A 57,671-nucleotide genomic window follows, 5' to 3' on the forward strand; every position below is an offset into this window, starting at 1 on the left:
CGGCGAGAAGAACGGGAACGCGGCGCCGGTCGCTGCCAGCACCAAAGCCATGGTCGAGGACATGCCGGAATAGTTGGTGACGAAGGCGAACGCCAGCACCATGCCGATCGACAGAATGGGCCAGCGCAGTTCGTAGAAGGTCTCTTTCAAAGTGGTCAGACCAGTTTTGAAGTTGATCTTCAAGATGACCATCGAGATCAGCGCGGAGAAGAAAATCGCTGTGCCGGTGGCGGAGATCGGGTCGAGTTTGAACACGGCCGGAATGGCTGTCGGCGTCGCGACGATCGGTGCAGTCTTGATCACCAGTTGATCCAGGTGCGGGATCGCGAAGTTGAACACCCAGGCGTACATCGAGCCACCAGCGGCGAACATGGCCTTGAACGGTTTGAGGGTCCAGATGGTGACCAGTACGGTGAGGATCAGGAACGGCGACCAGGCCTTGAAGATTTCCCCGAGGCTGTAGGGGGATTCGATGGTGGTACGTTTCTGGCCGAAACCGCCGACGCTGGCAGTGACCGCCACGTTCGAGGTTGCACCGGCGATCTGTGCGCCCGCAGTGCGTTTTGGCTGCCAGACTTTCAGGAATAGGGTCAGCGCGATCAGGCTGGCCAGGGCCGAGGTGATGTCCGGCAGTTCCGGGCCAATGAAGTTCGACGTGAAGTATTGGGTCACGGCGAAGCTCAGGCCGGCAACCAGCGCGGCTGGCCAGGTTTCACGCACGCCGCGCAGGCCGTCCATCATGAACACCAGCCAGAACGGCACGAACAGCGACAGCAGCGGCAGTTGGCGGCCGGTCATGGCGCCAATCTTGAACGCGTCGATACCGGTGACTTGCCCGGCGACGATGATCGGAATCCCCAAGGCACCGAACGCGACCGGCGCGGTGTTGGCAATCAGGCACAGGCCGGCGGCATACAGCGGGTTGAAGCCCAGTCCAACGAGCAGAGCGGCGGTAATCGCCACTGGCGCGCCGAAACCGGCCGCACCTTCGAGGAAGGCACCGAAGCAGAAACCGATCAGCAGCACCTGCAAGCGCTGGTCATCGGTGATCGACAGCACCGAACTGCGGATGACTTCGAACTGACCGCTCTTGACCGTCAGTTTGTACAGGAACACCGCCGCGACAATGATCCAGGCAATCGGCCACAGACCATAGGCGAAACCGTAACCAGCGGCGGCGAACGCCATGTCCACCGGCATCTGGAACGCAAAAATCGCCACAAGAATCGCCAGGGCCAGCGTGATGCTGCCGGCGACATGACCTTTGAGGCGGAACACCGCCAGGGCGAGGAAGAAGAAAACGATGGGGATGACGGCCGCGAGTGCGGACACGCCGAGACTGCCGAGCGGGCTGTAGAGCTGTTGCCAGGTTTGCATATGGGGTGGCCCCTAATTGTTGTTGGTCAGGCACTGTCAGCGTTTTTGGTTAATTGGTAAGACCAATTTACAATCGCTGTTGGCTAGGGTAAAAGCCTTGATGTCGGTGTGTCAATTTGCCGCCCTGAAACTTTCGTCGAATCACCGGTGCAGACTCGATCTGATCCGGTCCGGGGCGTTTCATCTGGCAGGTGTCGGCAAGGCGCCGATAGGCCAGAATAGAGAGCCCGGCGAGTGGTCGGGCTCGTGGAGAATTGAGTGATGGGGTTTGATCAGATACGTCAGCGCCGTTTGTCTGACGATATTGTCGAGCGGCTCGAGGGGATGATCCTCGAGGGCACGCTGAAGTCTGGCGAGCGCCTGCCGGCCGAGCGCGCATTGGCGGAGCAGTTCGGCGTGTCCCGGCCTTCGTTGCGCGAGGCGATCCAGAAACTGGCGGCCAAGGGGCTGCTGGTCAGCAAGCAGGGCGGCGGCAATTACGTGGTGGAAAGCCTGGGCTCGACCTTCAGCGATCCCTTGCTGCAATTGCTGGAAAGCAATCCTGAAGCCCAGCGCGATCTGCTGGAATTTCGCCACACGCTGGAGGCGTCGTGCGCTTATTACGCGGCATTGCGTGCCACCGATGTGGATCGCGAGCGACTGACCGCCGCGTTCGAAGAGCTACAGGACTGCTATTCGCGCCATGACGAGGTCAGTCGGGCGGAAGAGGGCGCGGCGGACGCGAAATTCCACCTGGCCATCGCTGAAGCCAGTCATAACGCGGTGTTGCTGCACACCATTCGCGGGCTGTTCGACCTGCTCAAGCGCAATGTGGTGACCAATATCGGCGGCATGTACAAGCAGCGCACGGAAACCCGCGACATGCTGATCACTCAGCACCGGGAACTGTACCAGGCGATTATCGAAGGACATGCGGAGCAGGCGCGAGAGGTTTCCAGCCGACACATTCTGTATGTGCAGGAAGTGCTGGAGGAGGTACGCCAGGAAGTTCAGCGCATGGCTCGGGCCGAGCGGCGCAAAGGGATGTAAGCATGACCGTTCCCGTGCCGGGCGCGGGAACGGTCATTCAGGCAGAAGAATCAGTCTTCCTTGCCCTTGTTGCGCACCGCACGCTGCAATTCGCGACCGGCATCGCGTTCGCGTTCGGTATCACGCTTGTCGTATTCCTTCTTGCCCTTGCCCAGAGCGATTTCGCACTTGACCATGTGCTTGCTCCAGTACCAGGACAGGCACACGCAGGCGTAGCCCTTCTGCTGCACGGCGGCGGCCAGCTTGTCCAGCTCGCGGCGGTTGAGCAGCAGCTTGCGGGTGCGGACCGGGTCGGCGATGACGTGGGTGCTGGCAGTCATCAATGGCGTGATGTGACTGCCGAGCAGCCAGGCTTCGCCGTCCTTGAGCAGGACGTAACTGTCGACCAGTTGCAGCTTGCTTGCCCGCAGACTTTTTACTTCCCAGCCGGCCAGGACCAGACCAGCCTCGAACTTGTGCTCGATGAAGTAATCGTGTCGCGCCTTTTTGTTCTGCGCGATGGTCCCTGTTGGGTGTTTCTTCTGTTTAGCCATAGGGGCGGCATTATATGGAGATAAACGGCTGTCGGCTACGGTGATGCTGCGTGCTTGAGCAGGTTGAGTGAATCCCGGACAATGCGGCCTCTTTTTCTAACGCTTGGGCGTGATAAACGATGTCGACAGACAAGGTTTCTGTCCACGGCAGTTGGGCTAGCCGCTGGGTTTTCATATTCGCCGCGACCGGTTCGGCCGTGGGATTGGGCAGCATCTGGAAGTTCCCCTACATGGTCGGGGTCTACGGTGGCGGCGCCTTTGTGCTGATGTTTCTGGCCTGTATCGCCCTGATCGGCATTCCGGTGATGCTCGCCGAAACCCTGATCGGCCGCCGTGCCCGTCAGAGTCCGGCGAATGCCCTGAAGGTGCTGGCGCTCGAAGCCGGACACTCGGGCAAGTGGTCGTGGGGCGCGTTCGCCGGGATGATCACGGCGTTACTGATCCTGTCTTTCTATAGTGTGGTCGGCGGCTGGTCGCTGGATTACATCATTGATATGGGGCGCGGGGATTTCCAGGGGGCGACGGCTGATCAGGTTGGTGCCTATTTCGGTAATGTCATCGCCGACCCATGGCGCATCACGCTGTGGCACACGGTGTTCATGCTGCTGTCGGCGGTGGTGATCGCCAAAGGCGTGGTCGCCGGGCTTGAACGCAGCTTGCGGATCATGATGCCGCTGTTGTTTGTGATGGTCCTCGTCCTGCTGGGCTACAGCATGACTACCGGGCATTTCATGGAAGGCGTGCATTTCATGTTCGACTTCCACCCGGAGAAGGTCCTTGATGGCTTGCTGCCGGCGATGGGTCACGCCTTCTTCTCTCTGAGTGTGGGTGTGGGCTCGATCATGATCTACGGCGCCTACATGACCAAGGAAGCCTCGCTGTCCGGCACCGTCGTGGGTGTGGCGCTGCTCGATACCTTCGTTTCGCTGGTGGCCGGTCTGGCATTGTTTCCGATTGTGTTCGCCGGCGGTTTAAACCCTAGCGAAGGTCCGGGCCTGATGTTCGTCAGCCTGCCATTTGCTTTCGGTAACGTGCTGTTCGGCCAGTTGATGGGCGTGGTGTTCTTCGTTCTGGTGGCGATTGCTGCCTGGAGTTCGGCGATTTCCCTGCTGGAGCCGATGGTCGCCTATCTGGTCGAGCGGACTAAAATCAGTCGTGCGTGGGTGACATTCTGGTTGGCGTTCACCTGCTGGTTTGTCGGCCTGGGCACGGTGTTTTCCTTCAATATCTGGAAGGAAGCGAAATTTTTCGTGAACGAAGGCGGGATGTTCCATCTCTACCAATGGGGTGCCGCAGGCGGTCTGGACTTCTTTGGTGTGATCGACTTCTTCACCTCGCGGATCATGTTGCCGCTCGGCGGGCTGTGCTTTGTGCTGTTTGCCGGTTGGGTGATGGGGCGTGAAGCGGTGCGTGACGAATTGTCGATTCGCAGCCCGGCGCTGTTCGCCCTGTCTCTGTTCTTGATGCGCTATGTGGCGCCCATCGGCATTCTTGTAGTGTTTGCCACCCAGCTCTGGAAGTGACGCTTACATGACGACACATATTCAACGATCAGCGCTGCTGCCTTATCCGGCGCAATTTCTCTATGACCTGGTCAATGACGTGGCGCGTTATCCGGAGTTTCTGCCGTGGTGTTCGTCTGCGGAAGTCCTGGAAAGCTCGCCTGAACACATGCGTGCCAGCGTCGGTGTGGCCAAGGGCGGCCTCAGCCAGCACTTCGTGACGCGCAATACCCTGGTGCCGGGGCAGTCGATCGAGATGAATCTTGAGGAAGGTCCGTTCAATCAGTTGCACGGGGTATGGGTGTTCAAGGCGCTGAACGAGAAGGCCTGCAAGATCAGCCTCGATCTGTCCTTCGATTATGCCGGCCCGCTGGTGCGCGCCACGCTCGGGCCGCTGTTCAATCAGGCTGCGAACACTCTGGTGGATGCTTTCTGCCAGCGCGCCAAGCAGATGCATGGTTGAGCCGGTGATCGAAATAGAAGTGGTGTATGCGGCGGTTGATCGTCAGGTGTTGCGTACGATCAGTGTGGCAGAGGGTTCGACGGTGCGCGCTGCGCTGTCGGCCAGCGGCATCGATGGCGACTTTCCCGAGCTGGATCTGGCGGGTTGTCCGGTCGGGATTTTCGGCAAAGTGATTGCCGATCCGGATGTGCGGGTTGTTCGGGCGGGGGATCGCTTGGAAATCTACCGACCGCTTCTGGCTGATCCGAAAGAGGTGCGCCGATTGCGGGCCGCCAAGGCTGCCGAGGCCAAAGCCGGAAAACAGTGATTGCGCCGATCGGCAGGCAATAAAAAACCCGGAATTTCCGGGTTTTTTATTGCGTCGCACATTATTGCGGCGAGGTGTCCAGCGGCTCTGGTGTCGGAACCGGAACGGTTTCCACACCATCGACGTCCTTCTGGATCTGATCCAGCAAGGAACCTGGCTTGACCGGTTTTTCCGGTTTTGGCTTCTCGGCGTTTTCGGCAGGAGCGGTCACGCTGGTGCCACTGTCCTTGCCGAGAATGGCTTCGTCACGGCTCACGCCCGGCATGAAGTCACCGGACAGGCTGACAAGGCGGTCGTTAGAGTCGAAAATGACACTCATGCGTTCCTGCTGGCGTTCACCGCCACCAGGTTGCAGGCTGTACAGATAATCCCAGCGATCGGCATGGAACGTGTCGACAAGCAGAGGGTTGCCCATGATAAACCGTACTTGCGGCCGGGTCATTCCCGGGCGTAACTGGTCTATCATGTCCTGCGTGACGACATTGCCCTGCTGGATGTCGATTTTGTAAACCCCGGGGAATGAACAACCGGCGAGTGCGAGCAGTCCCACAAAGGTGAAACTGGTTAGCAAGAGCTTGGTGTTTTGCATCGGTGGGCGACTTCCACTATCTTGGCTGGGACAACGTAAACGCCGATCATACCCGCATTAAGAGAAGCTGCGAAGCAGCATCGCGAGAAAGCTGACCATGGTTGAAAATAGCGAACTACGCAAAGCCGGCCTCAAAGTGACCCTGCCACGGGTCAAGATCCTGCAAATGCTCGACTCTACCGAGCAGCGTCACATGAGTGCCGAGGACGTCTACAAGGCGTTGATGGAAGCTGGCGAGGACGTCGGTCTGGCCACGGTTTACCGTGTTCTGACCCAGTTCGAAGCGGCTGGCCTCGTGGTCCGTCACAACTTCGACGGCGGCCACGCGGTATTCGAATTGGCCGACGGTGGCCACCACGACCATATGGTCAACGTGGAAACCGGTGAGGTTGTCGAATTCGTCAGCATCGAAATCGAAAAGCTCCAGAAGGCAATTGCCGAAGAGCACGGTGTCGAGTTGGTGGATCACAACCTGGTGCTGTACGTACGCAAGAAAAAGTAAGCATGTCGCGCGAATTTCAGGTTCGCGAAACGAACGAAGGCGACCCGAGGGTCGCCTTCGTGCTTTCTGTCGTGCCTAAACTTTTGCGGTAACGACCATCTTCTTGGCGTGCGCCAGAGACTCTTTGGTCAGATCGATGCCGCCGAGCATCCGTGCGACTTCTTCTATACGGTCATTTTTGCTCAGCTTCGCGACGGCGGTGTGAGTCGCCTGATCGCCCCGCACCTTGTGCACAAATAAATGCTGATGGCCCTGCGCGGCCACTTGCGGCAAGTGCGTAACGGTCAGGACCTGACCGCGTTCGCCCAGGCGTCGCAGCAACTGGCCGACAATCTCGGCCGTCGGGCCGCCGATGCCCACGTCCACTTCGTCGAATACCAGCGTCGGCACGCGTGAGGTCTGGGCGGTGATGACCTGAATCGCCAGGCTTATCCGCGAGAGTTCGCCGCCGGAGGCCACTTTGGCCAAGGCCTTTAATGGCTGGCCAGGGTTGGCGCTGACCAGCAGTTCGACCTGTTCGAGTCCGTTGGGCAGGAGTTCGCCGCTGGCGTTGGGGCGCAGTTCGATGGTGAAGCGTCCGCCGGGCATGCCGAGGCGTTGAATCTCCTGTTCGACTGCGCTGGCCAGACTGCCCGCAGCCTGATGGCGTAGATCGCTCAGCTCGCGAGCCTTTTCCTGATAATGACGGGCATATGAAGCAAGTTCTTCACCCAGACGCTCGATGGATTCGTCGTTGGCATTCAGGGTTTCGATTTCATCCAGCAGTTTTTGCTGCATCTCGGCGACTTCGGTCGGCTGGATCCGGTGTTTGCGTGCCAGGGTGTAAATGGCATCAAGGCGTTCTTCAAGATATTGCAGGCGTGCCGGATCGGCGTCGAAATTGTCGAGAAAGCGGTTGAGTTCGCCGACAGCCTCTTCGACCTGGATCTGCGCACTGGTCAGCAAACTGCTGGCTTCGCCCAGGGCGCCAATCGAGTTGTTCACGCTGGACAGGCGATTGAGGCTGGCGGTCAGCGCATTCAGCACATTGCCGGAATCGCTTTCGCTGCATTGTTCGACCACTTGCCGGCAGATGCCCAGCAGAGTTTCGGCGTTGGTCAGGTTCTTGTGTTCCTGCTCAAGGTCTTCCAGTTCGTTCTCGCCGAGACCGAGGTTTTCCAGTTCTTCGAGCTGATAGCTGAGCAGTTGATGACGTGCGCGTTGCTCGTCGCCGGAGTTGGACAGGCGCTCGAGCTCCTGACGGGTCTGGCGCCAGCGCTGTGCGGCCAGTTGTACCTGTCGGGCCAGATCGGTGGCGCCGGCGTACTCGTCGAGCAGGCGACGGTGGGTATCCGTCTTGAGCAGGGATTGGTGTTCGTGCTGGCTGTGGATGTCGATCAGCAGCTCGCCGAGGGCCTTGAGGTCGCCGAGCGGGCAGGGCGTGCCGTTGATATAGCCACGGGAGCGGCCTTCCGAGGTGATGACCCGGCGCAGGATGCACGGGCCGTCGATTTCCAGGTCGCGCTCGGCCAGCCATGCGCTGGCTTCGGGGATATCAGCCAGGTCGAAGGTCGCCAGGATGTCGGCCTTGTCGGCGCCCGGTCGGACCACGCCGCTGTCGGCGCGGTCGCCCAGGGTCAGGCCGAGGGCGTCGAGCATGATCGACTTGCCGGCGCCGGTTTCCCCGGTAATCACGCTCATCCCGCGATCGAGTTCGAGATCGAGATTTTCAACGATGGCGTAGTTGTGTACGGACAGGTGCACCAGCATAAAGGCCGCTCCCAGGCTTTAGGTCTGGTTATTTATACAGTGTTTTGTTTCGGCCTGACAATGCCCTCGCTTAGCTCGATTGGCTTGACCCGATCAAATGCTTATCGCGCCCGGGAATGACAATGCAGCACTTTTTTGTAGGGTTAATCATTGTCAGCCCTTGAAGCCTGATTTTGCGGCCCCATATACCGGGGCAGAAGCGCGAATCGAACTCGCGGACGATATTGAAAGGAGAATTCTATGGCTGACGAACAGACAGTAGATACGCAAAATCCAGAAGCCAATCAGGCGCCCGAGGCTTCGGGTGATGACCTGGCGACCCGTGTACAAGTGCTCGAAGAGCAATTGGCCGCCGCGCAGGATCAATCTCTGCGCGTAGCTGCCGATCTGCAGAACGTCCGCCGCCGCGCCGAGCAGGACGTAGAGAAGGCTCACAAGTTTGCACTGGAAAAATTCGCCGGCGACCTGCTGCCGATCGTCGACAGCCTGGAGCGCGGCCTCGAGCTGTCGAGCCCGGACGACGAAAGCATCCGTCCGATGCGCGAAGGTATCGAGCTGACCCTGAAAATGTTCCAGGACACCCTCAAGCGCTATCAGCTTGTAGCTGTCAGTCCGCAGGAAGGCAAACCGTTCAACGCCGTGGAACATCAGGCAATGGCCATGCAGGAAAGTGCTGACCTGGAACCGAACAGCGTTCTGAAAGTGTTCCAGAAGGGCTACCAGCTCAACGGTCGCCTGCTGCGTCCGGCGATGGTCGTGGTCAGCAAGGCGCCGGCGCCAGTTTCGCCTTCGATTGACGAGAAGGCTTGAAATTAGCCGCAAGGCCCCCATTTAGAAGTCAAGCGTTTAAGTATTACCGCAGTTAGCCACCACTGCTGCGGCAACCAAATCCAAAGTTTCGGGAGAGTGAACATGGGCAAAATTATCGGTATCGACCTGGGGACTACCAACTCCTGCGTCTCCGTGCTGGAAAACGGCGTAGCCAAAGTTATTGAAAACGCCGAAGGCGCGCGTACCACGCCGTCGATCATCGCTTACGCCAACGATGGCGAAATCCTGGTCGGCCAGTCCGCCAAGCGTCAGGCTGTGACCAACCCGCACAACACACTGTTCGCGGTGAAGCGCCTGATCGGCCGCCGCTTCGACGAAGAAGTCGTGCAGAAAGACATCAAGCTGGTGCCTTACAAGATCGTCAAGGCCAACAATGGTGACGCTTGGGTCGAGGCTTCCGGCAAGCAGATGGCTCCGCCGCAAATCAGCGCCGAAGTCCTGAAGAAAATGAAGAAGACCGCCGAAGACTACCTCGGCGAAGCAGTGACCGAAGCGGTGATCACCGTTCCGGCCTACTTCAACGACAGCCAGCGTCAGGCGACCAAAGACGCCGGTCGCATCGCCGGTCTGGACGTAAAACGTATCATCAACGAACCAACCGCAGCTGCTCTGGCTTACGGTATGGACAAGGCCAAGGGCGATCACACCGTGATCGTTTACGACCTGGGTGGTGGTACCTTCGACGTTTCCGTGATCGAAATCGCTGAAGTTGACGGCGAGCACCAGTTCGAAGTACTGGCCACCAACGGTGATACCTTCCTGGGTGGTGAAGACTTCGACATGCGCCTGATCGACTACCTCGTCGACGAGTTCAAGAAAGAGTCCGGCATGGACCTGAAGAACGATCCACTGGCCCTGCAGCGTCTGAAAGAAGCCGCCGAGAAAGCCAAGATCGAGCTGTCTTCTTCGCAGTCGACCGACGTCAACCTGCCGTACATCACAGCAGATGCGACCGGTCCTAAGCACCTGAACGTGAAGATCTCTCGTGCCAAGCTCGAGTCGCTGGTCGAAGATCTGGTGAACCGTACCATCGAGCCATGCCGCATCGCTCTGAAAGACGCCGGCATCGACGCCAGCAAAATTGACGACGTGATTCTGGTCGGTGGCCAGACTCGTATGCCTCTGGTGCAGAAGGCAGTTACCGATTTCTTCGGTAAAGAAGCTCGTAAAGACGTGAACCCGGACGAAGCCGTTGCCATGGGTGCTGCCATCCAGGGCGCCGTTCTGGCCGGTGACGTGAAAGACGTTCTGCTGCTCGACGTCAGCCCGCTGACCCTGGGTATCGAAACCATGGGCGGCGTGATGACCGCGCTGATCGAGAAAAACACCACGATTCCTACCAAGAAATCGCAAGTGTTCTCGACTGCCGACGACAACCAGGGCGCCGTGACCATTCACGTCCTGCAAGGTGAGCGCAAGCAAGCCGCACAGAACAAGTCCCTGGGCAAGTTCGACCTGGCCGAGATTCCACCAGCGCCTCGCGGTGTGCCACAGATCGAAGTGACCTTCGACATCGACGCCAACGGCATCCTGCACGTCGGCGCGAAAGACAAGGCGACCGGCAAAGAGCAGAAGATCACCATCAAGGCCAACTCCGGCCTGTCGGATGAAGAAATCCAGAAGATGGTGCGCGACGCCGAGCTGAACGCCGAGGAAGACCGCAAGTTCGAAGAGCTGGCCGCTGCCCGTAACCAGGGTGATGCACTGGTTCACTCGACTCGCAAGATGATCGCTGACGCTGGCGACAAAGTGACTGCAGAAGAGAAGACTGCAATCGAGGCCGCTGTGGTTGCCCTGGAAGCCGCCGTCAAAGGCGACGACAAGGCTGCCATCGACGCCAAGGTAGAAGAGCTGTCGAAAGTCTCTGCGCCGGTTGCCCAGAAGATGTACGCCGAACAGGCTCAGCCTGCCGAAGGCGCGGCACCGCACGCAGAGAAAGCTGAAAAGGCTGACGATGTTGTCGATGCCGAGTTCGAAGAAGTCAAAGACCACAAGTAAGTTGTTGGTCGGCCGGTTGACTGCCTTTGGGCACTGACTGGTAGGATGTCGCCGCGCGGGAGCTTGCTCCCGCGTTGGCGTATCTGGAATACGCGAATTTTTACAGCATGCGACAAGCTTCGCGTGTTGGCGGTATGGCCGGGAATGCTCCTGCTTTTCGCGCCGAAAATACCGCATGAATCAAAGACCAGGATCGTTGAATTGACGTGAGTTGGGTCCGGGCCTGTATTGGGGCTCAACGAGTTTGGCGAAGCTCAGGAGGGGTTTGCCGAACGTCCTCAAGAGTATGAAGAACTTATGGCTAAGCGTGACTATTACGAAGTGTTGGGTGTTGAGCGCGGCTCAAGCGAAGCAGACCTGAAAAAGGCCTATCGCCGTCTGGCGATGAAGCATCACCCGGACCGTAATCCCGATGACAAAGCGTCGGAAGAGCTGTTCAAAGAGGCCAACGAAGCCTATGAAGTGCTCTCCGATTCCAGCAAGCGTGCAGCGTACGACCAGTACGGCCATGCCGGTGTCGACCCAAGCATGGGTGGCGGCGGTGCCGGTTTCGGCGGTCAGAACTTCTCCGATATTTTCGGTGATGTCTTCAGTGACTTCTTCGGTGGCGGTCGCGGCGGCTCCCGTGGTGGCGCTCAGCGTGGCAGCGACTTGCGCTACACCCTGGAGCTGAACCTGGAAGAAGCGGTGCGCGGTACCACCGTGAATATCCGCGTTCCGACACTGGTCAACTGCAAGCCGTGCGATGGTTCGGGCGCCAAGAAAGGTTCGTCGCCATCGACTTGCCCGACTTGCGGCGGTATCGGCCAGGTGCGCATGCAACAAGGCTTCTTCTCCGTGCAGCAGACCTGCCCGCGCTGCCATGGCCAGGGCAAGATCATTTCCGACCCGTGCGACTCCTGCCACGGTGACGGCCGCGTTGAAGAATACAAAACCCTCTCCGTCAAAGTGCCGGCCGGTGTCGATACCGGTGACCGCATTCGTCTGTCCGGCGAAGGCGAGGCGGGCACTCAGGGTGGCCCGACCGGCGACCTGTACGTTGTGATCAATGTGCGTGAGCACGCGATCTTCCAGCGTGACGGCAAGCATCTGTTCTGCGAAGTGCCGATCAGCTTTGTCGATGCGGCGCTGGGTGGCGAGCTGGAAATCCCGACCCTCGACGGTCGTGTGAAGCTGAAGATTCCGGAAGGGACTCAGACCGGCAAGCAGTTCCGCGTACGCGGCAAAGGCGTGGCGCCGGTGCGTGGCGGTGGTGCGGGCGACCTGATGTGCCGTGTGGCGGTCGAGACCCCGGTCAATCTGAACCGTCGTCAGCGTGAATTGCTCGAAGAATTCCGCAGCTCTCTGGCGGATGACAACAGCCATTCGCCGAAAACCACCGGCTGGTTCGATGGCGTGAAGCGCTTCTTCGGCGATCTGTAAGGAGTCGGCATGCGACGTATAGCTGTGATGGGCGCCGCCGGGCGCATGGGCAAGATTCTGGTTGAGGCCGTGCAGCAGCGCGCGCCGCTGACCGGTTTGACAGCGGCCATCGTTCGCCCTGGCAGTACGCTGATCGGGGTGGATGCCGGTGAGCTGGCTTCGCTCGGTCGAATCGGCGTGCCGCTGTCCGGGAATCTGGAATCGGTCGCGGAAGAGTTCGACGTGTTGATCGACTTCACCCTGCCGGAAGTCATGCTGAAAAACCTGGCCTTCTGCCGCAAGGCCGGCAAGGCCATGGTGATCGGCACGACCGGGCTGGATGCTGCCCAGAAGCAGTTGCTGGCCGAAGCGGGCAAGGATATTCCGATCGTGTTCGCCGCCAACTTCAGCGTCGGTGTCAACCTGTCGCTGAAACTGCTCGACATGGCGGCCCGTGTGCTGGGTGATGATGCGGACATTGAAATCATCGAGGCCCATCACCGTCACAAGATCGATGCGCCGTCGGGCACGGCCCTGCGCATGGGTGAAGTGATTGCCAGTGCGCTGGATCGTGATCTGCAGAAAGTCGCGGTCTATGGCCGCGAAGGCCACACCGGTGCGCGTGAACGTGAAACCATCGGTTTCGCCACTGTTCGCGGTGGTGATGTGGTGGGCGATCACACGGTGCTGTTCGCCTGTGAAGGCGAGCGTCTGGAAATCACCCATAAGGCTTCGAGCCGCATGACGTTCGCCAAGGGCGCGGTGCGTGCAGCGCTGTGGCTGGATGCTCGTGAGCCGGGTCTTTATGACATGCAGGACGTGCTCGACCTGCGTTGAGCCTTGTTTGAACCCGGCGCAAACGCCCTGTTTGTGCCGGTTTTGCTCCGCCTGGCGACGCCCTGTCGCATTCTCCGGCCTTTCGGGCTCATTGGCGGTAGACCAAAAATCCCTTTTTCTGTAAGCTACAGCTTTAGTGTGTCCACTAAAAGCGCGCAGAATAATTCAGTGAAGAAGCGGGGTGACGTGTCCATACGTCACTCCGCTTTTTTACAACCTGCGATTGCCCTTTCATGCGTTATTTACGGGAGGTCTTCTTGACTAAGCCAGCCATACTCGCCCTTGCTGATGGCAGCATTTTTCGCGGCGAAGCCATTGGAGCCGACGGTCAGACCGTTGGTGAGGTGGTGTTCAACACCGCAATGACCGGCTATCAGGAAATCCTTACCGATCCTTCCTACGCCCAACAGATCGTTACCCTGACTTACCCGCACATCGGCAACACCGGCACCACGCCGGAAGACGCCGAGTCCAATCGCGTCTGGTCCGCTGGCCTGGTCATCCGTGACCTGCCGCTGGTAGCGAGCAACTGGCGTAACACGATGTCCCTGTCCGACTACCTGAAAGCCAACAATGTTGTGGCAATCGCCGGTATCGACACCCGTCGCCTGACCCGCATCCTGCGTGAAAAAGGCGCACAGAACGGCTGCATCATGGCCGGCGACAACATCTCCGAAGAAGCGGCCATCGCCGCTGCGCAAGGCTTCCCGGGCCTGAAGGGCATGGACCTGGCGAAAGTCGTCAGCACCAAGACCCAATACGAATGGCGCTCCACTGTCTGGGATCTGAAAACCGACAGCCACGCGACCATCGAAGCCTCCGAGCTGCCATACCACGTGGTTGCCTACGACTACGGCGTCAAGGTCAACATCCTGCGCATGCTGGTCGAGCGCGGTTGCCGCGTGACCGTAGTGCCGGCGCAAACCCCGGCTGCCGACGTGCTGGCCCTGAATCCGGATGGCGTATTCCTGTCCAATGGCCCTGGTGATCCGGAGCCTTGCGACTACGCGATCAAGGCGATCAAGGAAGTGCTGGAAACCGAAATTCCGGTGTTCGGCATCTGCCTCGGTCACCAGCTGCTGGCCCTGGCTTCCGGCGCCAAGACCCTGAAAATGGGCCACGGTCACCACGGTGCCAACCACCCGGTTCAGGATCTGGACACTGGCGTCGTGATGATCACCAGCCAGAACCACGGTTTTGCGGTTGACGAAGCGACCCTGCCAGCCAACGTCCGTGCGATCCACAAATCGCTGTTCGACGGCACCCTGCAAGGCATCGAGCGCACCGACAAGAGCGCGTTCAGCTTCCAGGGTCACCCTGAAGCGAGCCCGGGCCCGAACGATGTGGCACCCCTGTTTGACCGCTTCATCAACGAGATGGCCAAGCGACGCTAAGCGCTCGCCTTGAGACTGTAGCGAGAAGCCCTTGAGGGCGGCCCCGGAACCGGCGGCCCCCTCGGGACTTCAGAAATCGATCAAGACGGCTTGCCGACTGACCTGCGGATTTGAGTGACAAACCCATGCCAAAACGTACAGACATTAAAAGCATCCTGATTCTCGGCGCTGGCCCGATCGTTATCGGCCAGGCCTGCGAATTCGACTACTCCGGCGCCCAGGCTTGCAAAGCCCTGCGCGAAGAGGGTTACCGCGTCATCCTGGTGAACTCCAACCCGGCCACCATCATGACCGACCCGGACATGGCCGACGCCACCTACATCGAGCCGATCAAATGGCAGACCGTTGCCAAGATCATCGAAAAAGAGCGTCCGGATGCGGTGCTGCCAACCATGGGCGGCCAGACCGCTCTGAACTGCGCCCTGGACCTGGAACGCGAAGGCGTTCTGGAGAAGTTCGGCGTAGAGATGATCGGTGCCAACGCCGACACCATCGACAAGGCTGAAGACCGTTCGCGTTTCGACAAGGCGATGAAAGCCATCGGCCTGGAATGCCCGCGTTCCGGTATCGCCCACAGCATGGAAGAAGCCAACGCGGTGCTCGAGCGCCTGGGCTTCCCGTGCATCATCCGTCCGTCCTTCACCATGGGCGGCACCGGTGGCGGTATCGCTTACAACCGTGAAGAGTTCGAAGAAATCTGCGCCCGTGGTCTGGACCTGTCGCCGACCAAGGAACTGCTGATCGACGAATCGCTGATCGGCTGGAAAGAATATGAAATGGAAGTTGTCCGCGACAAAAAGGACAACTGCATCATCGTCTGCTCGATCGAAAACTTCGACCCGATGGGCGTGCACACCGGTGACTCGATCACTGTTGCCCCGGCTCAGACCCTGACCGACAAGGAATATCAGATCCTGCGTAACGCCTCGCTGGCGGTACTGCGCGAGATCGGCGTCGAGACCGGCGGTTCCAACGTTCAGTTCGGCATCTGCCCGGACACCGGCCGCATGGTCGTGATCGAAATGAACCCGCGCGTATCGCGCTCGTCGGCCCTGGCTTCGAAAGCCACCGGTTTCCCGATTGCCAAGGTCGCGGCCAAACTGGCAGTCGGCTACACCCTCGACGAGCTGTCGAACGACATCACCGGCGGCAAGACCCCGGCGTCTTTCGAGCCGTCCATCGACTACGTCGTGACCAAGCTGCCGCGCTTTGCCTTCGAGAAGTTCGCCAACGCTGACGCTCGCCTGACCACTCAAATGAAGTCGGTTGGTGAAGTCATGGCCATCGGCCGTACCTTCCAGGAATCCCTGCAGAAAGCCCTGCGCGGTCTGGAAGTCGGCGTTTGCGGTCTGGACGAGAAAGTCGATCTGAGCAATCCGGAAAGCATGAGCGTGCTCAAGCGCGAACTGACCGTGCCGGGCGCCGAGCGTATCTGGTACGTGGCGGACGCTTTCCGCGCCGGCATGACCGTCGAAGAAATCTTCGGCATGAACATGATCGATCCGTGGTTCCTGGTGCAGATCGAAGATCTGATCAAGGACGAAGAGAAGGTCAAGACCCTGGGTCTGTCCGCTATCGACCGCGACCTGATGTTCAAGCTCAAGCGCAAAGGCTTCTCCGACCAGCGTCTGGCCAAACTGCTGGGCGTCACCGAGAAGAACCTGCGCACTCACCGTCAAAAGCTGGAAGTGTTCCCGGTCTACAAGCGCGTCGATACCTGCGCCGCCGAGTTCGCCACCGACACCGCTTACCTGTACTCGACTTACGAGGAAGAGTGTGAAGCCGCGCCGTCCGGCCGCGACAAGATCATGATTCTGGGTGGCGGTCCTAACCGTATCGGCCAGGGCATCGAGTTCGACTACTGCTGCGTACACGCCGCTCTCGCCCTGCGCGAAGACGGCTACGAAACCATCATGGTCAACTGCAACCCGGAAACCGTTTCCACTGACTACGACACTTCCGACCGTCTGTACTTCGAGCCGGTGACCCTGGAAGACGTGCTGGAAATCTGCCGCGTCGAGAAGCCGAAAGGCGTGATCGTCCAGTACGGCGGCCAGACTCCGTTGAAACTGGCTCGTGCCCTCGAAGCGGCCGGCGTGCCGATCATCGGCACCAGTCCTGACGCCATCGACCGTGCCGAAGACCGTGAGCGCTTCCAGCAGATGGTTGAGCGCCTGAATCTGCGTCAGCCGCCAAACGCCACCGTGCGCAGCGAAGACGAAGCTGTTCGCGCTGCCGCGAAGATCGGTTACCCGCTGGTGGTTCGTCCGTCCTACGTACTGGGCGGCCGTGCGATGGAAATCGTCTACAAGGAAGAAGAACTCAAGCGTTACCTGCGTGACGCGGTGCAAGTGTCGAACGACAGCCCGGTGCTGCTCGACCACTTCCTCAACTGCGCCATCGAGATGGACGTGGATGCGGTCTGCGACGGCAAGGATGTAGTGATCGGCGCGATCATGCAGCACATCGAACAGGCAGGCGTTCACTCCGGTGACTCCGCGTGCTCGCTGCCGCCGTACTCGCTGCCGGCGCACATCCAGGACGAGATGCGCGAACAGGTCAAGAAAATGGCCCTGGAGCTGGGCGTGGTCGGCCTGATGAACGTTCAGCTGGCGCTGCAAGGCGAAGACATCTACGTCATCGAAGTCAACCCGCGTGCTTCCCGTACCGTACCGTTCGTGTCGAAGTGCATCGGTGTTTCCCTGGCCATGATCGCGGCTCGCGTGATGGCTGGTAAAACCCTGAAGGAAATCGGCTTCACCAAGGAAATCATCCCGAACTTCTACAGCGTGAAAGAGGCGGTGTTCCCGTTCGCCAAATTCCCTGGCGTTGACCCGATCCTCGGCCCTGAGATGAAGTCCACCGGTGAAGTGATGGGTGTCGGCGACACCTTCGGCGAAGCCTTTGCCAAAGCTCAGATGGGCGCGAGCGAAGTACTGCCGACCGGCGGTACCGCATTTATCAGCGTACGTGATGACGACAAGCCGCTGGTTGCAGGCGTGGCCCGTGATCTGATCAACTTGGGTTTCGAAGTGGTCGCCACTGCCGGCACTGCCAAGCTGATCGAGGCTGCAGGCCTGAAAGTGCGTCGCGTGAACAAGGTGACCGAGGGTCGTCCGCACGTGGTCGACATGATCAAGAATGACGAAGTCACGCTGATCATCAACACCACCGAAGGTCGTCAGTCGATCGCTGACTCTTACTCCATTCGTCGTAACGCCTTGCAGCACAAGATCTACTGCACCACCACCATTGCTGCTGGCGAAGCCATCTGCGAAGCGCTGAAGTTCGGTCCCGAGAAGACCGTGCGCCGCTTGCAGGATCTACACGCAGGATTGAAGGCATGAATAAATACCCAATGACCGTCCAGGGCGCGAAAGCCCTGGAAGAGGAACACGCTCATCTGACCAAGGTCGTTCGTCCGAAGCTCAGCCAGGACATCGGTACGGCCCGCGAGTTGGGTGACTTGAAGGAAAACGCCGAATACCATGCCGCCCGCGAACAGCAGGGCATGGTCGAGGCGCGGATCCGTGACATCGAAGGTCGCATGCAGAATGCCGTGATCATCGATGTGACGACCATTCCGCACACCGGCAAGGTGATTTTCGGCACTACCGTCGAAATCGCCAACGTCGAGACTGATGAAAGCGTGACTTACCAGATCGTTGGTGAAGACGAGGCGGACATCAAGCTCGGCAAGATTTCGGTCGGCTCGCCGATCGCCCGCGCCTTGATTGCCAAGGAAGAGGGTGACACGGTCGTCGTAAAAACGCCGGGCGGCGATATCGAGTATGAGATTGTCGAAGTCCGTCACATCTGAAACAGGGCGCCCGCTGCAGGCGGGCGCCATGCTCTGGCAGTTGACCCAGATGTTGTGGGTCGGCGGTTTATGGCTGGTGCACCTCGGTCTGCGGCCGGTGCTGGGCCAGATTGGCCTGGCACCGCTGCTGATCGACGAAGTCGCCAGTGCGTTTGAAGTGCCGGTGGTAGGTTTTGCTGCCGTGTGTGTGGTTTTTCAGGCTTTGGTGCTGGTACGGGCCGAAGGCCTTGCCAGTCTATGGCGGGATTTTCGCGGGCAAGTGCTGCTGATGGCGTTGTATGCGAGTGCGATGTATGTCGCAGTGCGTGTCGGCTGGCCGGATGCGCAGCGCTGGCAGGTGTTCAGTTATCTTGTTCTGGGTTTTTCCGGGCTGGTACTGGTGTTGCAGCCGGTGCCGGGATGGAGTGGCAGGGTGCGCGAAGCACACCCTTGACCCTTTTCATCACTTGAAGCGATGAACGTTCGACAGTTGCTTGTTGACGCTGAAGTTCTTGCGGTAGATCAGTGCCATCTTGCCGATGACCTGAACCAGATCGGCCTTGCCGACCTTGCACAGCTCTGCAACGGACGCCAGGCGCGCCTCGCGATCGAGGATGTTGAGCTTGATCTTGATCAGCTCGTGATCCGCCAATGCGCGTTCGAGTTCGGCTAAAACACCCTCAGTCAAACCGTTGTCAGCCACCGTCAAAACTGGTTTCAGGTGGTGGCCGATGGATTTGTACTGTTTCTTCTGCTCTGGAGTGAGCGGCATAATCTGACCCTTTCGTCTGGATTCTGTAAAATGGCGGCCATTTTACCCGAGGGCTCGTGGATCCGCCCAATTAATCACGACCCTAATCAACGAGGTGCCCAATGGCGCGTTCCAAGACAAGCCTTGGTTGGCTGAAACGACATGTCAACGATCCTTATGTGAAGCAGGCGCAGAAGGATGGCTACCGCTCGCGTGCGAGTTACAAACTTCTGGAAGTCCAGGAGAAATACAAACTGATCCGCCCAGGCATGAGCGTGGTCGACTTGGGCGCGGCGCCCGGCGGCTGGTCTCAGGTCACCAGTCGGCTGATCGGTGGCCAGGGGCGTCTGATCGCCTCGGACATCCTGGAAATGGACAGCATTCCGGACGTGACCTTCATTCAGGGGGATTTCACTCAGGATGAAGTGCTCGCTCAAATCCTTGAGGCGGTGGGTAATTCACAGGTAGACCTTGTGATTTCCGATATGGCCCCCAATATGAGTGGTACGCCTGCCGTAGATATGCCGAAAGCCATGTTTCTTTGCGAGCTGGCGCTTGACCTGGCGGAGCGGATTCTCAAGCCGGGCGGTAATTTCCTGATCAAGATATTTCAGGGTGAGGGGTTCGATGTTTACCTGAAGGACGCTCGTCGGAAATTCGACAAGGTCCAGATGATCAAGCCGGACTCTTCCCGAGACAGTTCCCGCGAGCAGTACATGCTGGCTTGGGGTTATCGCGGTGGTAACGAGTAAAACGAAGTTTTTTGGCGGGGTGATAGGTTTTTCGTATTTCGCCCCGCGTGCATAAGCGAATATTGTGTAGAAAGTGTTTCACAAAGGGTTACAGACGGCGCCTGCCAGAGCTGTAGGTAATGTAGTAAGTTAGGCCGGTGAATATCATGCGAAGCGCGCGCCAGTAGCGGAGCTTGCTTCAGAGGGTAGTTAATTGAACGATATGGCAAAGAATCTGATCCTGTGGTTGATCATCGCGGCTGTCCTGGTGACGGTGATGAACAACTTCTCCAGCCCTAACGAGCCGCAGACCCTCAACTATTCCGACTTCATCCAGCAGGTCAAGGATGGCAAGGTCGAGCGCGTGGCCGTCGACGGCTACGTGATTACCGGCAAGCGCAACGATGGCGACAGCTTCAAGACCATTCGTCCGGCAATCCAGGACAATGGCCTGATCGGCGACCTGGTCGACAATCACGTTGTGGTCGAAGGCAAGCAGCCTGAACAGCAAAGCATCTGGACCCAGCTTCTGGTGGCCAGCTTCCCGATCCTGGTGATCATCGCGGTGTTCATGTTCTTCATGCGCCAGATGCAGGGCGGTGCGGGCGGCAAGGGCGGGCCGATGAGCTTTGGCAAGAGCAAGGCGCGTCTGCTGTCCGAAGATCAGGTGAAAACCACTCTGGCTGACGTTGCCGGTTGCGACGAAGCCAAGGAAGAAGTTGGCGAACTGGTCGAGTTCCTCCGCGATCCGGGCAAGTTCCAGCGCCTGGGCGGCCGCATTCCTCGCGGCGTGCTGATGGTTGGTCCTCCGGGTACCGGTAAAACCTTGCTGGCCAAGGCGATTGCCGGCGAAGCCAAGGTGCCGTTCTTCACCATTTCCGGTTCCGACTTCGTCGAAATGTTCGTTGGTGTAGGTGCCAGCCGCGTTCGCGACATGTTCGAACAGGCCAAGAAGCACGCCCCCTGCATTATTTTCATCGACGAGATCGACGCCGTTGGTCGCCATCGTGGCGCCGGCATGGGTGGCGGTCACGACGAGCGCGAGCAGACTCTCAACCAGTTGCTTGTGGAGATGGACGGCTTCGAAATGAATGACGGCATCATCGTCATCGCTGCAACCAACCGTCCTGACGTGCTGGACCCGGCGCTGCTGCGTCCGGGCCGTTTCGACCGTCAGGTAGTGGTCGGTCTGCCGGATATCCGTGGTCGCGAGCAGATCCTGAAGGTGCACATGCGTAAAGTGCCAATGGGTGACGACGTTGCTCCGGCCGTTATCGCACGTGGTACTCCGGGCTTCTCCGGTGCTGACCTGGCCAACCTGGTCAACGAGGCTTCGCTGTTTGCTGCCCGTGCCGGCAAACGCATCGTCGAGATGAAAGAGTTCGAACTGGCCAAAGACAAGATCATGATGGGCGCCGAGCGCAAATCCATGGTCATGTCCGAGAAAGAAAAGCAGAACACTGCCTACCACGAAGCGGGTCACGCTATCGTTGGTCGCGTCGTGCCCGAGCATGATCCGGTCTACAAAGTGTCGATCATCCCGCGCGGTCGTGCGTTGGGTGTGACCATGTTCCTGCCGGAAGAAGATCGCTACAGCCTGTCCAAGCGCGCGCTGATCAGCCAGATCTGCTCGCTGTACGGTGGTCGTATCGCTGAGGAAATGACCCTGGGCTTCGACGGTGTGACCACCGGCGCCTCCAACGACATCATGCGTGCCAGCCAGATTGCACGGAACATGGTGACCAAGTGGGGCCTGTCTGAAAAACTCGGTCCGTTGATGTATGCGGAAGAAGAGGGCGAGGTTTTCCTCGGTCGTGGCGGTGGCGGTCAGAACGCCAGCTTCTCGGGCGAAACCGCCAAGCTGATCGACTCGGAAGTGCGCAGCATCATCGATCAGTGCTACGGCACCGCCAAGCAGATCCTGACCGACAATCGTGACAAGCTTGATGCCATGGCAGATGCCTTGATGAAGTACGAGACGATCGATGCTGAGCAGATCGACGACATCATGGCGGGTCGCACGCCTCGCGAACCTCGTGACTGGTCGGGCGGCACCGGCACTGGCACGCCTCCTCCGGTGGTTCAGGATGAGCGTCCGGAAACACCGATTGGCGGTCCGGCTGCTGACGTTTAAGGTTTGAAATGACTTCTGTACCGTCCCTGACCCGGTTGCCTTGCGGCAACCGGGTTCTTGATTTGGCCCGGACGCATGTCATGGGCATTCTCAATGTCACTCCCGACTCCTTCTCCGATGGTGGCCGATACAGCCAGCTTGATGCGGCCCTGCGTCATGCTGAGGCAATGGTGTTGGCCGGTGCGACGCTGATCGATGTTGGCGGAGAGTCCACTCGGCCTGGTGCGCGAGCGGTTTCGCCACTCGAAGAGCTGGAGCGTGTGGCGCCGATCGTGGAGCTGATCAATCGCGAGCTGGATGTGATCATCTCTGTCGATACGTCGACTCCGGCGGTCATGCGGGAAACTGCGCGACTGGGTGCCGGGTTGATCAATGACGTGAGGTCGCTGCAGCGTGACGGTGCACTGGATGCCGCTGCAGCCACCGGGTTGCCGGTCTGTCTGATGCACATGCTGGGTGAGCCAGGTGACATGCAGGACAATCCGCAATATCAGGATGTCACCCGGGAAGTGAGTGAGTTTCTCGCCGAGCGTATGGAGCGATGCGCTTCGGTTGGCATTCCTGCCGAGCGGATCATTCTTGATCCTGGCTTCGGCTTCGCCAAAACCCTGCAGCACAATCTAAGCTTGTTCAAGCACATGGATGCCCTTCATGCATTGGGGCGGCCTCTGCTGGTTGGTGTCTCGCGAAAAAGCATGATTGGACAGGCCCTGAATCGCCCGGTGGGCGAGCGTCTGTATGGTGGTCTGGCCCTGGCCGCACTGGCATCGGTCAAAGGCGCGCGTATATTGCGCGTCCATGATGTGGCAGAAACGGTGGATGTCGTACGCATGATCGCGGCCGTGGAATCAGCCGAATAAGAATGATGGAGCACTTATGAGCAAGAAATACTTTGGTACCGACGGCATTCGTGGTCGTGTCGGTGAATACCCGATTACTCCTGACTTCATGCTCAAGCTCGGCTGGGCTGCGGGTATGGCATTCCGAAAAATGGGTGCCTGCAAGGTGCTCGTCGGCAAGGACACGCGAATCTCCGGTTACATGTTCGAATCGGCGTTGGAAGCCGGCCTGACATCGGCGGGTGCTGATGTGATGCTGCTCGGCCCGATGCCGACGCCGGCTATTGCCTACTTGTCGCGCACCTTCCAGGCTGAAGCCGGCATTGTGATCAGTGCATCGCACAACCCTCACGACGATAACGGCATCAAGTTTTTCTCCGGTCGCGGCACCAAGTTGCCGGATGAGCTGGAGCTGATGATCGAGGAGTTGCTCGATACGCCAATGACCGTTGTCGAGTCGAGCAAGATCGGCAAGGTCTCGCGAATCAACGACGCGTCCGGCCGATACATCGAGTTCTGCAAGAGCAGTGTGCCGACCAATACCAGTTTTGCAGGTCTCAAGATCGTGATCGACTGTGCACACGGAGCGACCTATAAAGTCGCGCCAAGTGTGTTCCGCGAGCTGGGCGCTGAAGTCGTGGTGCTGTCCGCGCAGCCGAACGGTCTGAACATCAACGACAACTGCGGCTCCACTCATATGGGGCCGTTGCAGGCGGCGGTGCTGGCCGAGCACGCTGATCTGGGGATTGCATTCGACGGTGATGGCGACCGGGTACTGATGGTCGATCACACGGGTGCAATTGTTGATGGTGACGAGCTGATCTTCATTATTGCGCGTGACCTGCATGAGCGTGGCAAATTGCAGGGTGGCGTGGTCGGTACGCTGATGAGCAACCTTGGCCTGGAGTTGGCGCTGGCGGACCTCGGTATTCCTTTCGTGCGTGCAAATGTCGGCGACCGTTATGTGATTGCCGAGCTGCTTGAGCGCGATTGGCTGGTGGGTGGCGAAAACTCGGGGCATGTTGTCTGCTTCAATCACACCACGACAGGTGATGCGATCATCGCGGCCCTGCAGGTGTTGATGGCGCTGAAAACCCGAAACGAGGGCCTGGCGCAAACCCGTCAGGCGTTGCGCAAGTGTCCTCAGGTGTTGATCAATGTCCGTTTCGGTGGCGGCGACAGTCCGCTCGATCACCCGGCTGTCAAGGAAGCCAGCAAGCGTGTGACCGGCGCGATGGCGGGTCGTGGGCGTGTGCTTCTGCGCAAGTCCGGGACAGAGCCTCTGGTACGTGTCATGGTCGAAGGCGAGGACGAAACCCAGGTTCGCAGCTATGCCGAAGAACTGGCAAAACTGGTAACTGAAGTTTCTGCCTGATACGGCTTGCCAGCCATGATTGTGTTGGGTAACATCTGCGCCCACTTTGACCGACGAGGTACAGCATGCGTCGCCCTATGGTAGCTGGTAACTGGAAGATGCACGGTACCCGCGCCAGCGTCGCTGAGCTGATCAACGGCCTTCGTCATCTGGCCTTGCCAAGCGGTGTTGATGTCGCGGTATTCCCGCCTTGCCTGCATATCAATCAAGTGATTGATGGTTTGAAAGGAAAGTCGATTTCGGTCGGCGCGCAGAATTCTGCGGTGGAATCGATGCAAGGTGCATTGACCGGTGAAGTTGCACCGAGTCAGTTGGTGGATGCAGGTTGTTCCCTGGTGCTTGTCGGGCACTCCGAACGCCGCCAGATCATGGGCGAGCGAGACGGAATGCTGAATCGCAAGTTCGCAGCGGCACAGGCGTGTGGCTTGATTCCGGTGTTGTGTGTAGGGGAAACCCTGGAGCAGCGCGAAGCCGGAAAAACTCTTGAAGTTGTCGGGCGTCAGCTGGGCAGCATCATCGAGGAGCTGGGTGTCGGTGCTTTTGCCAATGCAGTGATCGCTTACGAGCCGGTCTGGGCCATTGGTACCGGGCTGACTGCAGCGCCGCAGCAGGCTCAGGATGTGCATAAAGCCATTCGCGAGCAGTTGGCGGCAGAGAATTCTGAAGTCGCGCGAGGTGTGCGGCTTCTATACGGCGGCAGCGTGAAGGCGGCCAATGCGGTCGAACTGTTCGGCATGCCGGATATCGATGGGGGGCTCATTGGTGGAGCTTCCCTGAATGCAGATGAGTTCGGTGCGATCTGTCGCGCCGCGGGAAACTGAAAAAATGCTGGAAACAGTCGTAGTCGTTTTTCATCTGCTGGGTGCATTGGGCGTAGTTGCTCTGGTTTTGCTGCAGCAGGGTAAGGGTGCGGACGCTGGCGCGTCTTTCGGAGCAGGTGCTTCAAATACTGTGTTCGGAAGCCAAGGTTCCTCTACCTTTCTTAGTAAGTTTACTGCTATACTTGCCGCCGGTTTCTTCATAACCAGCTTGGGGTTAGGATACTTTGCTAAAGAGAAGGCTCATCAGCTGACTCAAGCAGGTTTGCCAAATCCGGCAGTGTTGGAAGTTCCAAAGCAACAACCGGCTTCTGATGATGTCCCGGTGCTTCAAGAGCAAAAGTCGGCTACTCCAGCGACTGACGTGCCTCCAGCTCAAGAGCAGAAGTAAGAAGAGTTTCAAACGTAGTATTGCCGAGGTGGTGGAATTGGTAGACACGCAACCTTGAGGTGGTTGTGCCCATAGGGTGTAGGGGTTCGAGTCCCCTTCTCGGTACCAATTAGTCAGGAGAGCCCGCTGTTGCGGGCTTTCTTGCAGGTGGAAGGTTACATTGACCCTACTGGGGATCGGTCGTATACTTCCGCCCCAGCTTTGTCGCGGGGTGGAGCAGTCTGGTAGCTCGTCGGGCTCATAACCCGAAGGTCGTCGGTTCAAATCCGGCCCCCGCAACCAGTTTAAGGAGCCCCTTTTAAGGGGCTTTTTGTTAGCTGGACACTTTCAACGCCGCTGTTCGACGGCGTTTCAAGGATGGGCGTTTCGCCCATTTTTTTATTTTGCAAAGCATGCACATACATGCACGAGGGGGTTCAGGTGTCGAGCAAGCTAGAAGAGTTGCAGGCCTTGTTGGCCCCGGTGGTCGTGGCCCTGGGCTATGAATGCTGGGGTATTGAGTTCTCGGCTCAAGGTCGTCACTCAATGTTGCGCGTTTATATCGATAAGGAAGGCGGCGTACTGGTGGACGATTGCGCCATCGTCAGCCGTCAGATCAGCGGTGTGCTGGATGTTGAAGATCCGATCTCCGTTGAATACACCCTTGAAGTTTCCTCGCCTGGCATGGAACGCCCACTGTTCACTCTTGAGCAGTTTGCCAAATTTGCCGGTGAACAAGTAAAGATCAGGCTGCGCTCGCCTTTTGAAGGACGACGCAACTTTCAGGGCCTTCTGCGCGGTGTAGAAGAACAGGATGTCGTGGTGCAGGTAGATGACCATGAGTTCCTGTTGCCGATCGATATGATCGACAAGGCCAACATTATTCCCAGTTTTGACTGAGACGCGGATCCCGCGGATCCAATGGCTTGCGAAAGGCGAGGCGTACGATGAGCAAAGAAGTACTGCTGGTTGTTGAGTCGGTATCCAATGAAAAGGGCGTACCGGCAAGCGTAATTTTTGAAGCGCTGGAGCTGGCTCTGGCCACTGCTACCAAAAAGCGTTTTGAAGACGAAGTTGATCTGCGTGTGGAAATCAATCGCCACACCGGTTCTTACGAAACTTTCCGTCGCTGGACGGTCGTCGAAGAGAATGATCTCGATGATCCGGCCATCGAAACCTGGCCAAGCAAGGTTGCTGAAACGCATCCTGGCGCCAAGGTTGGTGACGTCGTCGAAGAAAAGATCGAATCCATCGAATTCGGCCGCATTGCTGCGCAGACCGCCAAGCAGGTCATCGTGCAGAAAGTGCGCGAAGCCGAGCGCGCTCAAGTGGTCGACGCTTATCGCGAGCGCCTGGGAGAAATCATCTCCGGCACCGTGAAGAAAGTGACCCGCGACAACGTGATCGTCGACCTGGGTAATAACGCTGAAGCGTTGCTGGCCCGTGAAGACATCATCTCTCGCGAAACCTTCCGTGTTGGCGTGCGTCTGCGTGCGCTGCTCAAGGAAATCCGCACCGAGAACCGTGGCCCGCAGCTGATCCTGTCGCGTACTGCGCCGGAAATGCTGATCGAGCTGTTCCGTATCGAAGTGCCGGAAATCGCTGAAGGCCTCATCGAGGTCATGGCCGCTTCCCGTGATCCGGGTTCGCGCGCCAAGATCGCCGTCCGCTCCAAGGACAAACGCATCGACCCGCAGGGCGCGTGCATCGGTATGCGCGGTTCGCGCGTCCAGGCCGTGTCGGGCGAGTTGGGTGGCGAGCGTGTCGACATCGTCCTGTGGGACGACAACCCGGCGCAGTTCGTGATCAATGCCATGTCGCCGGCAGAAGTGGCGGCCATCATCGTTGACGAAGATGCCCACGCCATGGACATCGCCGTTGGCGCAGACAATCTGGCTCAGGCCATCGGTCGTGGTGGTCAGAACGTGCGTCTGGCGAGCCAGCTGACTGGCTGGACCCTGAACGTGATGACCGAATCGGACATCCAGGCTAAGCAACAAGCGGAAACCGGCGACATCCTGCGCAACTTCATCGACGAGCTGGAAGTCGACGAAGAGCTGGCTCAGGTGCTGGTTGACGAAGGCTTCACCAGCCTGGAAGAGATTGCCTACGTACCGTTGGAAGAAATGCTCAACATCGACGGCTTTGACGAAGACATCGTCAACGAGCTTCGCGCTCGTGCCAAGGATCGCTTGTTGACCAAAGCCATCGCTACTGAGGAAAAGCTGGCAGACGCCCATCCGGCCGAAGACCTGCTCTCGCTTGAGGGTATGGACAAGGATTTGGCGATGGAACTGGCGGTGCGCGGCGTAATTACCCGCGAAGACCTGGCCGAGCAGTCTATTGACGACCTGCTCGACATCGACGGCATTGACGATGATCGTGCCGGCAAGTTGATCATGGCCGCCCGAGCCCACTGGTTCGAGTAATTAGGCGCGGCCTGAGGAGAGAAATGCATGACGCAAGTCACGGTGAAACAACTGGCCGATGAGGTCAAAACACCGGTAGAGCGCCTGTTGCAGCAGATGCGTGAGGCAGGTCTGCCGCACACCGCCGCCGAAGAACATGTGACTGACAGTGAGAAGCAATCCCTGCTGACTCACTTGAAGAGCAGCCACAAGGCGAAAGTGGAAGAACCACGCAAGATCACGCTGCAGCGTAAAACCACCAGCACCCTGCGTGTGGCTGGCAGCAAAAGCATCAGCGTTGAAGTCCGCAAGAAGAAAGTTTTCGTACAGCGTAGCCCGGAAGAAATCGAAGCCGAGCGCAAGCGTGAACTGGATGAGCGTCGCGCAGTAGAAAATGCTGCCCGTCAAAAGGCTGAAGAAGAAGCCCGCGTTCGCGCCGAAGAAGAAGCGCGTCGCCAGCCTGCTGCTGCACCGACCGCTTCCGCCGAGCCTGTTGCTGCGCCTGCGCCAGCCGCTGAACCCGTGCGCGAAGCTGCACCGGTTGTGGCTGCTGCGCCAGCTGCCGACACTCGCAAGCGTGACGAACAGCGCCGTCCGGACAAACCACGCGCCGACGACAACAACCGTCGCGGCAGCGGCGATGGCGAGCGCAAGAACGCTCCGCATCGCGCTTCGGTCAAGGAAAAGGCACCGGCTCCACGTGTGGCGCCACGCACTACCGACGAAGAAAGCGATGGCTTCCGTCGCGGCGGTCGCGGCAAGGCCAAGCTGAAGAAACGCAACGCCCACGGTTTCCAGAGCCCGACCGGCCCTGTCGTGCGTGAAGTGAAGATCGGCGAAACCATCACTGTTGGCGATCTCGCTCAGCAGATGTCGGTGAAGGCTGCTGAAATCATCAAGTTCATGTTCAAACTGGGTACTCCAGCGACCATCAACCAGGTGCTTGATCAGGAAACTGCTCAGCTGGTAGCCGAAGAGCTGGGCCACAAAGTGACCCTGGTCAGCGACACCGCCCTGGAAGATTCCCTGGCCGAGTCCCTGAAGTTTGAAGGTGAGGCTGTTCCTCGTGCGCCGGTAGTGACCGTAATGGGTCACGTTGACCACGGTAAGACCTCGCTGCTCGACTACATCCGTCGTGCCAAGGTAGCCGCTGGCGAAGCCGGTGGTATCACCCAGCACATCGGTGCCTACCACGTTGAAACCGAACGTGGCATGGTCACCTTCCTCGACACCCCGGGTCACGCCGCGTTTACCGCAATGCGTGCCCGTGGTGCCAAGGCGACCGACATCGTGATCCTGGTGGTTGCGGCGGACGACGGCGTGATGCCACAAACCATCGAAGCTGTTCAGCATGCTCAGGCAGCTGGCGTTCCGCTGGTAGTTGCAGTGAACAAGATCGACAAGCCGGGCGCTGATCTCGATCGCATCCGTAGCGAACTGTCGGCCCACGGCGTGACCTCCGAAGACTGGGGTGGTGACACTCCATTCGTTCCGGTCTCGGCGAAAATGGGTACCGGCGTCGACGAACTGCTTGAAGCGGTATTGCTGCAAGCCGAAGTTCTCGAGCTGACTGCCACTCCATCGGCTCCTGGCCGTGGTGTCGTGGTTGAATCGCGTCTGGACAAGGGCCGTGGCCCGGTAGCGACTGTTCTGGTTCAGGACGGTACGCTGCGTCAAGGCGACATGGTGCTGGTCGGCTCGAACTATGGCCGCGTGCGCGCCATGCTCGACGAGAACGGCAAGCCGATCAAGGAAGCAGGTCCGGCCATTCCGGTCGAGATCCTCGGCCTGGACGGTACGCCTGATGCTGGCGACGAGATGAGCGTGGTTGCCGACGAGAAGAAAGCCCGTGAAGTGGCTCTGTTCCGTCAAGGCAAGTTCCGCGAAGTCAAACTGGCTCGCGCTCACGCCGGCAAGCTGGAAAACATCTTCGAAAGCATGGGTCAGGAAGAGAAGAAGACGCTCAACATCGTCCTCAAATCCGACGTCCGTGGTTCGCTGGAAGCACTGCAGGGCGCTCTGAACGGCCTGGGCAACGACGAAGTGCAAGTGCGCGTGGTCGGTGGCGGTGTCGGTGGTATCACCGAATCCGACGCCAACCTGGCACTGGCTTCCAACGCTGTACTGTTCGGCTTTAACGTGCGTGCCGATGCCGGCGCACGGAAGATCGTCGAGCAGGAAGGTCTGGACATGCGTTACTACAACGTGATCTACGACATCATCGAAGACGTCAAGAAAGCCCTGACCGGTATGCTTGGCAGCGATGTTCGCGAGAACATCCTCGGTGTGGCCGAAGTCCGTGACGTGTTCCGTTCACCTAAGTTCGGCGCCATCGCCGGCTGCATGGTGATCGAGGGTACTGTTCACCGTAACCGTCCGATCCGCGTACTGCGTGAAGACATCGTGATCTTCGAAGGCGAGCTGGAATCCCTGCGCCGCTTCAAGGATGACGCTTCCGAAGTACGTGCTGGCATGGAATGCGGTATCGGCGTGAAGAGCTACAACGACGTCAAGGTCGGTGACAAGATCGAAGTCTTCGAGAAGGTTCAGGTTGCTCGCAGCCTCTGACTCGCGCACTTCAAGGGCCACGTCGGGCCGTCGCATGAAAATGCGCGGTACGGCGTCAGGACTCTAAACGCAACGCCCGGTCTGGCTTTTTGTCAGGCCGGGCGTTTGCCGCTTTCAGACCTTGCGGGTTTCACCGCGGGGCAGTAACAGGTAACAAATCATGGCAAAAGAATACAGCCGTACCCAACGTATCGGCGATCAGATGCAGCGCGAGCTGGCCCAACTGATCCGTCGTGAAGTCAAAGATCCGCGTGTCGGCCTGGTCACCATTACCGCTGTTGATGTCAGCCGTGACGTCGGTCACGCGAAGATCTTCATCACCGTGATGGGGCAGGAAGGCGCTGCCGATATCGCACAGACCATCAAGGTGCTCAACGCTGCAGCCGGCTTCCTGCGCATGCAGCTGGGGCGCGAAATGAAACTGCGCAGCGTGCCTCAATTGCACTTCCACTACGACGAAAGTGTCGCCCGTGGCGCGCACCTGTCGGCTCTGATCGAGCGCGCGGTGGCCGAAGACAGTCAGCACGAAACTGCTGCACCCGAAGACACCAAGGAGTAACTCGGTGGCTCAGGTCAAACGTATCCGTCGTAACGTTAGTGGCATCATCCTGCTCGACAAGCCGTTGGGGTTCACCTCCAACGCCGCGTTGCAGAAGGTTCGCTGGCTGCTCAACGCCGAGAAGGCCGGTCACACCGGCAGTCTCGACCCGCTGGCCACCGGCGTGTTGCCGCTGTGCTTTGGCGAGGCGACCAAGTTCTCGCAGTACCTGCTCGATTCCGACAAGGGTTACGAAACCCTGGCGCAACTGGGCAAGACCACCACCACGGCAGACGCCGAAGGCGAGGTTTTGCAGGAGCGTCCGGTGACCGTTGGTCAGGCCGACATTGAAGCGCTCCTGCCGAAATTTCGTGGTCAAATCAGTCAGATACCGCCGATGTACTCGGCTCTCAAGCGTGATGGCCAGCCGCTGTACAAGCTGGCCCGTGCAGGCGAAGTAGTGGAGCGCGAACCGCGTTCTGTTACTATTGCGCGCTTGGAATTGCTGGCCTTCGAAGGCGATACTGCGCGTCTTGCGGTGGATTGCAGCAAGGGCACCTATATTCGTACCCTGGTGGAGGATATCGGTGAGCAACTCGGTTGTGGTGCGTACGTCGCTGAATTGCGCCGTACCCAGGCCGGGCCTTTCACCCTGGCGCAGACCGTGACCCTCGAAGAGCTGGAAGCGGTACATGCCGAAGGCGGCAACGAAGCGGTCGACCGCTTCCTGATGCCATCGGACAGCGGCCTGCAGGATTGGCCACTGCTGCAGTTCTCGGAAGCGAGCGCGTTCTACTGGCTCAACGGCCAGCCGGTACGTGCCCCGGATGCTCCGAAGTTCGGCATGGTGCGGGTACAGGATCATAACGGTCGCTTCATCGGTATCGGTGAAGTGAGCGAAGACGGGCGCATCGCGCCGCGTCGACTGATTCGGTCAGAATGACCGAACGAGTGTGGCTGTTAACAGGCACGGTCACTACTCATTTATAGATACAGGGATTTGTCCCTGGCCTGTTGAAACCGTTTTTGTAACGGTTTCCTGATAAAAGGATTGCCTCATGGCTCTCGACGTTCAAGAAAAAGCCCAAATCGTAGCTGACTACCAGCAAGCTGTTGGTGACACTGGTTCGCCAGAAGTGCAAGTTGCACTGCTGACCGCCAACATCAACAAACTGCAAGGTCACTTCAAGGCCAACGGTAAAGACCACCACTCCCGTCGTGGTCTGATCCGCATGGTTAACCAGCGTCGCAAGCTGCTGGACTACCTGAAAGGCAAGGACCTGAGCCGTTACAGCGCTCTGATCGCTCGCCTGGGTCTGCGTCGCTAATCAGCGATTGCGCTAGAGGTTGGTTGTCTGTCGTGCGTCAACGGGTTTCCCGCTGGCGCATGGCAGGCTCCCAGCCTCAAGTTTTATCTGAACTACCGTTTTACCCGGACAATCAGCGGGCCGATTCCCGACGTTGCCCAAGAATTTCGCAAGAAACCAGTTCCCCCAAGAGCCACAAAGAAGGTAGGACACCGTGAACCCGGTAATCAAAAAATTCCAGTTCGGTCAGTCGACCGTTACCCTCGAGACTGGCCGTATCGCCCGTCAGGCCTCCGGCGCAGTATTGGTCACCGTTGACGACGACGTCAGCGTATTGGTGACCGTAGTCGGTGCCAAGCAAGCCGATCCGGGCAAGGGTTTCTTCCCTCTGTCCGTTCACTACCAGGAAAAGACTTACGCTGCCGGCAAGATCCCAGGCGGTTTCTTCAAGCGTGAAGGCCGTCCTTCCGAGAAAGAAACCCTGACTTCCCGACTGATCGACCGTCCGATCCGTCCGCTGTTCCCTGAAGGCTTCATGAACGAAGTGCAGGTTGTCTGCACCGTCGTTTCCACCAGCAAGAAGACCGATCCGGACATCGCTGCGATGATCGGTACCTCGGCTGCCCTGGCTATCTCGGGCATCCCGTTCGACGGCCCGATCGGCGCCGCCCGCGTTGCTTTCCACGAAAGCACCGGCTACCTGCTGAACCCGACCTACGAGCAGCAGGCTGCCTCGAGCCTGGACATGGTCGTTGCCGGTACTTCGGACGCCGTACTGATGGTTGAATCGGAAGCCAAAGAGCTGACCGAAGACCAGATGCTGGGCGCTGTACTGTTTGCTCACGACGAGTTCCAGGTCGTGATCAACGCAGTCAAAGAACTGGCTGCTGAAGCGGCCAAGCCAACCTGGACCTGGGCACCGGCTCCGGAAGCTACCGAGCTGCTGGCCGCCATCCGTTCCGAGTTCGGCGAAGCGATCTCCCAGGCTTACACCATCACCATCAAGGCCGACCGTTATGCGCGTCTGGGCGAGCTGCGTGACCAGGTCGTTGCCAAGCTGTCCGGCGAAGAAGGCCAGCCTTCGGCTTCCGACGTCAAAGCTGCATTCGGCGAAATCGAATACCGCACCGTTCGCGAAAACATCGTTAACGGCAAGCCACGTATCGACGGTCGCGACACCCGCACCGTACGTCCGCTGAACATCGAAGTCGGCGTTCTGCCGAAGACCCACGGTTCGGCACTGTTCACCCGTGGCGAAACCCAGGCTCTGGTCGTCGCGACGCTGGGCACCGCCCGTGACGCACAGCTGCTGGACACCCTGGAAGGCGAGAAAAAAGACCCGTTCATGCTGCACTACAACTTCCCTCCGTTCTCGGTGGGCGAGTGTGGTCGCATGGGTGGCGCCGGTCGTCGCGAAATCGGTCACGGCCGTCTGGCCCGTCGTTCGGTTTCGGCCATGCTGCCTGCCGCTGACGTGTTCCCGTACACCATCCGCGTAGTGTCGGAAATCACCGAATCCAACGGTTCGAGCTCGATGGCTTCCGTTTGCGGCGCTTCCCTGGCCCTGATGGATGCTGGTGTTCCGATGAAGGCACCGGTTGCCGGTATCGCCATGGGTCTGGTTAAAGAAGGCGAGAAATTCGCTGTTCTGACCGACATCCTGGGTGACGAAGACCACCTGGGCGACATGGACTTCAAAGTAGCCGGTACCGCCAAAGGTGTCACCGCGCTGCAGATGGACATCAAGATCAAGGGCATCACCGAAGAGATCATGGAAATCGCTCTGGGCCAAGCCCTGGAAGCGCGCCTGAACATCCTCGGCCAGATGAATCAGATCATCGGCCAGTCGCGTACCGAACTGTCGGCCAACGCTCCGACCATGATCGCGATGAAGATCGACACCGACAAGATCCGTGACGTTATCGGTAAAGGTGGCGCGACCATCCGTGCGATCTGCGAAGAAACCAAGGCTTCGATCGACATCGAAGACGACGGTTCGATCAAGATCTTCGGCGAAACCAAGGAAGCGGCTGAAGCTGCACGTCAGCGCGTTCTGGGTATCACCGCAGAAGCCGAGATCGGCAAGATCTACGTCGGCAAGGTTGAGCGCATCGTCGACTTCGGCGCATTCGTCAACATCCTGCCGGGCAAGGACGGTCTGGTTCACATCTCGATGCTGAGCGACGCTCGCGTAGAGAAAGTGACCGACATCCTGAAAGAAGGCCAGGAAGTGGAAGTGCTGGTACTGGACGTGGACAACCGCGGCCGTATCAAGCTGTCCATCAAAGACGTGGCAGCGGCCAAGGCTTCGGGCGTTTAATCACCCCGTCGCTTTAGCGCAATGAAAATGCCCCGCCGTGAAAACGGCGGGGCATTTTTTTGTCTGCGAAATATCGAGTCATTCTACGAAGTTGCCGACCTTCAATACCGGTGCTAGGTTTAGCCCACCGCCCGTGTAGCTCAGCCGGTAGAGCAGCGCACTCGTAACGCGAAGGTCGCAGGTTCGATTCCTGTCTCGGGCACCACTTCCCCTTATTTCACCTTGCGGCTCAACTCCTCGACGGTGCGTTTGAGCTGATCCATCGCGCGATCCTGATCGTTGAGCTTCTGCTTCAGGCTGGAGATTTCGCTGTTGTTCGAACTGGAGCTGGAGCCGCTGTTGCGCTTGAGGTCGTCGACCTGACGACTCAGCGTATCGATCTGACGGTCCTGTTCCTTGACCTTGCTCTTCAGATCATCAATCTCTCTGCCGCTGGAGCTTGAGCTCGAACCGCTGCTGCGCTTGAGTTCTTCGATCTGACGCGACTGGTCGTTAACGGTGTCGCGCATCTTTTTCAGGTCTTCGACACCGATACCGCTCTTGATCACCACGTCTTTGCCGAAATCGTTGTGAATGGCGGAGATCTGGTCGCCATAGGAAGGGCTGCTGCTACTCAGTTCAACGGCCATTGCGCTGGCCGGCAGGGCCAGTGTGCCCAGCAGGGCGGTCAGAGCGGTGGCGGACACAACAGAAGAAATCTTCGAAAAGCTGCGCATCACTGGGTTTCCTTGTGAACAGCGAAGGTGAGTGCCGATATGGCACATCGCTATGACTTGGAAATCCGGTTTATGTTCCGCAGGTCAACTTTTTGTGGGAGAGATGTAAAGACCCGTGTAATTCGCTCGCCAAACGTCCTATATTCGCTGTCTGCATGAGCATCGCCCAGCAGTTTTCAGATGATCCCGAATGGTTCCGAAGGCCGGACAATCCGCGTCAGAGAGATCCTTGATGATCCAGATCCATCTTCCATTCTTACGATCAGCGAGAACGCCATGACTGAATTGACCCAAGAGCAACGCCACGAACAAGCGCTGGAGAAGTACAAACTTGATGCGCCGGAGTTGATGGACGAGATCAAGGACCTGAGTCCCGATGAGCAGAAGGACCAGATCCAGTGGGCGTTCGAAGACGAGGCCGAAGCCCAGGGTTTGCAGCCGTGGGAACTGACGCTCAAGTACACCAGTACCCCTGAAGAGTTCGAGGCCAAGCGCCTGGAGCTGCACAAGGAGGCGGCCGAAGTGCTGGGTGTCGATTGGGAAGAGTACTGCGAGATGAACAATCTGGTGGTCTGAAACAAAAACGCCAGCCTCGAAAGGGCTGGCGTTTTTTATTGCGCGCTCGATTCAGAGGCTCAGGCGCATCGACAGGTCCACGGCCTTCACATCCTTGGTCATCGCACCGATCGAGATGTAATCCACCCCGGTCTGGGCAATCGGCAACAGCGTGCTTTCGTTGATGCCGCCGCTGGCTTCCAGCTTCGCCTTGCCGCCGTTCAGGCGCACGGCTTCGCGCATGTCGTCGAGGCTCAGTTCGTCTAACATGATGATGTCGGCACCGGCTGCCAGCGCTTCCTTCAGTTCATCCAGGCTTTCCACTTCGATTTCCACCGGTTTGCCCGGCGCGATCTTGTGCGCGGCAGCAATGGCCTGCGGGATTCCGCCGCTAGCGGCAATGTGGTTTTCCTTGATCAGGAACGCGTCGTACAGACCGATGCGATGGTTATGGCAACCACCGCAGGTGACCGCGTACTTCTGCGCCAGACGCAGGCCCGGCAGGGTCTTGCGGGTGTCGAGCAGTTTCACGTCCGTTTCGGCGACGAAGTCCGCGAGGTATTGCGCGCGGGTGGCCACGCCGGACAGCAACTGCAGGAAGTTCAGGGCACTGCGTTCACCGGTCAGCAGGGAACGGGCCGGGCCTTCCAGGTGAAACAGCGGCTGGTTCGGCGAAACCCTTTCGCCATCGCGCACTTGCCAGTGCACCGCCACCCGAGGGTCGAGCTGACGGAACACCGTATCGACCCAGGCTGTGCCGCAGATGACAGCCGCGTCGCGGGTAATGATGGTGGCTTTGGCCAGGCGTTCGGCCGGGATCAGTTGCGCGGTGATGTCGCCGCTGCCGATGTCTTCGAGCAACGCACGGCGCACGTTGGCTTCGATTTCGGCGGTCAAATCGGCGAGACGTAGATTCGGCATAACGGGCTCCACAAACTAAGTGGCCCGATTATAGGGGCATGGCGTCGGCCAACCCAAGGCGAGAACGGCTACGTAGCGCTGCATCCGGTCGATTTTCTTTGAGCAAACCCGATTCCGGCGTGGTCACTGAAAGGTATCGCGCATAGGGGAAACCCTGACGGCTCTGGCGCCGGAGACAACTTTTGCAAGATAATCCGCCTTGCATTTGACGCCATGACTTTGACGTCGGCAAATCACCGTTTCAGGAGGCTTGGATGCACAACGACGGGAACGTAGTGCCTTTGCACAAGGCCGCTACCGATCAGGCGACTCACTCGCCGCTCGCCCGCCTGCCTGTGATTCTGCTTCAGGTTCGCGACAAGGCTGCACAACGCCTGCGCAACGGCCTGCAGGAACTGTTCGATAACGCCGACGATACCCTGTTTGAAATGGCTGATCGGGCGCGCAACGACGTCGAACAGAACATCTTTTTCGAAGCCATGCGCGACTTGCGCCTCAAGCGCAAGAACATCGAGCGCGGCTTTCTCGAACAATTCTTCGAGGCCTTTGTCGGCCTCACTCAATATGATCCCGTACCGAATGTCGTGCCTCACGCGTTGCAGTACGAGGACACCACGGCGCGCACCGACGACATGGAGCGCAGCGTTGCGATCGAAACCATGGTCGGCCGTGTGCTGAATCGCGACGGTTTCGCCCTTGATCAATTGACCGCGCGATTCAATGCGCTGCTCGGCAAGTCCCTGGACGATCAACACAACCCGCTGGGCCCGGCGATGCTGTGTGAGTTTTTCCTCCAGGCCGGGCGCAACCTGGGCGTGGAGATCAAGGTCAAGCTGATCCTGCTCAAACTGTTCGAGCGCTATGTGCTGGCCGACACCGACCAACTTTTCGCGGAGGCCAACCAATTGTTGGTCGCCACCGGGGTGTTGCCCGAGCTCAAGCCTGCACCGGCCCGTCGGGCCAGGGATCACGCCTCGGCCAGCGCGCACAGCGAGTTCGACGAACACGATCAATCGCCGGCGGACGCGGGCGTGCAGGAAGTTTTCGCCGCACTCCAGGAGTTGCTGTTGCACGTGCGCGGCAGCGTCGCGCCGACCCTTGAACCGAGTGCAGCGCCCCAGCCGATTTCCACCCGCGACCTGCTGCGTCTGCTTTCGCACTTGCAGCAATACGTGCCGGCGCTGGCGGGGCAGGAAGACTTCGACCTGCGCAATCAGCTTGAACAGCTGCTGACCCGGGTCAGCGTAAAAAGTGGCAAATCGCGGATCGTCGGAGGTGCGGACGAGGATGTGATCAACCTGGTCGCCATGGTGTTCGACTGCATTCTCGACGACCGCAACCTGCCGGATTCACTCAAGGCGCTGATCGCCCGGTTGCAGATCCCGATGTTGAAAGTCGCGGTGATCGACAAGAGTTTTTTCAGTCGAAGCAGCCATCCGGCACGACGTCTGCTCAATGAAATCGCCGAAGCGGCCATGGGCTGGGGCGAATGCGACGGCGATGCGCGCGACAGCCTCTATCTGCGCATCGAGCAAGTAGTGCAGCGTTTGCTGACGGAATTCGTCGATGACCCGGCGATTTTCTCCGAGTTGCTGGCGGACTTCCTCACCTTCACCAGCGACGAGCGCCGCCGCAGCGAACTGCTTGAGCAGCGGCTGCGCGATGCCGAAGAGGGCCGGGCGAGGACCGAACTGGCCCGCCTGCGTGTCGAGCAGGCGTTGAACCAGGCGATGCTGGGCAAAGTCCTGCCGCCGACGGTGGTGACTTTCGTCCAGGCGGCCTGGAGCAAAGTCTTGCTGCTGACGTGCCTCAAGCACGGCGATCAGTCCGCCGAGTGGCAGGCCGACGTGCAGACCATGGAGCAGTTGATCTGGAGCGTGCAGCGTCACGAGGATGCCGAGTCGGGCCTGCGGTTGTTGTCGCTGGTGCCGGGACTGCTCAAGTCGCTGCGTGACGGGCTGAGCAGTTCGGCGTTCGATCCGTTCGCCACCAGTGAGTTTTTCAGCGCGCTGGAAGCGTTGCACGTTCGTTTGCTTCAGCCCTCCGCCGAGCCGGATCAGGCCGAGTCGCCGCCGATGATCCAGGTGTCTCAGGCCATCGTTTTGCAGACCGCCGACGAAGGTCATCCGATGTTGGGCCCGGAGCGTTTGCCGGCCGATGACGTCAGTTTGCGTCAGGTCGACCAGTTGCGCCTGGGCAGCTGGGTGGCGTTCGAAGAAGATGAAGAACACACGTTGCGCTGCAAACTGGCGGCGATCATCGAGGCGACCGGCAAGTATGTGTTTGTCGACCGCACCGGAACGAAAGTGCAGGAGCGCAACCGCATCGCCCTGGCCATGGAGTTCCGTCGCGGGACGGTGCGGGCGCTGGATGACACGTTGTTGTTCGACCGCGCGCTGGAGTCTGTGCTCGGCAATCTGCGACGGCTCAATCGCGGCAAGTGATCGCGCGCCGGGGGCCGATCACGGCATACTGGGCGCAACACAGTCGGCGTTGAAGGAATCGGTATGCAGTTGGATCCCGCAAGCGGGTGGTGTCACGGGGTGCAGGTCTGCCCCTCGCCCAACTTCAATGAACGCCCGGCGGGCGAAGTCTCCCTGTTGGTCATCCACAACATCAGCCTCCCGCCGGCGCAGTTCGCCACCGGCAAGGTGCAGGAATTTTTCCAGAATCGTCTGGATGTTACGGAGCATCCCTATTTTGCCGGGATCGCCGACCTGCGCGTCTCCGCGCATTTCCTGATCGAACGTGACGGCAAGGTCACCCAGTTTGTCTCCTGCCTTGAGCGTGCCTGGCATGCCGGCGTGTCGGTGTTCGAAGGGCGGGAAACCTGTAACGATTTTTCCGTGGGCATCGAACTCGAAGGCACCGATGATCTGCCGTTCACCGAGGCGCAGTATCAGGCGTTGATCGTGCTGACCCGGCATTTGCAAAAAGCGTTTCCAGCGATCACTGTCGAACGTATCTGCGGACACAGCGACATCGCACCCGGACGCAAGACCGACCCTGGACCCGCATTCGACTGGGCACGCTACCGCGCCGCCCTGGCACAAGAGGAAGGACAATGAGTTTTCTGGTGTTACTGCTGGCGGTATGGATCGAGAAGTTCTCGGCCCTGCGCCATCGGGTTCAACGCGATGGCGGATGGATCCGCGAACTGCACAAGCTTGAAAGCGGCAATCTGGCAAAACGGCCATGGCTGGTGCTGGTCATACTGGTGCTGCTGCCGGTGGCATTGCTGGGGTTGTTGCTGCTGGTGCTGGAGCCGGTTGCCTATGGCCTGCTGGCCCTGCCGGTGCATTTGCTGGTGGTGATTTACAGCCTGGGGCGCGGCGATCTGCTCGGCGGGCTCGGCCCGTTCCGTGATGCCTGGCGCCGGGAAGACTTGCAAGCCGCCGCTCACGTGGCCAAGCGCGATCTGGATATCTGCGCCGAGAGTGGCGAGCAATTGCTGGAACAAGTGCAGCGGCATCTGTTGTGGCAGGCCTACCAGAGCTTTTTTGCGGTGATTTTCTGGTACTTCCTGCTTGGCCCGGTTGCCGCGCTCAGCTATCGCCTGCTGGCGCTGGCTGAAGAAAATGCACAGAACCCGGCACTGGCCGAGCGAGCAGGGCAGTTGCGGCATGCGTTCGACTGGGTGCCGGTGCGCCTGCTGGCGGCGAGTCTGGCTCTGGTCGGCAACTTCGTCGCGGTCAGCCGGATCATGCTGCATGAGCTGTTGAACTGGAACATCAGTGCGGCACAACTGATCAACAGGGTCGGCCTGGCGGCCGGAGAAATTCCGCCCGCCGTCGTCGGCCCGGAGGGCATCAATACCCTCGATTGCCTGTGGGAGCTGCTGCTGCGTGCAGCGGTGTTGTGGTACGCCGGGTTTGCCCTTTGGACCGTCCTGATCCACTGACGCCTGCCTGAAGATCAAAATGTCGCCCGAACGCAGCCCGCGTTCGGGCGATCCTCTGCCGTTAACCTTAAGTTACAAAACCTCCCTTCGATTTGAGCTATACAGAGATAGCGCCCGATAGTGGCTATCTGCTGTCGCCCCGCGCCTGCCAATAAAAACAAGAAAAAACCAAGGGAGACTTCCAGTGAAGAGCTTGCTCTATCCCGCCGTCTCGCTGATGAACCGCCTGAGCTTCGGCATGAAGTTCAGCCTGATCAGCGTGCTGTTCCTGGTACCGATGCTGGTGACCAACTTCTATCTGGTGCGCGATTCCTATCGCGAATTCCAGGGCACCCGGGTGGAGTTGCAAAGCCTCGACCTGCTGGGCAGCAGCCTGACCCTGCGTCGGGATCTGGAAACCCTCAACAACCTGGTGCAGATCAACGTCACCCTCGGCCAGTCGGGCAAGGCCGGCAATGTCGAGTCGCAAATCACCAGCCTCGAGCAAAACGTTCTGGCGCGCCTGCAAGGGCTGACGGCCATGACCGAGGACCCGGAGCAAATCAAGGTCTTCGATGCCAAGCGCGATGAAATGATCGCCGCGTTCAAGGCCCAGCAAGCGGAAAATTCCCTGCAAAGCAAAAGTGCGCTGATCGGCAAACTGCTGGGCAGTGCGCAGATTTTCAGCCAGATCGTCGCCAGCCAGGCCGGTCTGAGCCGCGACACCCAGAGCGATATCCGCCAACTCAGCGAACTGGTCACCGCGATCACGCCAGCCATCACCCAGACCCTTGGCGAAGGCCGGGCCATGGGCTCTTTTTCGTTGGGGCAGGGTTTTCTCAACAGTTCCTCCAGCACCCGCTTCGATGAACTGCTGGCGCAGATCGAAAAGCTTCAGGGCGAGTACGGGCTGAAACTGCAGGACGCGCTGGGCTCAAGCAAGGCCGCACGAGATTCGCTGAGTGCTGCCGCCGACGCCAGCAAGGCCTCGCTGAAGCAGGCCAGCGAAATCTTCGAAGAGCAAGTGGTGGTCGCCGAGACCCTCGATGCGCCGTGGCAGGCTTTTTACGATCAGGTCACCGGGCTGATGGACCGCACGTATCAGCTCAACGAAGCCACCCTGAAATTCCTCGACACCCAATTACAACAGCGCCTGACACAGAATCGCACGCACATGGTGTTGCAGGCCGTGGCGCTGTCGGTGGTGTTCGTACTGATTTTCTATCTTTACGGCGGCTTCTACGCCTCGACCCGCAATACGCTAAAACGCCTTGGCGCGATGATGGACAAAGTCGCGGCCGGGGACATGACGGTCAACTTCGTGGCCCATAGCCGCGATGAACTGGGTGAGCTGGGCGAGGTGTTCAATGGCACGGTGCGCAAGATCCACGACCTGATAGAGCGGGTCGGTCATACGGTCGGCGAAGTCGAGCGTCAGGCCGGGCAAGTGGAAGATGTCTCGGCGCAGAGCAACCAGGCCGTGGCCGGTCAGCGCAGCCAGATTGAGCAAGTGGCCACGGCCATGAACCAGATGTCGGCGACCTCGCAGGAAGTTGCGCGCAGTGCGGCGGCTGCGGTGAGCAGCGCCCACAGCGTCAACGACGAAACCATCAGCGGACGTGGCCTGGTGGAGTCGCAGCAGGGCAGCATCGCGGCACTGGCCAGTGAGATCGATCAGTCGGTACGGGTGATCAATCAGTTGGCCAGCGACAGTCAGTCGATCAGCAGCGTGCTGGAGGTGATCAAGAGCATTGCCGAGCAGACCAATCTGCTGGCGCTCAACGCGGCGATCGAGGCGGCTCGGGCCGGTGAGCAGGGCAGGGGTTTTGCGGTGGTGGCGGATGAAGTGCGGACACTGGCCAAACGCACCCAGCAATCGACCGAAGAAATCGAGCAGATGATCGCCAAACTCCACGGCGGGGTCGGTGCAGCGGTGAAAGCCATGGGAGTCAGTCACTCGATGGCCAGCGGCACCGTCGGGCAGTCGGAAAAGGTCCAGCAGGCGCTGGAAAACATCCTCGGTGCGGTAGGCATGATCGTCGATCAGAACCAGCAGATCGCCGCTGCCGTGGAGCAGCAGACCGCTGTCGCCCATGACATTGACCAGAACATCGTCGAGATCAACCGTGCCGGCGAGCGCACGGCCGAAGGTGCCTGTCAGACCGAAAACGCCAGTCGGGCCCTGTCGGCGCAGGTGGTTGAGTTGAAGCAGTTGATCAGCGCCTTCCGGGTTTGAGCAGCCTGCCTCTCCGGAGGCAGGTATGTCGGAATAATTTGTAGTACTTCTTTGCTTACGTTTGTACGCAATTTCCTGATTTCCTCCGTGCTCTGATTTTTCGTCTTCAATGGATCAAGATCACAACAACTGACCGTTTGGAGGAGGCCACACATGTCTGTTGCAACCCTGGGAGTCCAGGGCCGCTGTGCCCATTGCCAGACCACGCTGCTGCTCAAACCCTGGCAACTGAATGCCATCGCGATCAATGAACCCTTTACCTGCGCTCACTGCCAGAAAACCCTGGAGCTGCGCTGCCCGAAACAGATCAGACGCTTCAAATCCCTGGATTCGCTGGGCTGGTTGCGCTTCAGTGCATCGTTGACGGTATGCACCGCGTTGCTGGTGGCGCTGGTGATGGAGTGGATCGGGCTGCTTAACGTGACGGAGCAGTTGAATGCTTCATTGATCGTGGTTTTCGTGTACTTCGCGCTGATGCGTTTTGTTCACCACCGTCAGCACATGACCCTGACGCTCGATGCAGTGAAGGCCCACGTCGACTGACTACCAGCCGAACACTTCGCAGCAGTTGGCGGTGCTGGCCTCGGCAAGTTGTTCTGCACTGATATTCATCAATCCCGCCAGCGCGTTGCAGATTGCCGGAAGATGCGCCGGAGTATTGCGCACGCCGGGGTACATGGCGGGCGCCATGTCCGGTGAGTCGGTTTCCAGCACCACCGAGCCCAGCGGTAAATCCGCCAGTACACGATGCATGCGCAACGCCTGGGGCCAGGTCGGCGCGCCGCCGAGACCCAGTTTGAAACCGAGTTTGATGTATTCCCGCGCTTCTTCACGGCTGCCGGCAAAGGCATGGATGATGCCCCCGCGCTTGAGCCTGAAGCGCTTGAGCGTGGCAATCACCGCCGCGTGGCTGCGCCGCACATGAATCAACGCCGGTAACTCGAAATCCGCTGCCAGTTGCAGTTGCGCGTCGAACAGCGCCTGCTGGCGTTCGCGGTCGAGGGTTTCGATGAAGTAATCCAGTCCGATTTCGCCGACGGCGCAAAGTTGTCGATGACCGTGCAGCCGTGTCAGCCAGTCGCCCAGGGCAAGCAAGTCTTCCGGACGATGCTGATCGAGATAAACCGGGTGCAGGCCGAACGCCGCGTACAGCTCGAGATCGCTTTGCACCAGATCCCACACCCGCTGCCAGTTCCCCTCGTAGACCCCGAGCACCACCATTCGCCGCACCCCGAGGGCGCGGCTTTCGGTCAGCAGCGCCGCGCGGTCGGCGTCGAAGTCGGGGAAGTCCAGATGGGTGTGGCTGTCGATCAGCTCCACGGCTCAGTCCCGGTGAATACGCTGCTTGAAGGTACGGGCGATGGCCTGCACGCCAGGCTGGTAATCCGATTGCTCGACTGCCGCCAGCGCCAGTTCCAGCGCCTTGTCGGCGATCAACTGGTGCTGCTGGGCCATGGCGTTGACCGGCAGCGGCAGGAAGTCCAGCAACTGGGTGTCGCCAAATGTGCCGAGACGCAGCGGGCGGTTTTTCAGCGGGAAGTCATGCAGCGCATCGAACACGCCCTGCAGCAGTACGTAGGACGTGGTCACCAGCGCATCCGGCAAATGCCCGAGGCGTTGCAGGAGTTCTTCCATCAATTGCTTGCCGCACTCGCGGCTGAAGGACTCGGCGTGCTCGACCAGCACTTCGCCCTTGAAGCCGGCGAGGGCCTGTTTGAACCCTGCGGCACGTTCCTGGCTGATGCTCAGTTCCGGGCGGGCGCCCAGCAGCACGATCTGTTTCGGCTGCGGGTCGAGCAGGCTTTCGGTCAGGTGCAGGCTGGCCTCGCGGTCGTCGCTGACCACCGAGCAGAAGTGCTCCGGATCCATCACCCGGTCGATGGCGATGACCGGCAAGCCCTTGGCCTGCAACTGGCGGTAGCTGTCGTCACCGGCCGGCAGGCAACTGGCGACGATCAACGCATCGCAGCGTCGGGCGCGGAACAGTTGCAGCAGTTGCCGTTCGCTGTCCGGCGCATCGTCGGAGCTGGCGATCAGCAACTGATAGCCGCGCGCCCGGGCACCTTGTTCCAGCAACTTGGCGATCCGCGCGTAGCTGGGGTTTTCCAGATCCGGCAGGATAAAACCCAGGGTCCGGGTATGCCGACTGCGCAGCCCGGCCGCCTGTGGATTGGGAGTAAAGCCGTGCTGATCGACCACCGCCCGCACCCGCTCGACGGTCGCGGTGCTGATGCGTTGCTGTTCGGCCTTGCCGTTGATGACGTAGCTGGCGGTGGTCACGGACACTCCGGCCAACCGCGCGATATCACTGAGTTTCAACCCGGGATTTCCTTGTTTTTTCGAGCTTGCCGCCACATTTTCGCCAATCCTACCCGATTCAGGCAGGCGACCATTGTCGCAGCGCATCCGACAAGTTGGACTTCAAGGATGAGACATTATCGAGTAACGTGCCGATCAATCTAGATTAAACGTTTCAGCAAGCGTATTTTCTACGTTTTAGACGCCTTTGGCCGGTTCTGCCGTGAAACCGCCAAAACTGCCTCCTGAAAGGGAAGCCTACAAGCGCCTAAGCTGCAACCATTCAAAACAATACCTGGCGCACCAACGCGTCAAAAAGGAGATCGCATGCTCGAGCTCACTGTAGAGCAGATATCCATGGGCCAATCGGCTGTGGATAAACCCGCCGCCCTGCAATTGCTGGCCAATCATCTGGTCGCTGATGGTCTGGTCGCCGACGGTTACCTGGCCGGGTTGCAGGCGCGGGAAGCCCAGGGCTCGACCTTTCTCGGTCAGGGGATTGCGATCCCCCATGGCACGCCCGAAACCCGGGATCAGGTATTTGCCACCGGCGTGCGGCTGATGCAGTTTCCCGACGGCGTGGACTGGGGCGACGGCCAGATCGTCTACCTGGCCATCGGCATCGCGGCCAAATCCGACGAACACCTGCGCCTGCTGCAATTGCTGACCCGCGCTCTCGGCGAGACCGATCTGGGCCAGGCCTTGCGCCGCGCCAGTTCGCCCGAAGCGCTGCTGAAACTGCTGCAGGGCGCGCCGCAGGAACTGGCTCTGGATGCGCAGATGATCGGCCTCGGCGTATCTGCCGACGATTTCGAAGAGCTGGTCTGGCGCGGTGCACGTCTGCTGCGTCAGGCCGATTGCGTAAGCAACGGTTTTGCCGGGGTGTTGCAGCAAGTCGAAGCACTGCCGCTGGGCGATGGCCTGTGGTGGCTGCACAGCGAGCAGACCGTGAAGCGTCCGGGCCTGGCGTTCGTTACCCCCGACAAACCGATGCGTTACCTCGGTCAGCCCCTCAGCGGTCTGTTTTGCCTGGCCAGCCTCGGTGAAGCGCATCAAGCGTTGCTCGAGCGTTTGTGCGCGCTGCTGATCGAAGGTCGCGGCCATGAACTGGGCCGCGCCACCAGCAGCCGCAAAGTCCTCGAAGTGCTCGGCGGCGAGTTGCCTGCCGACTGGCCGAGTGCGCGGGTTGCGTTGGCCAACGCCCATGGCTTGCATGCGCGGCCGGCGAAGATCCTCGCGCAGCTGGCGAAAAGTTTTGACGGCGAAATCCGTGTCCGCATCGTCGACGGTCAGGAGAGTGCCGTATCGGTGAAGAGCCTGAGCAAATTGCTGAGCCTCGGCGCCCGTCGCGGTCAGGTACTGGAAATCATCGCCGAACCGAGCATCGCTGCCGATGCCTTGCCGGCCTTGCTGGCGGCCATCGAAGAAGGCCTCGGCGAAGAAGTCGAACCGCTGCCGGCGGTGAGTCAGCAGCGCGAAGTCATTGCCGACATCGCCGAAGTCCTGAGCGCCCCGGCCTCCGGCAGCCTGCTGCAAGCGATTCCCGCCGCCCCCGGCATTGCCATCGGCCCGGCACACATTCAGGTCCAGCAAACCATCGATTACCCGTTGCGTGGCGAGTCTGCCGCCATCGAGCGCGAGCGTCTGAAAAACGCGCTGGCCGACGTGCGTCAGGACATTCAAGGCCTGATCGAACGTAGCAAAGCCAAGGCGATCCGCGAGATTTTCATCACCCATCAGGAAATGCTCGACGACCCGGAGCTCACCGATGAAGTCGACACCCGCCTCAAGCAAGGCGAGAGCGCCGAGGCAGCGTGGATGGCCGTGATCGAGGCCGCCGCGAAGCAGCAGGAATCCCTGCAGGACGCTTTGCTCGCCGAGCGTGCTGCCGATCTGCGTGATATCGGGCGTCGGGTGCTGGCGCAACTGTGTGGCGTGCAGACGCCTGCCGAGCCTGAGCAACCGTACATTCTGGTGATGGATGAGGTCGGTCCGTCCGATGTGGCGCGGCTGGATCCCGCGCGGGTGGCTGGGATTCTCACCGCCCGTGGTGGCGCCACCGCTCACAGCGCCATCGTGGCTCGCGCCCTGGGCATTCCGGCATTGGTCGGTGCGGGCGCAGCGGTGTTGCTGCTGAAACCGGGCACGCCGTTGCTGCTCGACGGCCAGCGCGGTCGTCTGCATGTCGATGCCGATGCCGCGACCCTGCAACGCGCCGCCGAAGAACGCGACACCCGTGAACAACGTCTGAAAGCCGCCGCCGAACAACGTCATCAACCGGCGCACACCACAGACGGCCACGCCGTGGAAGTGTTCGCCAACATCGGCGAAAGCGCTGGCGTCATCAGCGCGGTGGAGCAGGGTGCCGAAGGCATCGGTCTGTTGCGCACCGAACTGATTTTCATGGCCCACCCGCAGGCGCCGGACGAGGCGACTCAGGAAGCCGAATACCGCCGCGTCCTCGACGGCCTCGCCGGTCGACCGCTGGTGGTGCGCACCCTCGACGTCGGCGGCGACAAACCGCTGCCGTATTGGCCGATTGCCAAGGAGGAAAATCCGTTCCTCGGTGTGCGCGGGATTCGCCTGACCCTGCAGCGTCCGCAGATCATGGAAGCGCAGTTGCGCGCCTTACTGCGTTCGGCGGACAACCGTCCGCTGCGGATCATGTTCCCGATGGTCGGCAGCGTCGACGAATGGCGTCAGGCCCGCGACATGACCGAGCGTCTGCGCCTGGAAATCCCGGTCGCCGACCTGCAACTGGGGATCATGATCGAAGTGCCGTCCGCCGCGTTGCTGGCGCCGGTGCTGGCCAAAGAGGTGGACTTCTTCAGCGTCGGCACCAACGACCTGACCCAATACACCCTGGCCATCGACCGTGGTCACCCGACCCTGTCCGCCCAGGCTGACGGCCTGCACCCGGCGGTGCTGCAACTGATCGACATCACTGTGCGCGCGGCCCATGCCCACGGCAAATGGGTCGGTGTGTGCGGCGAGCTGGCGGCAGACCCGCTGGCGGTGCCGGTGCTGGTCGGCCTCGGTGTGGATGAATTGAGCGTCTCCGGACGCAGCATCGCCGAGGTCAAGGCGCGCATCCGCGAACTCAGCCTGACCCAGACGCAAATCCTTGCTCAACATGCCCTGGCCGTGGGCAGCGCCAACGAAGTGCGCGCATTAGTGGAGGCCCTGTAATGGCCAAGATTCTCACCCTGACCCTCAACCCGGCGCTGGACCTCACGGTGCAGTTGCCGCGTCTGGAACCCGGTCAGGTCAATCGCAGCGACGAGATGCACACCCATGCCGCCGGTAAAGGCGTGAACGTTGCTCAAGTGCTGGCCGACCTCGGTCATCAGCTGACGGTCAGCGGCTTTCTCGGCGAAGACAATCTGCAGGCGTTCGAAACCCTGTTCGCCAAGCGTGGTTTCACGGATGCCTTTATCCGTGTGCCCGGTGAGACCCGCAGCAATATCAAGGTCGCGGAACAGGACGGACGAATCACCGACATCAACGGTCCGGGGCCGGTAGTGGGCGTGGTGGCGCAACAGGCGTTGCTGGATCGACTGGTGCAGATCGCGCCGGGGCATGATGCGGTGGTGGTGGCCGGCAGTCTGCCGCGCGGGGTCAGTGCGAAGTGGTTGCGCGAGTTGATCGAACGCCTGAAGGAACTGGGTCTGAAAGTCGCGCTGGACACCAGCGGCGAAGCGTTGCGCACTGCACTGAAGGCCGGCCCGTGGCTGATCAAACCGAACACCGAAGAGCTGGCCGACGCACTGGGCTGTGAGGTGCTGTCCCACGTCGCAGAGGCAGAAGCGGCCAGTCGCTTGCACGCTCAGGGCATCGAGCACGTGGTGATCTCTCACGGTGCAGAAGGTGTGAACTGGTTCAGCGTCGGCTCGGCGCTGCATGCTACGCCACCGAAGGTCAGCGTCGCCAGCACGGTCGGTGCCGGCGATTCGTTGCTGGCCGGCATGCTCCACGGTCTGCTCAGCGCCGATACGCCGGAACAGACCCTGCGCACGGCCACGGCGATTGCGGCGCAGGCGGTGACCCAGATCGGTTTCGGTATTCACGATGCTGCGCAACTGACGCAGCTCGAACAGGGCGTGCGCGTGCGTCCCCTGACAGAACAATAAGAGGGTTTGTCATGAAGTTAGCCATTGTCACGGCCTGCCCGAACGGCATGGTCACCAGTGTGCTGTGTGCCCGGCTGCTGGATGCCGCGGCCCAGCGTCAGGGCTGGAGCACCAGCGTCGAAGTGGTGGATGCGGCGCATCCTGAACGCGCGTTGTCGGCGGCCACCATCGAGGCGGCGGAGTGGGTGTTGCTGGTGGCCACCGGCGACATCGACATGACGCGTTTCATCGGCAAGCGCGTATTCCGCATCGCGCCGGCGCAAGCGCTGCAGGATGTCGAAGCAGTGCTGCGCCGTGGTGCCGAAGAAGCCGAAATCCATGTCGCCAGCGAAGCTGTCCCGATTGCCGTCGAGCAGCACGTGCCGCGCATTGTCGCCGTCACTGCATGCCCGACCGGCGTCGCCCACACCTTCATGGCAGCCGAAGCGTTGCAGCAAACCGCCAAGCGTCTGGGCTATGAGTTTCAAGTGGAAACCCAGGGTTCGGTGGGAGCGAAAAATCCCCTGAGTGCGACGGCGATTGCCGAGGCCGACGTGGTGCTGCTGGCAGCCGATATCGAAGTCGCCACCGAGCGTTTCGCCGGCAAGAAAATCTACCGCTGCGGCACCGGGATCGCGTTGAAGCAATCCGAAGCCACGCTGAAAAAAGCCCTGGCCGAAGGCAAGCAGGAAAGCGCGGCGAGCGACGGCAAGGCCCCGGCCAAACAAGAGAAAACCGGCGTCTACAAACACCTGCTGACCGGTGTCTCGTTCATGCTGCCGATGGTGGTGGCAGGCGGTCTGATGATCGCCTTGTCGTTCGTGTTCGGCATCACCGCGTTCAAGGAAGAAGGTACGCTGGCGGCGGCGCTGATGCAGATCGGGGGCGAGACCGCGTTCAAATTGATGGTGCCGTTGCTGGCCGGTTACATCGCCTACTCGATTGCCGACCGTCCGGGTCTGGCGCCGGGGATGATCGGCGGTTTGCTGGCGAGCACCCTGGGCGCCGGGTTCATCGGCGGGATCGTCGCCGGTTTCATCGCCGGTTATGCGGCGAAGCTGATCAGTCGTTATGTGGCATTGCCGCAAAGTCTGGAAGCGCTGAAGCCGATTCTGATCATCCCGCTGTTCGCCAGCCTGATCACCGGGCTGGTGATGATTTACGTGGTCGGCAAACCGGTGGCCGGGATGCTCGCGGCGCTCACGCACTTCCTCGACAGCATGGGCACCACCAACGCGATCCTGCTCGGTGTGCTGCTGGGCGGCATGATGTGCGTCGACCTCGGCGGGCCGATCAACAAGGCTGCGTATGCGTTCTCGGTGGGGCTGCTGGCCTCGCAGAGTTACGCACCGATGGCCGCGACCATGGCCGCCGGCATGGTGCCGCCGATCGGTCTTGGTATCGCCACCTTCATCGCCCGGCGCAAGTTTGCCCAGACCGAGCGCGAAGCCGGTAAAGCGGCGCTGGTGCTGGGTTTGTGCTTCATCTCCGAAGGGGCGATTCCGTTTGCTGCGAAAGACCCGTTGCGGGTGATCCCGGCAAGCATTGCCGGCGGCGCGCTCACTGGCGCGCTGTCGATGTACTTCGGCTGCAAGCTGATGGCGCCCCACGGTGGCCTGTTTGTGCTGGCGATTCCGAACGCGATCAACCATGCGCTGCTGTACCTGCTGGCCATCGTCGCGGGCAGTTTGTTGACGGCGGTGGTGTATGCGCTGGTCAAGCGTCCTGAAGCGGTCGAGCTGGCGCTGGAGCCGGCCAACGCCTGAGGTGTCACACCCGCTTCATCTGGTGATGGTTAAGTTTTCCTTTTTTCAGGGAGAACAGCATGAGCGATTTCAACCTCGGTCGCCGGCGTGTGATGCAAGTGGTCGGCGCCGGTTTGCTGATGCCGGGGCTGGCCCCGGCAGTCATTGCTTCGGTCAAGGATCGACCGCAACTCACCGACGGCGTGCAGTCCGGCGACTTGCAGGGCGACCGGGCGATGATCTGGAGCCGCAGCGATCGCCCGGCGCGGATGGTGGTGGAGTGGGACACCCGCAGTCAGTTCCGCCACCCGCGACGCGTCATCTCCGCGCTGGCCGATGCCCGCAGCGATTTCACCGCCCGCGTCGAACTCACTGGATTGCCCGTCGATCAGGCGATTTTCTACCGCGTGTATTTCAAGGACGCCCAGACCGGCGTCGCCAGTGAGCCGTGGCTCGGCCACCTGCGCAGCGCACCGACGGCGCGACGCAATATCCGATTCGTCTGGAGCGGCGACACGGTCGGCCAGGGCTTCGGCATCAACCCGGACATCGGCGGCATGCGCATCTACGAATCCATGCGTTTGCGCCTGCCGGACTTCTTTATCCACAGCGGCGACACCATCTACGCCGACGGCCCGGTGCCGGCGCAACTGACCACCGAAGGTGGCCGCGTGTGGCGCAACCTCACCACGGAAGCCAAGAGCAAGGTCGCCCAGACCCTCGACGATTATCGCGGCAACTATCGCTACAACCTGATGGATGAAAACATCCGGCGCTTTAACGCCGAAGTGCCGCAGATCTGGCAGTGGGACGACCATGAAGTGGTCAACAACTGGTCGCCGGGCAAACAGCTCGACGAGCGCTATCAGGAAAAAGATATCCACACCCTGGTCGGTCGTGCACGCCAGGCCTGGCTCGAATATTCGCCGATGCGCCGTCAGGCAGCGGACGGTGGCGGGCGGATCTATCGCAAGTTGAGCTACGGGCCGATGCTCGATGTGTTCGTGCTCGACATGCGCAGCTATCGCGGCGCCAATGACAACAATCTCGGGGCGGAAAAACCGTTCCTCGGGCGTGAGCAACTGAACTGGCTCAAGCGCGGATTGAAGGCCTCGAAAGCCCAGTGGAAAGTCATCGCTGCCGACATGCCGATCGGTCTCGGCGTGCCGGACGGTGAAGTCAGCCCCGGCGTGCCGCGTTGGGAAGCGGTGGCCAACGGCGACCCCGGCCCGGCTCAGGGCCGCGAGCTGGAAGTCGCGGAATTGCTCGGGTTCCTGCGTAAACATCAGGTGCGCAATTTTGTGTTCCTGACAGCGGATGTGCATTACTGCGCGGCGCATCACTATCACCCGGAACGCGCGGCGTTCCAGGATTTCGAACCGTTCTGGGAGTTTGTCGCAGGGCCGTTGAACGCCGGGAGCTTCGGTCCCAATCCGCTGGACAAGACCTTCGGCCCGGAAGTGGTGTTTCAGAAAGCCCCGCCGACACAAAACGCCTCGCCGTTTGCCGGATTCCAGTTTTTTGGCGAGGTGAATATCGAGGGGCAGAGCGGGGAGATGAGTGTGGTGTTGCGGGATCTGAACGGTGTGGCGGTGTTTGAGCAGAAGTTGCAACCGGCCTGAGTTCAGCGCAAACAAACTGTGGGAGCTTGCTCCCACAGTTGTCATGTGTGGTCAGTAAACGTCGCGACGATAGCGACCCTGTTCGATCAGGCGTTCGACTTCTTCCGCGCCAAGGATGTCATGCAGTGCCAGGTCGACGCCCGACGCCATCCCTTGCAGGCTGCCGCAGATGTAGATCACGGCACCGTCCGCCAGCCACTTCTTCAGTTCACCAGCCGATTCGCGCAAGCGGTCCTGCACGTAGATCTTCTCGGCCTGATCCCGGGAGAACGCCAGGTCCAGCCGCGTCAGATCACCATTGATCAACCACTCTTCGAGTTCTGCACGACAAAGGAAATCGTGTTCCCGATTGCGCTCGCCGAACAACAGCCATTGGCGCTGCTGGCCGTCGGCAATCCGCGCCTTGAGCAGACTGCGCAAACCGGCAAGGCCGGTGCCGTTACCCAACAGGATCATCGGCACAGGCTGGTTCGGCAGGTGGAACCCGCTGTTACGCCGAACCCGCAGGCTGATGCTGCCGCCCACTGGCGCGTGCTCGGTCAGCCAGCCGGAGCCGATGCCGAGGGTGCCGTCGCTGTGTTGTTCCTGACGCACGATCAGTTCCAGCACGCCGTCGGCGGCAATCGAGGCGATCGAGTATTCGCGCATCGCCAGCGGCACCATCGCATCCACCAGCGCCTGAGCATGCAGGCCCACCAGATGCGCGCGGTGCTCGGGCAACTGACGGGTGGCGAGGGCCACTTCCAGCGATTCCTCCAGGCCATTGACCTTCACGCTGGTTTCGCCACGAATGCCGAGTCCGTCGAGGAAATGTTCGATGGCCCACGGGCAGTTGCGCGGCAGCACTTCCACCAGATCGCCGGCCAGCCAACTGCTGGTATCCGGTGCGGAAAGTCCCAGCAGAAACACCGGTGAACCGCTGCTGTCAGGGTTCATCAACTCACGACGGACCAGCGTCCAGTTGCCGTAGCTCGGTGCTTGCCAGGTATCGACTGGCACCTGGCCGGTGATCAGGCCGAGCTGGGTCTGCCAGTGCCGCAGCGCGTAAGGGTCGCCGCTATCGACTTCCACCGGAGCGAACAGAGTCTTGCCGCCATGTTCGCCCAGCCATTGATGCAGGCGTCGGGCGAAACCGCAGAAGTGCTGATACTGACGGTCGCCGAGACCGAGCACCGAGTAGTGGAGGTTGTCGAGAGCCGAGGCACGGTTCAGCACTTTGCGTTCGAAACCGCGAGCGCTGTCCGGCGCCTCGCCGTCACCGAAGGTGCTGACCACGAACAGTGCGTTGTTTGATTCCTGCAGGTCCTGTTCGCTGACATTCGCCAACGGCTGCACTTTCACCGACAGGCCGGCAGCCTGCAACTGGCCGGCGGTCTGCCACGCCAGTTGTTCGGCAAATCCGCTCTGGCTGGCGAAACCGATCAGCCACGCCGGGCCATCGCCGGCCGGTTGTTCGAGTCCCTGACGGGCATCCTTGATCTGCTTTTTCTTGCGTCGGCGATCCAGGTACAACAGCCAGCCTGTGATGAAGAACAGCGGCATCAGCACCGCCGCGACGGTCACGATGATTCGCCCGACCAGACCGAAATAGCTGCCGACGTGCAGCGCATAAATGCTGGTCAGTAATTGCGCCTTGAAGCTCTTGTCGGCGTAGCGGTCGACCCGTTTGACGACGCCGGTGGCCGGGTCGAGGGTGATCTGGTTCAGCGCGCGCTCGTGAGGCGAGTTGTCGAGCAGATAGAACACGGTGGCCGGTTGGCCAGCCACTGGCGGCATGCGGATGTTGTAGGAGGCGAGGCCAGGACCGGCGGCGCTGTAAATGCTGATCCACATGGCTGCGTAATCGGCAGTCGGCGCCGGACCCTCGGGTGCCGGGCCACGGCCGCCGCGCACGCGCTCGTTTTGCGGTGCATCCGACAGCAATTTCGTCAGGCCTTTGTTGTACCACTCGTAGGACCAGGACAGACCGGTCAGCGCCAGCAACAGGTAAACCAACATGCACCAGGTACCGAACACCGAGTGCAGGTCCCAGTTGAAGCTGCGACCCTTTTTCTTCCAGTCCAGGGTCAGCCACACGCGCCAGCTGTTCCACTGGCGTGGCCAGCGCAGATAGAGGCCGGAGAAGCAGAAGAACAGCAGCATCAGGGTGCAGGCGCCGGTGATGTTGCGGCCGGTATCGCCCATGGCCAGGAACCGGTGCAACTGCAGCATCAGGCCGAAGAAGTCCTGGCCGGTGGCCTCGCCCTTGAACTCGGCGGTATAGGGATCGAAGTAACGCATCTCGCCACGGCGCTCACCTTTCGGCGGGGTGAACCAGACGCGCCCGGCGGTGCCGCTTTCGGTCTCGACCGAGAGCATCGAGACTTTCTTGCCCGAGGCGGCTTCGATCTGCGCCACCAGGTCGGCGGGCGGCAGGACGCCGGCGACCTGTTTCTCCACCTGCAACACGGAGGGGTTGAGGGCTTTCAGGATCTCGTCCTGAAACGAATAGGCAGCGCCGGTGATGCCCATCAGGGCCAGCACCAGCCCGGCAGTGATGCCAAAAAACCAGTGCAACTGGAACAGGGTTTTCTTCAACACGTCGCTAGCCTTGTCCGTTCGAAAGTGGTGTTCACGGCGTGCATTATGCCGTGGGTTATCGAGAAACGTTCTTTATTACGCACAAAAGCCCCGTTCAAGTGAATGAACGGGGCTCGCGACTTCCCTCTTCGATCAGAAGTGGAAGTTGGTGCTCAGCAATGCCGTACGGCCCGCCGCCTGGTTGGCGAAGTGAGTCGAGAAGGCTTTGTCGTAGTAGGTTTCGTTGGTCAGGTTCTGCACGTTCAGCTGCAGGTCGACGTTTTTGCTCAGCTTGTACGCAGCCATCGCGTCGTAACGAACGTAAGAGTCGACCATGGTGGTGTTGGCCACGCTGCCGTACACGTCATCCACGTAGAACGCACCGCCACCGATGGTCAGCTTCGGCGTGACCTGGTAAGTGGTCCACAGGCTGGCGCTGTTTTTCGGCGTGTTAGGCAGTTCGTTGCCGTCGGTGGCACGGTTCAGCGGGCCGCCATCAACCTGTTCGCTGTCCATGTAGGCGTAACCGGCGAACACTTGCCACTTGTCGGTGATCTTGCCGCTGGCAGACAACTCGATACCTTGTACACGAGTCTTGCCGGCGTTTTCGTACGAGGTGGTATCAACCTGGACACGAGCGTTTTCTTTCTCGGTGCGGAAGATGTCGGCGGTCAGCGACAGGCGATCGTTCAGCAGATCCCACTTGGTGCCGATTTCGTAGTTCTTGGTGGTTTCCGGCTCCATGTCGCTCTTGAGCAGGTTGCCGTTGCGATCGGTGGTGCCGCCCAGCGGGTTGCCGTCCATGCCTTCGCCCAGGGTGTTGCCCGGTGGCGTGGCGGAGGTGGCGTAGGACGCATAGATGCTGCCGTTCTCTGCCGGTTTGTAGACGATGCCGAACTGACCGGTGACGAACTCGCTGGTGTCAGCGCCTTTGGCGGTGGTGGTGCCTGCGTTGGTGTAGGTGTGGTAGCCGGTTTCGAAGTGGTCGTAACGCAGGCCCATGTTCACCAGCCATTGCGAGGACAGTTCCAGAGTGTCGAACACATACAGCGCGTAGGTATCGGACTGGGTGTCGGTGCCGGCGTAGTTGCGCGAGATTGCGCCGTTCCACGGATCGTTCGGGTTCGGGTTCGACAGCGAGGTGCAGTTGTAGCCGCTCGACGCGCCGATCATCGACGGGGTGCAGTTGGTGGTCGCGGCGCTGGTGCGCGGCGTGGTGTCGGTGTTGACGTTGTACGAGGATTTGCGGCTTTCCTCACGGGTGTATTCGACACCGGTGGAGAAGCTGTTCTTGAAGCCCGCAACGTAGAAGTTGCCGAACAGGTCAGTCTGGTTGGTGGTGGTCTCGGTGTTGCTCACGCGAGTGTTCGCACGACGCCAGACGCTGCCGTTGTTGACGTTGCCCTTGCTGTCGTCCGGCTGGGTCAGGATGTAATCCTGCATGCTGGTGCCGTGACGCAGGGTGTTCTTGATGGTCAGCGAGTCGCTCAGGTCGTGTTCGATGGCGAAGGTCGCGGTGTCGGTGCGACCCTTGCGGAAGTCGCGGCCGTCCAGACCGTAGAAGTTGCTGTGATCGCCACCCGAGTAAGGTTTGTCCGGGTTGGACTTGGTACGGGCAGCCGAGCCGGCCTTCGGAATGGTGTACGGGATGCCCGAGTCCGGAGTGTCGTTGCTTTCGAGATGGTAGTAGTCGAGGTTGACGCGGGTGTCGGTGCCCAGGCCGAAGGCCAGGGACGGCGCGATGCCCCAACGGTCGTAGTCGACGCTGTCGCGACCGGCGACGTTGCTCTCGTGGCTCATCAGGTTCAGACGGCCGGCAGCGGTATCGCTGAACTGGTAGTTGCCGTCCAGGGTGTAGCGCTGGGTCTGGTCGGAGCCCCAGGTGAAACCACCGTCGAACGAGTTGCCCAGGTGGGCTTTCTTGCTCACCAGGTTGATGCTGCCGCCAGCCGCGCCGCGACCGCCGATGGCGGAGTTCGGGCCCTTGCTGACTTCGATGTTTTCCACGGCGAAAATCTCGCGGCTTTGCGAACCGGTGTCGCGCACGCCGTCGAGGTAGGTGTCGCCCTGTGCATCGAAACCACGGATGAACGGACGGTCGCCCTGCGGGTTGCCCCCTTCACCGGCACCGAAGGTGATGCCTGGCACGGTGCGCAGCGCGTCCTGCATGTTCAGGGCGCCGGTGTCTTTCAGGACTTGTTGCGGAATAACGGTGACCGAGCGCGGCGTGTCAACCAGCGGCGCGGTGTACTTGGGCGAGGAGGCCTTCTCGACCTGGTAGGACGTCGAGTCCTGGGCTTCGCCGGTGATGGCGGTGGCGTCCAGGGCAATGGCATTGCCGGAGGCTTTGCTGTCGGTCTTTTCGGCCGCGAACACCATGTGGCCTGCGGAGCCGGCGGTCAGTGCGACGCCGATGGCAGAGGCGAGCAGACGTGGTGAGCTGACGGGTAATTGTGCGTGTTGACGTGACATTTTTATTCCCCTCCCCAAGGATTTGAGGCGGCGGAATATAGGGTAAACAGGTATTCGTATCAATTGCGAAACATTGTTATTCGCGACG

47 protein-coding genes and 3 tRNA genes (1 of these 50 only partly in view) are annotated in these 57,671 nt (G+C 60.1%); 39 read left to right on the plus strand and 11 right to left on the minus strand.

The features are described from left to right. Positions 1-1,377: the 5' portion of a lactate permease LctP family transporter gene (locus tag IF189_RS03995; protein WP_085729534.1), read on the minus strand. Its footprint begins 318 nt before the window's first position; the window shows 1,377 of its 1,695 coding nt (coding positions 1-1,377); the start codon lies at positions 1,375-1,377; the stop codon falls past the left edge of the window. A gap of 261 nt (positions 1,378-1,638) precedes the next feature. Here IF189_RS03995 and IF189_RS04000 point away from each other — a divergent pair, with 261 nt between their 5' ends. Next, on the plus strand, positions 1,639-2,406 hold the full coding sequence (locus IF189_RS04000; protein WP_192552872.1) for an FCD domain-containing protein: 768 nt from the start codon (positions 1,639-1,641) through the stop codon (positions 2,404-2,406). Positions 2,407-2,456: 50 nt separating this feature from the next. Here the strand turns inward: IF189_RS04000 and smpB are convergent, their stop codons facing one another. Beyond that, positions 2,457-2,939 (minus strand): SsrA-binding protein SmpB, encoded by a 483-nt coding sequence (smpB, locus tag IF189_RS04005; RefSeq protein WP_007953781.1) that lies wholly within the window; start codon positions 2,937-2,939, stop codon positions 2,457-2,459. A 119-nt stretch (positions 2,940-3,058) separates the two neighbouring features. Here smpB and IF189_RS04010 point away from each other — a divergent pair, with 119 nt between their 5' ends. From IF189_RS04010 to IF189_RS04020, 3 genes are read left to right on the plus strand one after another with little or no spacing between them, the layout of a single operon-like run. Then, positions 3,059-4,462, plus strand: coding sequence for a sodium-dependent transporter (locus IF189_RS04010; protein ID WP_114881374.1), 1,404 nt, complete (start codon positions 3,059-3,061; stop codon positions 4,460-4,462). Between the two features lie 7 nt (positions 4,463-4,469). Beyond that, positions 4,470-4,904 carry a type II toxin-antitoxin system RatA family toxin gene (locus IF189_RS04015; RefSeq protein ID WP_003221509.1) on the plus strand — a complete coding sequence of 145 codons (435 nt, stop codon included), beginning with the start codon at positions 4,470-4,472 and terminating at the stop codon, positions 4,902-4,904. Beyond that, positions 4,897-5,211: an RnfH family protein gene (locus IF189_RS04020; protein ID WP_192552873.1), complete on the plus strand. Its 315-nt coding sequence runs from the start codon at positions 4,897-4,899 to the stop codon at positions 5,209-5,211. The genes IF189_RS04015 and IF189_RS04020 overlap by 8 nt, the downstream gene beginning before the upstream one ends. Before the next feature lie 61 nt (positions 5,212-5,272). Here the strand turns inward: IF189_RS04020 and IF189_RS04025 are convergent, their stop codons facing one another. Next, a complete protein-coding gene (locus IF189_RS04025; RefSeq protein ID WP_085711859.1) occupies positions 5,273-5,800 on the minus strand; it encodes an outer membrane protein assembly factor BamE in 528 nt (175 codons plus the stop codon). A gap of 97 nt (positions 5,801-5,897) precedes the next feature. On the opposite strand from IF189_RS04025, the gene fur reads away from it, so the two are divergent. Then, complete coding sequence (fur, locus tag IF189_RS04030; protein ID WP_064119476.1) at positions 5,898-6,302, plus strand: ferric iron uptake transcriptional regulator; 405 nt, start codon at positions 5,898-5,900, stop codon at positions 6,300-6,302. A 75-nt stretch (positions 6,303-6,377) separates the two neighbouring features. Here the strand turns inward: fur and recN are convergent, their stop codons facing one another. Next, the gene (gene recN, locus IF189_RS04035) at positions 6,378-8,051 is read right to left on the minus strand and encodes a DNA repair protein RecN (RefSeq protein WP_192552874.1); all 1,674 of its coding nucleotides are present in this window, start codon (positions 8,049-8,051) and stop codon (positions 6,378-6,380) included. 240 nt (positions 8,052-8,291) lie between these two features. Here recN and grpE point away from each other — a divergent pair, with 240 nt between their 5' ends. From grpE to IF189_RS04075, 8 genes are all read left to right on the plus strand, one after another. Beyond that, positions 8,292-8,861, plus strand: coding sequence for a nucleotide exchange factor GrpE (grpE, locus tag IF189_RS04040; protein ID WP_192552875.1), 570 nt, complete (start codon positions 8,292-8,294; stop codon positions 8,859-8,861). A 102-nt stretch (positions 8,862-8,963) separates the two neighbouring features. Then, on the plus strand, positions 8,964-10,880 hold the full coding sequence (gene dnaK / locus IF189_RS04045) for a molecular chaperone DnaK (protein ID WP_085711857.1): 1,917 nt from the start codon (positions 8,964-8,966) through the stop codon (positions 10,878-10,880). 297 nt (positions 10,881-11,177) lie between these two features. Continuing rightward, positions 11,178-12,302: a molecular chaperone DnaJ gene (dnaJ, locus tag IF189_RS04050; RefSeq protein WP_085711856.1), complete on the plus strand. Its 1,125-nt coding sequence runs from the start codon at positions 11,178-11,180 to the stop codon at positions 12,300-12,302. A gap of 9 nt (positions 12,303-12,311) precedes the next feature. Beyond that, positions 12,312-13,118, plus strand: coding sequence for a 4-hydroxy-tetrahydrodipicolinate reductase (gene dapB / locus IF189_RS04055; RefSeq protein ID WP_114881376.1), 807 nt, complete (start codon positions 12,312-12,314; stop codon positions 13,116-13,118). A 257-nt stretch (positions 13,119-13,375) separates the two neighbouring features. Further along, entirely contained in the window at positions 13,376-14,512 is a 1,137-nt protein-coding gene (gene carA, locus IF189_RS04060) for a glutamine-hydrolyzing carbamoyl-phosphate synthase small subunit (protein WP_085711854.1), read from the plus strand. 125 nt (positions 14,513-14,637) lie between these two features. Then, the gene (gene carB, locus IF189_RS04065) at positions 14,638-17,859 is read left to right on the plus strand and encodes a carbamoyl-phosphate synthase large subunit (protein WP_085711853.1); all 3,222 of its coding nucleotides are present in this window, start codon (positions 14,638-14,640) and stop codon (positions 17,857-17,859) included. After that, positions 17,856-18,332 (plus strand): transcription elongation factor GreA, encoded by a 477-nt coding sequence (greA, locus tag IF189_RS04070; protein ID WP_085711852.1) that lies wholly within the window; start codon positions 17,856-17,858, stop codon positions 18,330-18,332. The genes carB and greA overlap by 4 nt, the downstream gene beginning before the upstream one ends. Positions 18,333-18,360: 28 nt before the next feature. Next, entirely contained in the window at positions 18,361-18,765 is a 405-nt protein-coding gene (locus IF189_RS04075) for an MFS transporter (RefSeq protein ID WP_085711851.1), read from the plus strand. A 9-nt stretch (positions 18,766-18,774) separates the two neighbouring features. On the opposite strand, the gene IF189_RS04080 is transcribed toward IF189_RS04075, so the two are convergent. Further along, on the minus strand, positions 18,775-19,083 hold the full coding sequence (locus IF189_RS04080; RefSeq protein WP_011332401.1) for a YhbY family RNA-binding protein: 309 nt from the start codon (positions 19,081-19,083) through the stop codon (positions 18,775-18,777). A gap of 101 nt (positions 19,084-19,184) precedes the next feature. On the opposite strand from IF189_RS04080, the gene rlmE reads away from it, so the two are divergent. The 16 genes from rlmE to IF189_RS04160 all read left to right on the plus strand — a co-directional run bounded on the left by rlmE (position 19,185) and on the right by IF189_RS04160 (position 34,675). After that, the gene (gene rlmE, locus IF189_RS04085) at positions 19,185-19,814 is read left to right on the plus strand and encodes a 23S rRNA (uridine(2552)-2'-O)-methyltransferase RlmE (protein WP_134825455.1); all 630 of its coding nucleotides are present in this window, start codon (positions 19,185-19,187) and stop codon (positions 19,812-19,814) included. Between the two features lie 202 nt (positions 19,815-20,016). Further along, positions 20,017-21,927, plus strand: coding sequence for an ATP-dependent zinc metalloprotease FtsH (gene ftsH / locus IF189_RS04090; RefSeq protein ID WP_085711849.1), 1,911 nt, complete (start codon positions 20,017-20,019; stop codon positions 21,925-21,927). Between the two features lie 8 nt (positions 21,928-21,935). Continuing rightward, positions 21,936-22,787, plus strand: coding sequence for a dihydropteroate synthase (gene folP / locus IF189_RS04095; protein WP_192552876.1), 852 nt, complete (start codon positions 21,936-21,938; stop codon positions 22,785-22,787). Positions 22,788-22,803: 16 nt separating this feature from the next. Then, entirely contained in the window at positions 22,804-24,141 is a 1,338-nt protein-coding gene (glmM, locus tag IF189_RS04100) for a phosphoglucosamine mutase (RefSeq protein WP_192552877.1), read from the plus strand. 65 nt (positions 24,142-24,206) lie between these two features. Further along, positions 24,207-24,962: a triose-phosphate isomerase gene (gene tpiA / locus IF189_RS04105; protein ID WP_192552878.1), complete on the plus strand. Its 756-nt coding sequence runs from the start codon at positions 24,207-24,209 to the stop codon at positions 24,960-24,962. 4 nt (positions 24,963-24,966) lie between these two features. After that, positions 24,967-25,350, plus strand: a complete 384-nt coding sequence (secG, locus tag IF189_RS04110) for a preprotein translocase subunit SecG (protein WP_011332406.1) — start codon at positions 24,967-24,969, stop codon at positions 25,348-25,350. A 22-nt stretch (positions 25,351-25,372) separates the two neighbouring features. Beyond that, a tRNA-Leu gene (locus tag IF189_RS04115) sits at positions 25,373-25,458 on the plus strand. A 97-nt stretch (positions 25,459-25,555) separates the two neighbouring features. Beyond that, positions 25,556-25,632 (plus strand) — tRNA-Met (locus IF189_RS04120). Between the two features lie 138 nt (positions 25,633-25,770). After that, positions 25,771-26,229, plus strand: coding sequence for a ribosome maturation factor RimP (gene rimP, locus IF189_RS04125; RefSeq protein ID WP_065260004.1), 459 nt, complete (start codon positions 25,771-25,773; stop codon positions 26,227-26,229). A 47-nt stretch (positions 26,230-26,276) separates the two neighbouring features. Further along, the gene (gene nusA, locus IF189_RS04130; RefSeq protein WP_003221546.1) at positions 26,277-27,758 is read left to right on the plus strand and encodes a transcription termination factor NusA; all 1,482 of its coding nucleotides are present in this window, start codon (positions 26,277-26,279) and stop codon (positions 27,756-27,758) included. A gap of 27 nt (positions 27,759-27,785) precedes the next feature. Beyond that, on the plus strand, positions 27,786-30,305 hold the full coding sequence (gene infB, locus IF189_RS04135; protein WP_085711845.1) for a translation initiation factor IF-2: 2,520 nt from the start codon (positions 27,786-27,788) through the stop codon (positions 30,303-30,305). A gap of 160 nt (positions 30,306-30,465) precedes the next feature. Then, complete coding sequence (rbfA, locus tag IF189_RS04140; protein ID WP_119426654.1) at positions 30,466-30,864, plus strand: 30S ribosome-binding factor RbfA; 399 nt, start codon at positions 30,466-30,468, stop codon at positions 30,862-30,864. Between the two features lie 4 nt (positions 30,865-30,868). Continuing rightward, positions 30,869-31,786 (plus strand): tRNA pseudouridine(55) synthase TruB, encoded by a 918-nt coding sequence (gene truB / locus IF189_RS04145; RefSeq protein WP_134825458.1) that lies wholly within the window; start codon positions 30,869-30,871, stop codon positions 31,784-31,786. A 115-nt stretch (positions 31,787-31,901) separates the two neighbouring features. Next, positions 31,902-32,171 carry a 30S ribosomal protein S15 gene (rpsO, locus tag IF189_RS04150; protein ID WP_085698397.1) on the plus strand — a complete coding sequence of 90 codons (270 nt, stop codon included), beginning with the start codon at positions 31,902-31,904 and terminating at the stop codon, positions 32,169-32,171. Positions 32,172-32,364: 193 nt separating this feature from the next. Next, entirely contained in the window at positions 32,365-34,470 is a 2,106-nt protein-coding gene (pnp, locus tag IF189_RS04155) for a polyribonucleotide nucleotidyltransferase (RefSeq protein WP_007953735.1), read from the plus strand. Between the two features lie 129 nt (positions 34,471-34,599). Next, a tRNA-Thr gene (locus tag IF189_RS04160) sits at positions 34,600-34,675 on the plus strand. 7 nt (positions 34,676-34,682) lie between these two features. On the opposite strand, the gene IF189_RS04165 is transcribed toward IF189_RS04160, so the two are convergent. After that, positions 34,683-35,186, minus strand: coding sequence for a hypothetical protein (locus IF189_RS04165; RefSeq protein ID WP_085711844.1), 504 nt, complete (start codon positions 35,184-35,186; stop codon positions 34,683-34,685). 276 nt (positions 35,187-35,462) lie between these two features. Here IF189_RS04165 and IF189_RS04170 point away from each other — a divergent pair, with 276 nt between their 5' ends. After that, complete coding sequence (locus IF189_RS04170) at positions 35,463-35,762, plus strand: DUF6388 family protein (RefSeq protein WP_085711843.1); 300 nt, start codon at positions 35,463-35,465, stop codon at positions 35,760-35,762. A 51-nt stretch (positions 35,763-35,813) separates the two neighbouring features. Here IF189_RS04170 and nadC read toward each other — a convergent pair whose 3' ends face one another. Further along, positions 35,814-36,662, minus strand: a complete 849-nt coding sequence (gene nadC / locus IF189_RS04175) for a carboxylating nicotinate-nucleotide diphosphorylase (protein ID WP_085711842.1) — start codon at positions 36,660-36,662, stop codon at positions 35,814-35,816. 254 nt (positions 36,663-36,916) lie between these two features. Between nadC and IF189_RS04180 the strand changes: the two genes are divergently transcribed. The 5 genes from IF189_RS04180 (at position 36,917) to IF189_RS04200 (ending at position 43,321) form a co-directional block, all read left to right on the plus strand. Further along, positions 36,917-39,106 carry a DUF1631 domain-containing protein gene (locus IF189_RS04180; protein WP_192552879.1) on the plus strand — a complete coding sequence of 730 codons (2,190 nt, stop codon included), beginning with the start codon at positions 36,917-36,919 and terminating at the stop codon, positions 39,104-39,106. Between the two features lie 63 nt (positions 39,107-39,169). After that, positions 39,170-39,730: a 1,6-anhydro-N-acetylmuramyl-L-alanine amidase AmpD gene (gene ampD / locus IF189_RS04185; protein WP_085711840.1), complete on the plus strand. Its 561-nt coding sequence runs from the start codon at positions 39,170-39,172 to the stop codon at positions 39,728-39,730. Further along, positions 39,727-40,563 (plus strand): regulatory signaling modulator protein AmpE, encoded by an 837-nt coding sequence (gene ampE / locus IF189_RS04190; RefSeq protein WP_085711839.1) that lies wholly within the window; start codon positions 39,727-39,729, stop codon positions 40,561-40,563. Before ampD ends, ampE begins: the two co-directional genes overlap by 4 nt. A gap of 1,510 nt (positions 40,564-42,073) precedes the next feature. Further along, positions 42,074-42,778 (plus strand): methyl-accepting chemotaxis protein, encoded by a 705-nt coding sequence (locus IF189_RS29095; protein ID WP_408986728.1) that lies wholly within the window; start codon positions 42,074-42,076, stop codon positions 42,776-42,778. A 153-nt stretch (positions 42,779-42,931) separates the two neighbouring features. Then, entirely contained in the window at positions 42,932-43,321 is a 390-nt protein-coding gene (locus IF189_RS04200; protein ID WP_192552881.1) for a hypothetical protein, read from the plus strand. Here the strand turns inward: IF189_RS04200 and IF189_RS04205 are convergent, their stop codons facing one another. Both IF189_RS04205 and cra read right to left on the minus strand, forming a co-directional pair. Further along, positions 43,322-44,098: a TatD family hydrolase gene (locus IF189_RS04205; RefSeq protein WP_192552882.1), complete on the minus strand. Its 777-nt coding sequence runs from the start codon at positions 44,096-44,098 to the stop codon at positions 43,322-43,324. A gap of 3 nt (positions 44,099-44,101) precedes the next feature. Then, a complete protein-coding gene (gene cra / locus IF189_RS04210; protein ID WP_114881387.1) occupies positions 44,102-45,097 on the minus strand; it encodes a catabolite repressor/activator in 996 nt (331 codons plus the stop codon). Between the two features lie 306 nt (positions 45,098-45,403). On the opposite strand from cra, the gene ptsP reads away from it, so the two are divergent. Genes ptsP through IF189_RS04230 form a run of 4 tightly spaced genes read left to right on the plus strand, consistent with a single transcriptional unit; the run spans position 45,404 to position 52,552 of the window. Then, positions 45,404-48,265 carry a phosphoenolpyruvate--protein phosphotransferase gene (ptsP, locus tag IF189_RS04215; RefSeq protein ID WP_192552883.1) on the plus strand — a complete coding sequence of 954 codons (2,862 nt, stop codon included), beginning with the start codon at positions 45,404-45,406 and terminating at the stop codon, positions 48,263-48,265. Beyond that, positions 48,265-49,206 carry a 1-phosphofructokinase gene (gene pfkB / locus IF189_RS04220; RefSeq protein WP_192552884.1) on the plus strand — a complete coding sequence of 314 codons (942 nt, stop codon included), beginning with the start codon at positions 48,265-48,267 and terminating at the stop codon, positions 49,204-49,206. Before ptsP ends, pfkB begins: the two co-directional genes overlap by 1 nt. Before the next feature lie 11 nt (positions 49,207-49,217). Next, a complete protein-coding gene (locus tag IF189_RS04225; RefSeq protein ID WP_134825466.1) occupies positions 49,218-50,951 on the plus strand; it encodes a PTS fructose-like transporter subunit IIB in 1,734 nt (577 codons plus the stop codon). A 59-nt stretch (positions 50,952-51,010) separates the two neighbouring features. Beyond that, positions 51,011-52,552, plus strand: coding sequence for an alkaline phosphatase D family protein (locus IF189_RS04230; RefSeq protein WP_192552885.1), 1,542 nt, complete (start codon positions 51,011-51,013; stop codon positions 52,550-52,552). A 51-nt stretch (positions 52,553-52,603) separates the two neighbouring features. Here the strand turns inward: IF189_RS04230 and IF189_RS04235 are convergent, their stop codons facing one another. Together IF189_RS04235 and IF189_RS04240 are read right to left on the minus strand one after the other, a co-directional pair. Beyond that, positions 52,604-55,132: a PepSY domain-containing protein gene (locus IF189_RS04235; protein ID WP_192552886.1), complete on the minus strand. Its 2,529-nt coding sequence runs from the start codon at positions 55,130-55,132 to the stop codon at positions 52,604-52,606. A gap of 132 nt (positions 55,133-55,264) precedes the next feature. Next, positions 55,265-57,583: a TonB-dependent receptor gene (locus tag IF189_RS04240; RefSeq protein WP_192552887.1), complete on the minus strand. Its 2,319-nt coding sequence runs from the start codon at positions 57,581-57,583 to the stop codon at positions 55,265-55,267. Positions 57,584-57,671 lie beyond the last annotated feature (88 nt).

The sequence above is a fragment of the Pseudomonas sp. IzPS59 genome (assembly GCF_014863505.1).
Classification (GTDB): Bacteria; Pseudomonadota; Gammaproteobacteria; order Pseudomonadales; family Pseudomonadaceae; genus Aquipseudomonas; species Aquipseudomonas kribbensis.

Bases quoted from the DNA above. Each gene is read 5' to 3' on its own strand.
- IF189_RS04000 (WP_192552872.1), top strand. From the start codon at position 1,639: ATGGGGTTTGATCAGATACGTCAGCGCCGTTTGTCTGACGATATTGTC.
- smpB (WP_007953781.1), bottom strand. From the start codon at position 2,939: ATGGCTAAACAGAAGAAACACCCAACAGGGACCATCGCGCAGAACAAA.
- IF189_RS04010 (WP_114881374.1), top strand. From the start codon at position 3,059: ATGTCGACAGACAAGGTTTCTGTCCACGGCAGTTGGGCTAGCCGCTGG.
- IF189_RS04015 (WP_003221509.1), top strand. From the start codon at position 4,470: ATGACGACACATATTCAACGATCAGCGCTGCTGCCTTATCCGGCGCAA.
- IF189_RS04020 (WP_192552873.1), top strand. From the start codon at position 4,897: ATGGTTGAGCCGGTGATCGAAATAGAAGTGGTGTATGCGGCGGTTGAT.
- IF189_RS04025 (WP_085711859.1), bottom strand. From the start codon at position 5,800: ATGCAAAACACCAAGCTCTTGCTAACCAGTTTCACCTTTGTGGGACTG.
- fur (WP_064119476.1), top strand. From the start codon at position 5,898: ATGGTTGAAAATAGCGAACTACGCAAAGCCGGCCTCAAAGTGACCCTG.
- recN (WP_192552874.1), bottom strand. From the start codon at position 8,051: ATGCTGGTGCACCTGTCCGTACACAACTACGCCATCGTTGAAAATCTC.
- grpE (WP_192552875.1), top strand. From the start codon at position 8,292: ATGGCTGACGAACAGACAGTAGATACGCAAAATCCAGAAGCCAATCAG.
- dnaK (WP_085711857.1), top strand. From the start codon at position 8,964: ATGGGCAAAATTATCGGTATCGACCTGGGGACTACCAACTCCTGCGTC.
- dnaJ (WP_085711856.1), top strand. From the start codon at position 11,178: ATGGCTAAGCGTGACTATTACGAAGTGTTGGGTGTTGAGCGCGGCTCA.
- dapB (WP_114881376.1), top strand. From the start codon at position 12,312: ATGCGACGTATAGCTGTGATGGGCGCCGCCGGGCGCATGGGCAAGATT.
- carB (WP_085711853.1), top strand. From the start codon at position 14,638: ATGCCAAAACGTACAGACATTAAAAGCATCCTGATTCTCGGCGCTGGC.
- greA (WP_085711852.1), top strand. From the start codon at position 17,856: ATGAATAAATACCCAATGACCGTCCAGGGCGCGAAAGCCCTGGAAGAG.
- IF189_RS04075 (WP_085711851.1), top strand. From the start codon at position 18,361: ATGCTCTGGCAGTTGACCCAGATGTTGTGGGTCGGCGGTTTATGGCTG.
- IF189_RS04080 (WP_011332401.1), bottom strand. From the start codon at position 19,083: ATGCCGCTCACTCCAGAGCAGAAGAAACAGTACAAATCCATCGGCCAC.
- rlmE (WP_134825455.1), top strand. From the start codon at position 19,185: ATGGCGCGTTCCAAGACAAGCCTTGGTTGGCTGAAACGACATGTCAAC.
- ftsH (WP_085711849.1), top strand. From the start codon at position 20,017: ATGGCAAAGAATCTGATCCTGTGGTTGATCATCGCGGCTGTCCTGGTG.
- folP (WP_192552876.1), top strand. From the start codon at position 21,936: ATGACTTCTGTACCGTCCCTGACCCGGTTGCCTTGCGGCAACCGGGTT.
- glmM (WP_192552877.1), top strand. From the start codon at position 22,804: ATGAGCAAGAAATACTTTGGTACCGACGGCATTCGTGGTCGTGTCGGT.
- tpiA (WP_192552878.1), top strand. From the start codon at position 24,207: ATGCGTCGCCCTATGGTAGCTGGTAACTGGAAGATGCACGGTACCCGC.
- secG (WP_011332406.1), top strand. From the start codon at position 24,967: ATGCTGGAAACAGTCGTAGTCGTTTTTCATCTGCTGGGTGCATTGGGC.
- nusA (WP_003221546.1), top strand. From the start codon at position 26,277: ATGAGCAAAGAAGTACTGCTGGTTGTTGAGTCGGTATCCAATGAAAAG.
- infB (WP_085711845.1), top strand. From the start codon at position 27,786: ATGACGCAAGTCACGGTGAAACAACTGGCCGATGAGGTCAAAACACCG.
- rbfA (WP_119426654.1), top strand. From the start codon at position 30,466: ATGGCAAAAGAATACAGCCGTACCCAACGTATCGGCGATCAGATGCAG.
- rpsO (WP_085698397.1), top strand. From the start codon at position 31,902: ATGGCTCTCGACGTTCAAGAAAAAGCCCAAATCGTAGCTGACTACCAG.
- IF189_RS04165 (WP_085711844.1), bottom strand. From the start codon at position 35,186: ATGCGCAGCTTTTCGAAGATTTCTTCTGTTGTGTCCGCCACCGCTCTG.
- IF189_RS04170 (WP_085711843.1), top strand. From the start codon at position 35,463: ATGACTGAATTGACCCAAGAGCAACGCCACGAACAAGCGCTGGAGAAG.
- nadC (WP_085711842.1), bottom strand. From the start codon at position 36,662: ATGCCGAATCTACGTCTCGCCGATTTGACCGCCGAAATCGAAGCCAAC.
- IF189_RS04180 (WP_192552879.1), top strand. From the start codon at position 36,917: ATGCACAACGACGGGAACGTAGTGCCTTTGCACAAGGCCGCTACCGAT.
- ampD (WP_085711840.1), top strand. From the start codon at position 39,170: ATGCAGTTGGATCCCGCAAGCGGGTGGTGTCACGGGGTGCAGGTCTGC.
- ampE (WP_085711839.1), top strand. From the start codon at position 39,727: ATGAGTTTTCTGGTGTTACTGCTGGCGGTATGGATCGAGAAGTTCTCG.
- IF189_RS29095 (WP_408986728.1), top strand. From the start codon at position 42,074: ATGTCGGCGACCTCGCAGGAAGTTGCGCGCAGTGCGGCGGCTGCGGTG.
- IF189_RS04200 (WP_192552881.1), top strand. From the start codon at position 42,932: ATGTCTGTTGCAACCCTGGGAGTCCAGGGCCGCTGTGCCCATTGCCAG.
- ptsP (WP_192552883.1), top strand. From the start codon at position 45,404: ATGCTCGAGCTCACTGTAGAGCAGATATCCATGGGCCAATCGGCTGTG.
- pfkB (WP_192552884.1), top strand. From the start codon at position 48,265: ATGGCCAAGATTCTCACCCTGACCCTCAACCCGGCGCTGGACCTCACG.
- IF189_RS04225 (WP_134825466.1), top strand. From the start codon at position 49,218: ATGAAGTTAGCCATTGTCACGGCCTGCCCGAACGGCATGGTCACCAGT.
- IF189_RS04230 (WP_192552885.1), top strand. From the start codon at position 51,011: ATGAGCGATTTCAACCTCGGTCGCCGGCGTGTGATGCAAGTGGTCGGC.
- IF189_RS04240 (WP_192552887.1), bottom strand. From the start codon at position 57,583: ATGTCACGTCAACACGCACAATTACCCGTCAGCTCACCACGTCTGCTC.